Origin of the sequence: Streptomyces sp. NPDC048182, assembly GCF_043202555.1 — a bacterium.
Taxonomy (GTDB): Bacteria; Actinomycetota; Actinomycetes; order Streptomycetales; family Streptomycetaceae; genus Streptomyces.
The window spans coordinates 1-53,303 of sequence record NZ_JBIDAQ010000023.1 but is presented as its reverse complement, the minus strand read 5'-3'; the positions used below and the strand labels follow the sequence as shown (position 1 = coordinate 53,303).

The following is a 53,303-nucleotide window of genomic DNA, read 5'->3' as shown; positions in this document are numbered from 1 at the left end:
TACTGCAGGGGGGACCCTGTGGGAGAGTAGGACGCCGCCGAACAATCATTAGGGGAAGGCCCCGCACCGTTTATGGTGCGGGGCCTTTCTGCGTTGTACTACCGTTGCCGCATGGTTGACGAATATCAGGTCCGCTCCATACGCGCCGACGAATGGCCCGCCGTCAAGGAGCTGCGGCTGCTGGCGCTGCAGGACCCGGTCGCGCATCTGGCCTTCTTCGAGAGCTACGAGCAGGCCGTCACCCGGCCCGACTCCTTCTGGCGGGACCGGGCGGCCGGCGCTGCCGAGGGGGCCGAGGCGGCGCAGCAGATCGTCGCCGAGGGGCCCGGCGGGGAGTGGCTCGGGTCCATCACCGTGCTGGTGGAGGAGGCCGGAACGACGGACTGGGCGGGTCATCCCGTCGAGCGGCGCCAAGGGCACGTCGTCGGCGTGTACGTGCGGCCGGAGGGGCGGGGGAGCGGGCTGATCAAGGCGCTGCTCGACGCCGGGGTGACGTGGGCCTGGGGGAAGGGGCTGGCGCGGGTGCGGCTCTTCGTGCACGTCGACAACGGGCGGGCGCAGGGCGCGTATCGCAAGGCGGGGTTCGTGCCCAGTGGGCGGACCGTGCCGTTGGGGGACACCGGTGTGCCGGAGTTGGAGTTCGTGGTGGAGAGGGCCGGCTGACGTCAGACGGGGAGTTCGTCGTGCGGCCAGCGGGCGCGGCCCTGTTCGCGGGAGCGGAGCAGGGCGAGGGTCGGCAGGCCCCGGTCGGCGCCGGTGGCGAGCAGTTCGGGGAGCTGGGCGAGCGGGGCGACGGCGGCGACGTCGTCCAGGACCAGCGTGAGTGGTGGGTCGAGCCGACCGGAGGATGACCGTTCGGCCATGCGCCGGCCGTGCTCGACCACGTGTGAGACGAGCGCCGTCAGCAGCGGCATGGCGCCGGGGCTCGTCCGGGGATCCTCGATTGATTCACCCACCACGTAGAGGGTGCCCTGTTCGTCGACGAAGGAATCCAGGGCGAGCGCATCTGACCGGTTGTGGGTGCAGGACTCGCGGATGTTGACCATGGAGAGGACGGCCAGCGCGTGGGTCGTGAGCTGCTGGGCCATGTCGCGGCGGTCGGGGTGGGCGGTCAGGGCCGCCTCCAGTTCGCCGGCGGCGCCGGGCGCGGCCTTGGGGCTGGTGCGCAGGACGCGTACCGCGTCCTGGAGGCCGGCGCCCTGGGACCAGCGGTGGACGTGCCGGACGGTGCGGCCGTCGACGGCGGCGGCGTGCAGGTAGCTGCGCAGCAGGAGTTCGGCGGTGTCGGCGACGGCCTCGTCGAGGCGGGCCGTGGGTCGGACCGGCGTGAGCAGGGCGGCGGCGCGGGCGACGGCCGTCTGCTTGTCCTCGCAGCCCGCGGTGGGGGACCAGTGCAGGCGGGCCGGGGTGTCGCAGCGGTGCGCGGGGTCGTAGAGGTGGACGGGGCCCAGTTTGGCGCGGGCGTCCTTGGTGTCCAGCCAGAGGGCCGGGCTGGAGGTGACGACGAGGGCGGCGCCCTCGGCGTCGCGTACGGCGCGTACGGCGGCGGCGTGCCGGGTGTCGGGTGGGCCGTAGTGGACGGTGCCCAGCGGGGTGTCCAGGGGGCCCGTGACGGGGTCGGGGCGGGGCGGCGCGAAGGTGGCCGCCGGGACGTCCGAAGGAGCGACCGTCGCGGCGACCGGAGCGGGCTCGGGGGCTGGGCGCGGGGCCGGTACCTCCTCGCGTACCTCCGCAGGGGCCGGGGCGGGCTGCTCCATGGCCACCGCCGGCGGGGCCACCAGCACGTTCCGCTCCGCGCGTCGTCGCTGCCGTACCGCGCGCCAGCGGGCCACCGTGCCCGCGACGAACACCGCAAGGACGACCAGGACCATCAGCTGGCCGATGAACAGGCCCCAGAACAGGCCGTACCCGGAGAGGGCGTCCTCGGGGGCGTCCGGCCAGGCGCCGGGGAGGTCGTGGGGCTGGCCGGCGAGGTGGCGCATGGCCGGCGGGGTGCCGCCGAAGGGGACGCCGGCCGGCCAGGCGCCGTGCGCGAACAGGCCGGCCAGGCCGGTCGCGGTCCACACCAGCAGGGTCATGCCGAGCAGGAACGCGAGCAGGCCGATGAGCAGGCCGTCGGGGATGCCACCCTGATGCTCCCGACGCCGTTCGTCCATCACGCCACCGTCGATTCGGACGAGTCGCCCAGATGCTGCTCCACGAAGGCCGCCGCCCGTTCCTCCGCCTCCAGTTCGGCGGCGCGCAGCGCGTCGTCGGCGAAGTCGCTGGCGGACTCGGTCATCGCGCGGTCGGTGAAGACGAGGGGGCGTTCGGTCTCGGTGATGAGGTGCTTGACCACCTGGACGTTGCCGTTGACGTCCCACACCGCGATGCCCGGGGTGAGGGAGGGGATGATCTCCACGGCCCAGCGGGGCAGGCCGAGGACGCGGCCCGTGGCGCGGGCCTCGTCGGCCTTCTGGGCGTAGATGGTTCTGGTGGAGGCCATCTTGAGGATGGCCGCGGCCTCGCGGGCCGCCGCCCCGTCCACGACGTCGGATAGGTGGTGCACCACCGCCACGAAGGACAGGCCGAGCCGGCGGCCGAACTTCAGCAGCCGCTGGAACAGCTGGGCCACGAAGGGGCTGTTGATGATGTGCCAGGCCTCCTCGACCAGGAAGATGCGCTTCTTCCGGTCGGGGCGGATCCAGGTGTGTTCCAGCCACACGCCGACGATCGCCATCAGGATGGGCATGGCGATGGAGTTGCGGTCGATGTGGGACAGGTCGAAGACGATGAGCGGCGCGTCGAGGTCGATGCCGACGGTGGTCGGGCCGTCGAACATGCCGCGCAGGTCGCCGTCGACCAGCCGGTCCAGGACGAGGGCGACGTCCAGGCCCCAGGCGCGCACGTCGTCTATGTCGACGTTCATCGACTCCGCCGACTCCGGCTCGGGGTGGCGCAGTTGCTCCACGATGTCGGTGAGGACGGGCTGGCGCTCCAGGATGGTCTCGTTGACGTAGGCGTGCGCGACCTTCAGGGCGAAGCCGGAGCGCTCGTCGAGGCCGTGGCCCATGGCGACCTCGATGATGGTGCGCAGCAGCGCGAGCTGGCCGGTGGTGGTGATCGCCGGGTCCAGCGGGTTGAGGCGGATGCCGTGGTTCAGGGCGGCGGTCGGGTCGAGGCGGATGGGGGTTATGCCCAGCTCCTCGGCGATGAGGTTCCACTCGCCGACGCCGTCCTCGCCCTGGGCGTCCAGGACGACGACCTGGCGGTCGCGGAAGCGGAGCTGGCGCAGGACGTACGTCTTCTCCAGCGCCGACTTGCCGTTGCCGGACTCGCCGAGGACCAGCCAGTGGGGGGCCGGGAGCTGCTGGCCGTAGAGCTGGAAGGGGTCGTAGATGTAGCCCTTGCCGGAGTAGACCTCGCGGCCGATGATCACGCCGGAGTCGCCGAGGCCAGGGGCGGCGGTGGGCAGGTAGACGGCCTGGGCCTGGCCCGTGGAGGTGCGGACGGGGAGGCGGGTCGTCTCCACCTTCCCGAAGAGGAAGGACGTGAAGGCGTCGGTGAGGACGGTCATCGGGTCCCGCATCAGGCTCAGCCCCTACCTTCGGATGCCGGTGGCGAACGGAAGTGTGTTCACGAAGGCGCGGTGGTGCTCGCGGTCGCACCACTCCAGCTTCAGGTACGACTTTCCGGCCGAGGCCCTTATCGTCCGCTTGTCGCGGGCCAGCGCCTCCGGGGAGCGGGAGGAGACGGTGATGTAGCCGACCAGGTTGACGCCGGCGGCGCCGCTCGCGAGGTCCTCGCCGCGCTGGTCGAGGCGGGAGTGCGCGGCGATGTCGCGGGGGTCGACGGTGCGGTTCATCTTGGCGGCGCGGGAGGCGTCGGCGACGTCGTTGGTCTTCTCGGTGAGCATGCGCTCGATGGCGATCTCGGTGGGTTCGAGGTCCATGGTGACGGCGACCGTGCGGATGACGTCGGGGGTGTGGACGAGCAGCGGGGCGAGGAAGTTCACGCCGACCGGGGTCATCGGCCACTCCTTGACCCAGGCGGTGGCGTGGCACCAGGGGGCGCGGGTGGCGGACTCGCGGGTCTTGGCCTGGAGGTAGGTCGGCTCCATGGCGTCCAGCTCGGCCGGCCAGGCGTTGCGCCGGGTCATCGCCTGGATGTGGTCGATGGGGTGGTCCGGGTCGTACATGGAGTGGATGAGGGAGGCGAGCCGGCCCTGGCCGAGGGGCTGGCGGACCCGGATGTCGGCCTCCTGGAGGCGCGAGCAGATGTCGGTCAGCTCGCGGGCCATGACGACGGCGAGTCCGGCGTCGCGGTCCACCTTGCGACCGCCCTGGGGGCGGGCGGCGCGGGCCATGGTCTGGGCCTCGGCGGCGAGTTCGCGGTTGAAGTGCATGCAGGCGACGAGGTAGGCGCGGTGCTGCTCGCTGCTGGTGGACACCATGGACTGGAGCTGGTCGTACGAGTCCTGGAGCCAGGGGAGCGCCTTGACGTCGCCGCGCTGGGCGACGTCCTTGGCGTGCGCGTCGGGGTCGGCGGGCAGGGTGCGGGCGAGCATCTGGATGCGGGTGACGAAGCCGTCGCCGTTGGCCACGTGCTTGAGCAGGGTGCCGAAGCGGTCGACCAGGGCCTCCTGGTCCTCGGAGTCGCGCAGGCCGACGCCGGGGCCCTCGATCTCGATGGCGGCGGTGACGGTCTTGCGGTCGGCGTGCAGCAGGACGGCGATCTCGTCGGGGCCGAAGGGCGCGGCGAGCCAGGTGATGCGGCCGATGCCGGGCGGCGGGCCGACCTCGACCTCGCGGCCGTCGAGGCGGACGCCGGCCTCGGCGGCGGTGGAGCGGTAGGCGGTGCCGCGGCGCAGGGAGCGCTTGTAGCTGCGGTTGATCTCGAACCACTTGTAGAACGTGCGGTGCTTGTAGGGCACGTAGACCGCGGCGAGGGCGAGCAGGGGGAAGCCCATGAGCAGCACGATGCGCAGGGAGAGGACGGGGACGAGGAGTCCGCACATCATGCCGAGGAACGCGCCCACGATGATCAGGGCGATCTCGCCGGTCTCGCGGTTGCGTCCGACGATCGCGTTCGGCCGGGCGCGGCCGATGAGATACGTACGGCGGGGCGTGACCGGATGGGACAGGTGGGACTCGGTCGTCAACGCCCTTCACCTCCCGTGCTGTTGTTGCTGCTGTTGCGGGTGCGTCCGGCGTGCGGGCTGTTGATGGGGCTGCCGGAGCGGGGTGCGGGTGCGGCGGAGGGGACATTTCCGCCGCCGCCGCCGTTCGAGGCGCGCGTGCTGTGCGCGGCGACGCCGCCGGAGGCGGGGTTGGCGGGGCGGGCGCCGGAGCCTCCGGTGCTCTGGGCCGGCTGGCCGCTGCCGTTGTGGCGGGTGCTGTGGGTCTTGATGCCCTGGGCGACGAGGGTGGCGGGGCTGCTGATCGCGGCGGCGGCCTTGCTCTCGGCGCCCTGCATGATGCGGTTGTTGCGGCCGCCGGCGATGTCGTCGCCGAAGCCGGGGACGAAGCGGTAGATCATCGCGGAGGCGAAGATGGCGAGCAGGATGATCGCGAGGCCCGAGACGACGGCGGAGAAGGCGTCGGGGCCGTCGTCGGCGGAGAGGGCGCCGGCCAGGCCGAGGACGATGACGATGACCGGTTTGACCAGGATGACGGCGATCATGATGCCGGCCCAGCGGCGGACGTGGCCCCACAGGTTCTTGTCGACGAGCCCGGCGTAGACGACGGTGCCGAGGAGGGCGCCGACGTAGAGCAGGGCGGCTCTGATGACGAGTTCCAGCCAGAGGACGCCGGCGGCGAGGATGGACACCATGGAGACGACGACCAGCATGATCGGGCCGCCGCCGATGTCGTTGCCCTTGGTCAGGGCGCCGGAGAAGGTGCCGAAGAAGGTGTCCGTCTGGTCGCCGGTGGCCTTGGCGAGGACGTCGGTGACGCCGTCGGTGGCGGAGACGACGGTGTAGAGGATCAGGGGGGTGAAGGCGGAGGCGAGGACGGTGAGCCAGAGGAACCCGACGGCTTCGCCGACGGCGGTGGTGAAGGGGACGCCGCGGACGGCTCGCTTGGCGACGGCCAGGAGCCACAGGAGGAGGGTGAGGATGGTGGAGGCCGCGAAGACGACGGCGTACTGCTGGAGGAACCGGTGGTTCGTGTAGTCGACCTTGGCGGTGTCCTGCACGGCGTCGCTCAGCTTGCCGATGGTCCAGGCGGCGGCGTCGGCACAGCCCCTTGCGAGGGAGCCGAGCGGGTCGAGGGCGCTGGTGGGGTCGGAGGTGACACCGCCCTTGAGCCCTTCACGCGCGCCACTGGAGCCGTTGCGTTCGCAGTACTTCCTAGCGGGGCCTGCAATGAGGGAGCAGGGGTCGTCCTTGGTCGGCTTCGGGCTGGGAGCTGCGGCGGCACGTGTGGCCACCAGGACAGCAGCTGCTTGAAGGCCGGTCACCAAGCCGGTGAGCTTGAGCGCGCGGTGCTGGCTACCGGGCATACGTGAAGCCTCCGAACTCCTGGACCGCCTTGCCCATCTCGTCGGATCCCGACACGGGGCTGTCTCCCGGGACGGGAGTGGGGCCGGCCTTCTGACTGGTCTCTCGGACCTTCCAGCCCCCGCCGTTCCAGGCCAGGGTCATGGTGACGGTGAACCAACTGTTCGACACGGGGGTGGTCGACTTCTCGCCCGTGAGTCCGAACAAGCCGTTGCACCACACTTCGACGGTGGCGGCGGAGTCGGTGAAGGACGTGACCTTGGTGCCCGCCGGCAGCGTTCGGCTGACGAAGGTGACCCCTGCGGGAGCCGCACCCGACTCGGTCAGGCCGATCTTCTTGAGGAAGTCCACCGAGTAGTCGGCGTCGAATCCGGACTGCAGACGGTTGACCGCGCCGGAATCTGCGATGCCCTGCACCAGGTCGTCCCGCTTGCCCTTGTCGAACATCTCCGCCGAGCCCAGGGCCACCGCATAGTTCGCCGCCGCGCTCTGTGCCCCCTGGTCGTCGTGGGCGTAGCCGGAGGAGACCGGGCGGGTGCCTGTGGGGGATGTTGAGGTGGAGCTGGGCTTGTCGGCCGTGGTCGGTTTGGAGGGGGAGTCCTCGTCGTCGCCCCGGTTCGCGAAGGCGATCGCGGCGATGAGGAGGACGACGACGCCGACCACCGTGATGAGGCTGCGGGAGGAGGAGCGGGGGGGACGGCGGGGGTCGCCGGGGGGGTCGGGCAGGCGGGTCCGGGTTTCGCCGTAGCCGCCGGAGGTCTGGTCGTCTCCGAGACTCATGCCGCCAACGCCCCCTCGACGTCGTGCCTGTCGTGTGCGTACGACAGTAGTGGTGTGTGGTGACGGGACATCAGGGAGCGCAACCTCAGCAGGCTAGACGGCCATGCCGTACACGATGGTGAAGAGCGTGCCGAGCGAGCCGATGATGAACACGCCCGTCAGGCCCGCGATGATGAGGCCCTTGCCCTGCTCCGCGCTGAACGTGTCGCGCAGCGCGGTCGCGCCAATGCGCTGTTTGGCGGCGCCCCAGATGGCGATGCCGAGGCAGAGGAGGATGGCGACGGCCATCACCACCTCGATCATGACCTTGGCCTCGTTGCCCAGGCTGCCGAAGGGGCCCCAGTCCGGAGCGATCCCCCCGATGATGGTGTTGATGTCTCCCTCGTCGGCCGCAAAGAGCATGTAAGTCACCGCCCCTAGTGGGTAGTTCCGCGCCCCCTGCGGTGCGCAGAGGTCAGACCCCATTGTCGCCGACGACGGCGCTGTCGTATGTCGACTTGGCGCCATCGTGTGGGCGGGTTTCGTGCAAAGGGTCGTATGGTCACTCTGTGTATCACGTGAGGTTACGCCGGGCAATGAGGCGGACCGGAACCTGACGGGTTGTCGCGTCGTTGTGCCCTCTTGCGGTTACAGCGGCCGGGAGATGGGGGAAGGTGGAGCCGTGCGGAAGGTGTGGGTGGGCGGTGGCGTCGCGGTCGGGCTCGGCCTGAGCTTCGTCATGCTGCTCGTCGTGGGTGTGTACGTCGTCGCCGGGAACCTGACGAACGGGGTCGGCGGGGGCGTCAGGAAGCTGGCCAAGGGGGCGGTGCCGGCCGCGTACCAGCCGCTGGTGGCGCAGTGGGGGAACCTGTGCCCGGCCATCAACCCAGCGCTGCTGGCCGCGCAGTTGTACCAGGAGAGCGGCTGGAAGCCGGACGTGGTCAGCGGCGCCGACGCGCGTGGCATCGCGCAGTTCATCCCGGGCACCTGGGCGGCGCACGGCATCGACGGGGACGGCGACGGGGACCGGGACATCTGGGACCCGAAGGACGCGATCCCGTCGGCGGCGTCGTACGACTGCGAGCTGGCGAAGTACGTCAAGGACGTGCCCGGCGACACCACGAACAACATGCTGGCCGCCTACAACGCGGGGGCCTACCGGGTGATAAAGGCCGGCGGCGTGCCCGGGATCAGCGAGACGCAGAACTACGTCCGGATCATCCGTTCGCTGGAGGAGAGCTTCGCCGCGCCCGTCAGCCGGGTCGACCCCTCCGAGCAGGCGGCCGGGGCGATCGCGTACGCGCAGCAGAAGCTCGGGACGCCCTATCTGTGGGGCGGCAACGGGACGGCCGACCAGGGCGGGCGGTTCGACTGCTCGGGGCTGACCAAGGCCGCGTACGAGAGTGTGGGGGTGAAGCTGCCGCGGGTCGCCAACGACCAGTACAACGCGGGGGCGCACCCGGCGCGGGACGAGCTGCTCCCCGGGGACCTGGTGTTCTTCTCGGACAACCTGACCGACTCGCGGACCATCCGGCACGTGGGGATCTACGTCGGCGGCGGGTACATGATCGACGCGCCGCGCACCGGCGCCGTCATCCGGTTCGACCCGATCGACACCCCGGACTACTTCGGGGCGACCCGGGTCACCGCGGAGGGCGCGAAGGCGTTGCCCGCCGCTGTCTGAAACAGGCCGCTGAACCGAGCGTGAACCCCTGCCCTGAGCTGCGTGGACGCGTATCTCTTCGATAACGTCTGCGTGATCTTTCGGTGGAGCCTGGAACGGAACGGCGGGACTCGTGCGTTCCTGTTCAGGAGATAGGTGTGCGTACCACGCGCGCCGCGGAGATGACGAAGAAGGGGCCGCTGCGCCATGGCTGGACTCGCCGAATCCGGGTCGAACCCCGACGTCGAGCTGCTCTACGACATCAACGGCCTGGCCAAGGACGCTCCGCACTGGGTCGACCGGGTGATGGAGTTCACCGGCGAGTACGGGCTGCTGCTGGCGATCGTGCTGCTGGTCCTCGGGTGCTGGTGGTCCGTGCGGCGCCGGGGCGGCGAGGAGGCGGCCCCGACGGTCGCCGCGCTGCTGTGGGCGCCGCTGGCGGCCGGCGTCGCGGTGCTGGTGAACGTGCCGATCCGGGGGTTCGTCGAGCGGCCCAGACCCTTCAAGGACCACCAGGGCCTCGAGGTCCTCGTCTCCGGCAAGGACGACTTCTCCTTCGTCAGCGACCACGCCACCCTCGTCATGGCGCTGGCCGTCGCGCTGTTCGTGGCCAACCGGCGGTTCGGCGTCGCCGGGATCGTGCTGGCGCTGCTCGGCGGGTTCTGCCGGGTCTACATGGGCGTGCACTATCCGACGGACGTCGTCGGCGGCTTCGCGCTCGGCACGGCGGTCGCGCTGCTCCTTTCGCCGGTCGCCATGGCGCTGCTGACGCCGCTGGTCCGAGCCGTCGAGCGGTCGCCGCGGGCCGGGTGGCTGGTCAGCGCGCGCGGCCGGGCGGCGTACACCGGGCGGGACGCCCTGATCCCGGGGGCGCGTCAGGAGACCGCGGGGGCGGCGGAGGAGCGCGACCTCGCCGCCTGAGCCGCCATGAGCCCGGCCACGCCCGCCCCCCCTGAGCCCCGCTACAGGGACTGGGCGTAGGTGAAGACGCGGTCCGGGTCGTACTGGTGCTTCAGCTGGGCCAGGCGCGGGGCCGCGTCGCCGTAGTAGGCCGTGCGCCAGTCCGTCAGGTCCGGGTCGGCGTAGTTCTGGTAGGCGGCGCCGGAGGCGTGCGGGCGCATCGCGCGGTGCGCCGAGGAGAGCCAGGCGCGGGCGGCGGCGCCGTCGGTGCCGGGGCGCCAGGAGGCGAGGTACTGGGCGAGCATCCGCGAACGCCGGTGGGTGAAGGCGGTGGCGGTCGGCGCGACCCGGTTGACCGCGCCGCCCAGCGCGGTGAAGGCGATGCTGCCGGTGCCGCCCCGCAGCGGGCGCAGCTGGGCCAGCAGGGTGCGCAGGCCGGCCGCCGACAGGGAGCGGTCGAAGAAGTCCGAGCGGGCGGCGTACGTCTCCCGGCCGAGGGCGCCGTGCGGTGAACGGCCCGGGGTGGACCCCGGCAGATGGCAGCGGGCGTCCCCGCCGAAGGAGGCGCAGCCGGCGTACGCCTCCATGGACTGCTCGTAGCCGTTGCGGCGCAGCGAGACGTGGCTCGCGGAGGCGCCGGCGCGGCCGGCCAGGCGGTCGAGGGCGTTCTGCAGCTCGCCGTAGGTGCCGAGCGAGAAGGCGGCGACGGAGAGGCGGGGGGTGCCGCCGGGGTGGGTCTCCAGATGCAGGGAGGACCAGATCTCGTCGGGCTGGGCCGGGCCCCACTCCTGCCAGGCGCGCAGCACCGCGGCGGCCTTGGCCCACGGCCAGCTCAGGTAGGCGGTGACCGCCTGCGGGGCGGGGTGCGTCTTGAAGCGCAGCTCGGTGACGACGCCGAAGTTGCCGTTGCCCGCGCCGCGCAGCGCCCAGAACAGGTCCTTGTTCTCCCGGGCGTCGGCGGTCAGCTCCTTGCCGTCGGCCGTGACGAGGCGGGCGCGGGTGAGGCTGTCGCAGGTCAGTCCGTAGGCGCGGGAGACCACGCCGTGGCCGCCGCCGAGGGTGAGCCCGGAGATGCCGACGGTGGGGCAGGAGCCGGCCGGGACGGTGACGCCCTTGGCGGCCAGGGCCCGGTAGACGTCGATGAGTTTGGCGCCGGCGCCCACGACGGCCTCGCCGCCGCTCGCCCGGACGGTGTTCAGCCTGGAGACGTCGATGACCAGGCGGCCGTTGCCCGAGGACCAACCGCCGTAGGAGTGGCCGCCGTTGCGGATGGCGACCGGGACCTTGTGGGCGCGGGCGTAGGACAGGGCGGTGCGGATGTCGGCCGGGTGGGCGACGTAGGCGACGGCGGCCGGGGTGAGGGTGTCGAAGCGGGTGTTGTAGAGCTGGCGGGCCGTACCCCAGGTCGCGTCGCCGGGGCGGATCAGGGAGCCGTCCAGGGACTTCGCCAGCGCGCTCCAGGAGGCGGGGGCGGAGCCGGCGGTGGCGGTGAGGCGGGGGGTGGCCGGGGAAGTGCGGGCCGCCGTGGTGGCGTTGGGGGCGTTCGCGCCGGGGGCCGAGTCCGGCGCCGGGTCGGCGCCGCCGCCGGTACAGGCCGTCGCGGTCGCGGTGAGCACGGCCGCCGTGGTGCCGCCGAGGAACGTACGCCGGTCCATGTCGCCTCCGCCTCGCGTGGGTTCACGGGGACAGACGGGCCGGGCCGGTCAGGGGTTCCCGGGGTCAGCCGGACGTGTGGCCCGCCGCGTCCGTACGGGCCTGGCTCCTGGCCCTGCGGGCCGGGCCGCGCCAGCCGCAGGAGCAGCGGGCGAGGCAGAAGGGGCCCTGCTCGACCGTCGTGGTGTCGTGTACCGGGGCGTCGGGGGGAGCTTCACTGCCGTCCTGCTGCGCCACGCCTCCACGTTACCGGCCCCACCCGAGCGTCGTTCACCGGGCAGGCAGAGGAACCGTAGCGGGTGTGAGCGCTGGGGCAGGTGGCGATGGGCGGGCGGGCGAGGCGGCGGCCGGGGACCAGGACGGGCGGCGGGGTCGCCGTCGCCGGGACGGTGGTGTGCGTCTGCCTGGCGGGGAGCGGGTGCGCGGAGCAGGGGGCCGCCGCGCAGGGGGCGCCCGCCGGGGATCCGGTGGCGGTGCTGCGCGGGGCGGCCGGGCGGCTGGTGGGCGCCGGCAGCGCGCAGACCCGTACCGCGATGGAGATGGCCAGCGGCGGGACCCGGGTGACCGTCCGCGGCCAGGGCGTCTACGACTTCCGGGCGCGGCGCGGGCGGCTGAAGGTGCTGCTGCCGCAGGACCCGGCGGGCGCGAGCGAGCACCGGCCGATCACCGAACTCCTCGCGCCGGGCGCGCTGTTCATGAAGAACCGGGGCGCCGGGGTGCCCGACGACAAGTGGGTGCGGGTGGACACCGGCTCGCTGTCCGACGGAAACCTGGTCACCGGCGGCGCGACCGACCCGCTCGCCGCGGCCGAGGTGCTGCGCGGGACGCGTACGGCGACGTACGTGGGGCGGACCGAGGTGGCCGGCACCGCCGTCACGCACTACCGGGGCACCGCCGACCTGGCAGGCGCGGCGCGGGCGGCCACCGCCGCGGGCCGGCCGGCGCTGGCCGCGGCGGCCGAGGGGTTCGCCACCGCCGAGGTGCCCTTCGACGTCTATCTGGACGACGCGGGGCGGGTCCGCAAGCTGCGGCACCGGTTCAGCTTCGTCAACGGGCAGCGGGCGGGCACCGTGGCGGTGGCCTCGACGACGCTGCTGTACGACTTCGGCACGGCGGTGCGGGTGCGGCTCCCGGCCGGCGGCGACATCTACGAGGGCACGATCGCGGACGGCGCGGACGCGATGCCGGGTGGCGGTGGGGAGGGGGACAGCGGCGGTGGCGGTGGCGGTGAGGACTAGCCCGTCCGTGCCATGCGCGGTCGGTAGCCGCTCCCTACTCTAGGAAGTCGCATGGGGCGGAATCCGGCAGAGGAGAGGTGACGCGTGTGGCTCCGGTCGGCGGTGGGGCGGTCATGGACCACGTGGATCACGTGGCCCTCGCCGAGATCGAGCTGTGCGGGGAGCTGATCATCGCGGCCTCGGCCGCGCGGGGGCCGCTGAGCCTGGCGTGCATCGACGAGGTGCTGCGGGTGGGCGAGGAGCCGGCGCCCGGCGACGACCGCTAGCCCGGGCTCAGGTGCGCAGCAGGCGGGCGATGGCCTTCGTCGCCTCCTCCACCTTGGCGTCGATCTCGTCGCCGCCCTTGACCGCCGCGTCGGCCACGCAGTGCCGCAGGTGCTCCTCGAGGAGCTGGAGGGCGAAGGACTGCAGGGCCTTGGTGGAGGCGGAGACCTGCGTGAGTATGTCGATGCAGTAGACGTCCTCGTCGACCATCCGCTGCAGCCCCCGGATCTGCCCCTCGATGCGGCGCAGGCGCTTGAGGTGCTGGTCCTTCCGCTTGTGGTAGCCGTGCACGCCCTCCGTGTGATTGCTCACGGCCTCGGTGGTCGTCATGGCGTCGCCCTCCTGGTACTGGTAAGCCGGACATATACCCCTGGTAGGTATATGTTACTCAATCCTCCCGGGCCTGGGAGCCCCGGTACGGGCCCGCGTCGCCCCCCTGCTCAGTACTGTGCCCGATGGGCGACACTGGGGGACGGCCCGTTAGCCGTGGCCGGATGATGCGCCTAGCATCAGCCTGACCGAAACCGATGCATCCCGAGGACCCCACGTGCGCTTTCGTCTGACCCCCAGGGAGACGAGCTTCTACGACATGTTCGCCGCGTCCGCGGACAACATCGTCACGGGCTCCAAGCTCCTGATGGAACTGCTCGGGGCGGACGCATCCGCCCGGGCCGAGATCGCAGAGCGTATGCGGGCCGCCGAACACGCGGGTGACGACGCCACGCACGCGATCTTCCACCAGCTGAACTCCTCCTTCATCACGCCGTTCGACCGCGAGGACATCTACAACCTCGCCTCGTCGCTCGACGACATCATGGACTTCATGGAGGAGGCCGTCGACCTGGTGGTCCTCTACAACGTGGAGGAACTGCCCAAGGGCGTCGAGCAGCAGATCGAGGTGCTGGCCCGGGCCGCCGAGCTGACCGCCGAGGCGATGCCGAACCTGCGCACCATGGACAACCTCACCGAGTACTGGATCGAGGTCAACCGACTCGAGAACCAGGCCGACCAGATCCACCGCAAGCTGCTCGCCCACCTCTTCAACGGCAAGTACGAGGCCATCGAGGTGCTCAAGCTGAAGCAGATCGTGGACGTCCTCGAAGAGGCGGCGGACGCCTTCGAGCACGTGGCGAACACGGTGGAGACCATCGCGGTCAAGGAGTCCTGAGCTTCTCCATGGACACCTTCGCACTGATCCTGACCGTCGGGGTCGCGCTCTTCTTCACGTACACCAACGGTTTCCACGACTCGGCGAACGCGATCGCGACGTCCGTGTCGACGCGGGCGCTGACGCCTCGGGCGGCGCTCGCCATGGCGGCCGTGATGAACCTCGCCGGCGCGTTCCTCGGCTCCGGGGTCGCCAAGACCGTCAGCGAGGGGCTGATCGAGACGCCGCACGGCTCGCAGGGGATGGGAATCCTCTTCGCGGCGCTGCTCGGCGCGATCGTCTGGAACCTCGTCACCTGGTACTTCGGGCTGCCCTCGTCCTCCTCGCACGCGCTGTTCGGCGGCATGGTGGGGGCGGCGCTGGCCGGTGGCACGGAGGTGTACTGGGACGGGGTGCTCGACAAGATCGTCATCCCGATGTTCGTGTCGCCGGTGATCGGTCTGGTCGTGGGTTATCTGGTGATGACCGCGATCCTGTGGCTGTTCCGGCGGGCCAATCCGCACAAGGCGAAGCGCGGGTTCCGCATCGCGCAGACCGTCTCCGCGGCCGGGATGGCGCTGGGGCACGGCCTCCAGGACGCGCAGAAGACCATGGGCATCGTGGTGATGGCGCTGGTCATCGCGGATGTCGAGGACTACGGCGATCCGATCCCGGTCTGGGTGAAGATCGTCTGTGCCGTGATGCTGTCGCTGGGCACGTATGCCGGTGGGTGGCGGATCATGCGGACGCTGGGGCGGAAGATCATCGAGCTGGATCCGCCGCAGGGGTTCGCGGCGGAGACGACGGGGGCGTCGATCATGTTCGGGTCGGCGTTCGTGTTCCACGCGCCGATCTCCACCACGCATGTGATCACTTCGGCGATCATGGGTGTGGGGGCCACCAAGCGGGTCAACGCCGTGCGGTGGGGGGTCGCCAAGAACATCGTGCTGGGGTGGTTCATCACCATGCCGGCCGCGGCCGTGGTGGCCGCGTGCGCCTTCTGGATCATCGACCTGGTGGTGCTGTAGCCGCCCGCTCGGACGTGGAAAGGGCCCGCCCCCTGCGAGAGGGGGCGGGCCCTTTTGCCTCGCGATGGCACCGCCATGCAGCACCGCGAGGGGCCTGGTTTCTAGCCGAAGCGGCCGGAGATGTAGTCCTCCGTGGCCTGGACGGACGGGTTGGAGAAGATGCGCTCCGTGTCGTCCAGCTCGATGAGCTTGCCGGGCTTGCCGACCGCCGCGAGGTTGAAGAAGGCCGTGCGGTCCGAGACGCGCGCCGCCTGCTGCATGTTGTGCGTCACGATGACGATCGTGAACCGCTCCTTCAGCTCGCCGATCAGGTCCTCGATGGCGAGGGTGGAGATCGGGTCGAGGGCCGAGCAGGGCTCGTCCATCAGCAGCACGTTCGGCTCGACCGCGATGGCGCGGGCGATGCACAGGCGCTGCTGCTGGCCGCCGGAGAGGCCGGAGCCCGGCTTGTTCAGGCGGTCCTTGACCTCGTTCCAGAGGTTCGCGCCCTTCAGGGAGCGCTCCACGACGTCGTCCAGCTCGGACTTCTTGAACTTGCCGTTCAGCTTCAGGCCGGCCGCGACGTTGTCGTACACCGACATGGTCGGGAACGGGTTCGGGCGCTGGAAGACCATGCCGACCTCGCGGCGGACCGCGACCGGGTCGATGCCGCTGCCGTAGAGGTTCTCGTCGTCCAGCATCACCTTGCCGTCGACCCGGCCGCCGGGGGTGACCTCGTGCATGCGGTTCAGGGTGCGCAGGAAGGTGGACTTGCCGCAGCCGGAGGGGCCGATGAAGGCCGTCACGGAGCGGGGCTCGACCGTCATCGAGATGTCCTCGATGGCGAGGAAGGAGCCGTAGTAGGCGTTGAGGCCGCTGACATCTATGCGCTTGGCCATGTCACTCACTGCTTCTTTCGGGGTCCGGATCGCTGACTGCTACCGCTGGCCGCGTCAGCGACCGGCCTTGGGGGCCTTCCAGCGGGCGATGCCGCGGGCCACCAGGTTGAGGATCATGATGAAGGCGATGAGGGTGAGGGACGCCGCCCACGCCCGGTCGTACGCCGCGCCGGAGCCGACGCTGTTGGAGTACTGGAGGTAGATGTACATCGGCAGCGACGCCTGCGGGTCCTTGAAGGGGTCGGTGTTGATGAAGTTCGTGCCCCAGACCAGGAGCAGCACGGGCGCGGTCTCGCCGGTGATGCGGGCGACGGCCAGCATCACGCCGGTGGTGATGCCGCCGATGGAGGTCGGGACGACCACCTTCAGGATGGTGCGCCACTTCGGCACGCCGAGGGCGAGGGACGCCTCGCGCAGCTCGTTCGGGACGAGCTTGAGCATCTCCTCGGTGGAGCGCACGATCACCGGGATCATCAGGATGCACAGGGCGAGCGAGCCGGCGAAGCCGGAGTAGCCCATGTCCAGGATGACGATCCACAGGCTGAGGATGAACAGGCCGGCCACGATGGACGGCACGCCGGTCATCACGTCGACGAAGAAGGTGACCGCCTTGGCCAGCCGGCCCCGGCCGTACTCGACCAGGTAGACGGCGGTGAGCACGCCGATCGGTACGGCGATGACGGTGGCGATGCCGACCTGCTCCAGGGTGCCGAGCAGGGCGTGGTAGATGCCGCCGCCGGGCTCGGTGTCGGCGACGACGCCCATGGAGTGGGAGAGGAAGTAGCCGTCGAGGACCTTCACGCCCCGCTTGGCCGTCGTCCAGACCAGCGAGGCCAGCGGGATCAGGGCCAGCAGGAAGGCGACCCACACCATGCTGGTGGCGACGCGGTCCTTGGCCTGGCGCCTGCCCTCGACGCGGGCGGCGACGGCGTACGTCCCGGCGACGAAGAGCACCGCGGCGATCAGCGCCCACTGGATGCTGCTGCCGAGCCCGGCGGCGGCGCTGATGCCGAGGCCGAGGGCGACGGAGCCGGCGGCGACGGCCCAGGGGAACCACTTGGGCAGGGTCGCGCCGCGCAGCGAGCCGGCCGGGCGCCGGCCGGTGAGGGATGCGTGGCTCATGCGTTGGCCCCCGAGTACTCCTTGCGGCGGGCGATGATCGCGCGGGCCGCGCCGTTGACCAGCAGGGTGATGACGAAGAGCACCAGGCCGGAGGCGATCAGCGCGTCGCGTCCGGCGGGGCTGGCCTCGTTGAACTTGCTGGCGATGTTCTGGGCGAAGGTGCCGCCGCCCGGGTCGAGCAGGCTGGCGTTGATGTCGAAGGTCGGGGAGAGCACCATGGCCACGGCCATGGTCTCGCCGAGCGCGCGGCCGAGGCCGAGCATCGAGGCGGAGATGACGCCGGAGCGGCCGAAGGGCAGCACCGACATCCGGATGACCTCCCAGCGCGTGGCGCCGAGGGCCAGCGCGGCCTCCTCGTGCATGCGCGGGACCTGCCGGAACACCTCGCGGCTGACGTTGGTGATGATCGGCAGGATCATGATGGCCAGCAGGATGCCGACGGTGAGCAGCGAGCGCGGCTCGCCGCCGTTCCAGGCGAGGACGCCGGTCCAGCCGAGGTAGGCGTCCAGCCAGCCGTAGAGGCCGTGCAGGTGCGGCACCAGGACGAGGGCGCCCCACAGTCCGTAGACGATGGAGGGGACGGCGGCCAGCAGGTCCACCACGTACGCGATGGCGCCGCCGAGGCGGCGCGGGGCGTAGTGCGTGATGAACAGGGCGATGCCGACGGCGACCGGCACGGCGATCGCCATGGCGATCAGCGACGAGACGACGGTGCCGAAGGCGAGGACCGCGATGCCGAAGCGCGAGGGGATCGCGCTCGGGTTCCATTCGAAGCTGGTGAGGAAGTTGGCCTCGTCGTCGCCGATGGCTATCGCGGCGCGGTAGGCGAGGAAGCCGGCGATGGCGGCCATGATGACCAGCACGAGGATGCCGGAGCCGCGGGAGAGGCCGAGGAAGATCCGGTCGCCGGGGCGGGTGGCGCCGCGGGCGGCGCGCCTGGACTCGGCGTCGAGGGGCTGGAGGGCGGGCGGGTCGGTGTTCTGGTGGCGCTCAGTGGTGGTGTCCATCGGGGTTCTCCGGTCTGCGGAGTCCCGGTACGGGACTCCTGGCGGCGGTGCACCGGACGGTGCGGGCCGGCCCCCGGGAGCCTGGGGGCCGGCCCGCACGCTGGGGTCAGCTCAGGGTCGCGATGTTCTCGCGGACCTTGGTGATGATCTCCTGGGGGATCGGCGCGTAGCCGGCCTCCGTGAGCTGCTTCTGGCCGTCCTCCGAGGCGATGTAGCCGAGGAAGGACTTGGCGGCGGGCAGGGTGTCCGCCTTGTTGCCCTTGTCGCAGGCGATCTCGTACGTCACCAGGACGATCGGGTAGGCGTTCGCGGCGGTCGGGGTGTAGTTCAGCTTCAGCGCGAGGTCCTTGCCGGTGCCGACGACCTCGGCGGCGCCGATGGCCGCGGTGGCGTTCTCGACGCTGGCCTTGACCGGACCGCCGGCGGTCTTGACGTCGACCGTCTTGATGCCGTCCTTGGCGTAGGACAGCTCGAAGTACGAGATCGCGCCGCTGGTCTGCTTGACCTGCTGGGCCACGCCCGAGGACTGCGGGGCGGACTGGCCGCCCTTGGCCGCCCACGCCTTGGCCGGCTCGTACTTCCAGTCCGCCGGGGCGGCGGCCTTCAGGTACTTGGTGAAGTTGTCCGTGGTGCCGGACTCGTCCGAGCGGTGGAACGCCTGGATCTTGAGGTCCGGCAGCTTGGCGTCGGGGTTGAGCTTCTTGATCGCGTCGTCGTTCCAGTTGCTGATCTTGCTGTCGAAGATCTTGGCGAGCGTCGAGGCGTCCAGGACCAGCGTGTCGACGCCGGGGACGTTGAAGCCGACCGCGATCGGGCCGCCGACCATCGGCAGGTTGATGCCCTGGCCGCCGGAGCAGACCTTCTTGGACGCCTCGACCTCTTCGGGCTTCAGCGCGGAGTCCGAGCCGGCGAAGGCGGTCTGGCCCTGGTTGAAGGCCGTGATGCCGGCGCCGGAGCCGTCGGGGCGGTAGTTGATCTGCACGGACTTGCACGCCGCGGTGTACGACTTGACCCAGGCGTCGATCGCGTTCTTCTGCGCGGAGGAGCCGGAGGCCTGGAGCTGGCCCTTGGCGTCGTCGCACTTCACGTCGCCGGCGCCGGCGCCGCTGGTGGCCGAGCCGTTGCCGGCGTTGCTGGTGTCGCCGGTGTCGTCGGAGCCGCACGCCGTGAGGGCCAGGGCGCCGGAGACGGCGAGAGCACCGAGAGCGAGGGCTCGCCGGTTCATGCGCTGAAGCTTCACTTGAGGGAGTTCCTTCCAGGAGCCGCCGTCCTGAACCGGCGGCGTGCGAGGAGTTCTGGGGCGTGGAAGGCGTTGTCGTTCTGTCGGCCTTCCGTGCCGGGTAAGGCCGAAATTAGGCAGAACAGGTGAAGGCGTTGACGGACGTGCGTGAACGGGGGGTGAACCTGTGCCGTCGGTGCGGTGCGGGGTGCTGCGCGGCTATGCCAGGAAGGTGTCCAGCAGGGCTCGGTCCCTGGGCTGGGTCAGCTTCGCTCGGGCTGCCGCGGGGGTGAGCCAGAGGATGCGGTCCACCTCGTCGTTCGGGGTGAAGGCGCCCTCGGTGGGGGTGGCGGACCAGTAGCGGACCTGTTTGGGGCGGCCGTCCACCTCGTAGTGCGAAGAGGGGAGTTCCTCGAACGGGGTCGCCGTGTAGCCCGTTTCCTCGGCCACCTCTCGGAGGGCGGCCGTCAGGGCGGTCTCGCCCAGCTTCAGTTTGCCCTTGGGGTGGGACCAGTCGTCGTACTTGGGGCGGTGGACCAGGCAGATCTCGAGGCCGGCCGGGGTGCGGCGCCACAGGACACAGCCCGCTGCCTGGATGGTGGTCATCGGGTCCCGGGCCTCCTCGCGCGCCAGCTGTGCTGGAACGCGTACCTCGCCGCCTCCACCTCATGCCGCTGGTCCGCGTGGAGCACGCCCAGCGCGTACGCCGTCGCCGGGGCGATCCGCGGCGTACGGGCCGCCTGCGCAGCCGCCGCGGCGGCCTCGGCGGCGTCGCGGTGGCGGTCCAGGGCCTGCCCTGCGGGGTCGTGGTCCGGGGCGTCGGGGGTGGCGTCCTGGCCGGCCAGCGCCTCGCGCGCGTAGCGGTGCAGGCGCAGCAGGAGGCGGACCTGGTGCCAGGGGGCGTCCTGGGGGTGCGGCGCGGGGTCCGGGGCGAGGCCGTGGACCAGCGCCTGCGCGTTGTACGGGTGCCCCGCGGTGTGCAGCGGCAGCGCGGCGACCGCGTCGGCCAGGCGGGCCTCGGCGGCTGCCGCCAGGGGGCGCAGATCGGCGCCGGCCGCGCTGCCCGGGCACAGCGGGACCTCGCTGGCCAGCAGGGCGATCCGGTCGGTGACCGCGTGGAAGCGGCTGCTGCCGAGGGCCTGCAGGGCGGTGGAGTGGGCCCGGGTGCGGGCCAGGGTCAGCTGGCGGTCGAGGAGCGCGGCGGCCCGGGCCGCGCCGGGGACGACGGTCTGGGGGCCGGTGCCGGGGGCGCCCGACGTGCCGGACAGCCGGTGCAGGGCCTGGAGCAGGCGTTCCAGGCGGTCGGCGTAGGCGTGCTCCAGGGCGAGCATGCCGGAGAGCCAGGCCAGCTCCGGGCGGGTGCCCTCCGTCCACTCGGCGTCCAGGAGCGGCCGGAAGGTGTGCAGGGTGCCGCTCAGGCGGCGGGCGGCGCGGCGCAGCGGGCGGTGCGGGTCGGGGGCGGGCGCCGGTCCGGCCGGGTCGCCGGCGGTGCCGTCCTCGCGGTGGCGGCGCAGGGCGCGGAGGAACTCCGTGGCCTGCGCGCGCAGGTACGTCTCCAAGGTGTCCGCCGGCAGCGGGCCTGCGGCGGTGTCCGTCGTCGGGTCAAGGTGCTGCTGGGCCACGCCGGCGCCTCCGGGCGTCTATGAGCATCTCCTGGATGTTGCGCAAGGGCCTGCCCTCCGGGTCCGCCGCGTGCCGCGTCCACTCGCCGTCCGGGCCGAGGTGCCAGGAGGCGGTGGTGTCGGACATGCCGGTCTCCAGGAGCCGGTTCAGGGCCGCCCGGTGGGCCGGGTCGGTGACCCTGACCAGCGCTTCTATCCGGCGGTCGAGGTTGCGGTGCATCATGTCGGCGCTGCCCAGCCAGACCTCGGGCTCGCCGCCGTTGCCGAAGGCGAAGACGCGCGAGTGCTCCAGGAAGCGGCCGAGCACCGAGCGGACCCGGATGTTCTCCGACAGGCCGGTCACGCCCGGGCGCAGCGCGCAGATGCCGCGCACCCACACGTCGACCGGCACGCCGGCCTGGCCGGCGCGGTAGCAGGCGTCGATGACGGCCTCGTCGACCATCGAGTTGACCTTGATCCGGATGCCGGCCGGGCGGCCCGCGCGGTGGTGCTGGATCTCCTTGTGGATGCGGGAGACCAGGCCGTCGCGCAGCGACTTCGGGGCGACCAGCAGGCGGCGGTAGGTCTCGCGCCGCGAGTAGCCGGAGAGGCGGTTGAACAGGTCGGACAGGTCCGCGCCGACCTGCGGGTCCGCGGTGAGCAGGCCGAGGTCCTCGTAGAGGCGGGCGGTCTTCGGGTGGTAGTTGCCGGTCCCCACGTGGCTGTAGCGGCGCAGCGTGTCGCCCTCCTGGCGGACCACGAGCGACAGCTTGCAGTGCGTCTTCAGGCCGACCAGGCCGTAGACGACGTGGCAGCCGGCCTCCTCCAGCTTGCGCGCCCACTTGATGTTGGCGTGCTCGTCGAAGCGGGCCTTGATCTCGACCAGGACCAGCACCTGCTTGCCTGACTCGGCGGCGTCGATCAGGGCGTCCACTATCGGGGAGTCGCCCGAGGTGCGGTACAGCGTCTGCTTGATCGCCAGCACGTCCGGGTCGGCCGCGGCCTGCTCCAGGAACGCCTGCACGGAGGTGGAGAAGGAGTCGTACGGGTGGTGCAGGAGGACGTCCCGGTTGCGCAGCGCCGCGAAGACGTCCGGCGCCGACGCGGACTCGACCTCGGCCAGGTCGCGGTGGGTGCCGGCGACGAACTTCTTGTACTTCAGCTCCGGGCGGTCGAGCCCGTGGATGCGGAAGAGGCCGGTCAGGTCCAGGGGGCCGGGCAGGGGGTAGACCTCGGCCTCGCTGATCTTCAGCTCGCGGACCAGGAGGTCCAGGACCTCGCGGTCGATGGACTCCTCCACCTCCAGGCGCACCGGCGGCCCGAAGCGGCGCCGCATCAGCTCCTTCTCCAGGGCCTGGAGGAGGTTCTCCGTGTCGTCCTCCTCCACCTCCAGGTCCTCGTTGCGGGTGAGGCGGAAGGCGTGGTGCTCCAGGATCTCCATGCCCGGGAAAAGCTCTTCCAGGTGCGCGGCGATGACGTCCTCGATGGGGACGTAGCGGCCCGGCGCGGCCTCCAGGAAGCGGGTCAGCAGGGGCGGCACCTTCACGCGCGCGAAGTGGCGGTGGCCGGTGACGGGGTTGCGGACGACGACCGCGAGGTTCAGGGAGAGGCCCGAGATGTACGGGAAGGGGTGCGCGGGGTCGACGGCCAGGGGGGTGAGGACGGGGAAGATCTGGTGCCGGAAGAGGGTGAAGAGGCGGGCCTGCTCCTTCTCGGCCAGCTCGCTCCAGCGGACCAGGTGGATGCCCTCCTCGGCGAGGGCGGGGGCGACGTCCTCGTGGAAGCAGGCGGCGTGGCGGGCCATGAGCTCCCGCGAGCGGGCCCAGATCATCTCCAGCACCTCGCGGGGCTGGAGGCCGGACGCGGAGCGGGTGGCGACGCCGGTGGCGATGCGGCGCTTCAGTCCGGCGACGCGGACCATGAAGAACTCGTCCAGGTTGCTGGCGAAGATCGCGAGGAAGTTCGCGCGCTCCAGGAGGGGGGTGTCCGGGTCCTCGGCGAGTTCGAGCACGCGTTCGTTGAAGGCCAGCCAGCTGCGTTCGCGGTCCAGGAAGCGGCCCTGGGGGAGGGCCCCGGCGCCGCTGGCCCGCGCCTCGGACGCGGACTCCTCGGACTCCTCGTACGGGTCGAGGTCCGCGTCGATGTCGGGCTCCAGGTCGGAGACCGTGGCGGCCACGGTGGCGGGGCGGTGCGCGGCTATGGAGCCCACGGAGGGCTGCGCGGGCTGGATCTCGGCCTGGCTGTTCGGCTGCCTCATGGAGACATTCTTCCGCGCCATGCGCAGGACAGGCGCGTCGGAGGGCTCTGGCGCGGTCGGCTGCATTGGCCGAGCGTGGCAAGCTTCGCTGAATCGACGGTTACGAGGACATGACGTCTGGGCGTGCGCCTATGGGGGTGCCGGTGGATCGCCGTGCGCGGGTGCGGGTACGTCGTGGCTGGTCGCGCAGTTCCCCGCGCCCCTGGGTCGGCATAGCTGCGGGCAGTCGTGCCGCTGGGGCGGCACGGGTGGGCGCTGGGGGTCCCCCCTGCTCGAAGAGCTTGGGGGAGGCACCCCGCTGCGCCGGGCTGCGCCACGCCCCGCCCCGCACTGGACCGGCGCTCACGTCTCCGTGCGGTACATCAGGTCCACCTCGTGCGTGACGAACCCCATCCCCTCGTACACCGCCACCGCCGCCCCGTTGTCCGCGTCGACGTACAGCATCGCGGTCGGGAGGCCGAGCCCCGCCAGATACCGCAGCCCGATCCCGGTGAGCGCCTTCCCCAGCCCGCCCCCCTGCGCGTCGGGACGGATGCCCAGGACGTACACCTCGCCGAGCCCCTCCTCCGCGTGCACCTTCGTCCAGTGGAAGCCGATCAGCTCCCCGCCCCGCTCGGCGAGGAAGAAGCCGGACGCGTCGAACCACGGCTCGGCGACGCGGGCGTCGAGGTCGCCCCGCGACAGCGACCCCTGCTCGGGATGGTGCGCGAAGGCCGCCGCGTTGACGGCCAGCCACGCCTCCTCGTCCTGTCCGACCACGAAGGGGCGGACTGTCACGCCCGGCGGGAGGACGGGTTCGGGCAGCGACAGGTCGGACAGCGGCATCCGCAGCTGGCGCAGTTCGCGGAAGAGGGTCAGCCCGAGCACCTGCGCGAGATGCCGCGCGGCGGCGTGCCCCCCGTGCGCCCACAGCCGCAGCCGCTTGCCGGAGGCGGCGAGCAGCGCCGAGCCGAGCGCACGCCCGTGCCCCCGCCCCCGGTGGGAGGGGTGGACGACCAGCTCCGCGGCCGGCGGCTCCACCGGGTCGGTGTCCTCCAGCTGGGCGTAGCCGACGAGTTCGCCGGACGAGGTCAGCAGCAGGTGCGAGATGCCCTCCCGCGCCCCGCCCCTCAGGTGCAGCCTGCCCTGCTCGGAGACGGCCTGCTGCCCGTCCGCCCGGGCGGCCTCGGCGAGCAGGGCGAGCACGGCCTCGCTCTGCTCCGCGGTGAGTTCGGTGAGAGTGTCGATCGCGCTGGTCATGCCTAGGAGAGTAATGGGCGGGACCCCGCCGAGGTCGGCAAGCTAAACCAGGATGTAACCCGGAACCCCCTGTCGCGCTACGCGCGTTGACCCTAGGCTGCGCGCCGACGGGCCGAACCGACCTCCAGGGGAGCGCATGCCAGCCAGAGCACCGCACCGATCACGCCGTCCACTCGCCGCCGCCGCGGTGGTCGTCGCCACCGCAGGGGCGCTCGCCGCGGCGGCGCTGCCGGGCTCGGCGAGCGCGCACGAGCGCCACGGCGGGCACCACCATCCGCACGCCCCCAGCCGCTACCAGGACGTGCAGCTGCTGTCCTTCAACGACCTGCACGGCAACCTGGAGCCCCCGGCCGGCTCCTCGGGCCGCGTCACCGAGACGCAGCCGGACGGCACGACGAAGACCATCGACGCGGGCGGCGTCGAGTACCTCGCCACCCACCTGCGCCAGGCCCGCAAGGGCAACCCGTACTCCATCACCGCCGCCGGCGGCGACATGGTCGGCGCCTCGCCGCTGATCTCCGGGCTCTTCCACGACGAGCCGACCATCGAGGCGCTGAACAAGCTCGACCTGGACGTCACCTCGGTCGGCAACCACGAGTTCGACGAGGGCGCCACCGAGCTGGCCCGCCTCCAGAACGGCGGCTGCCACCCCACCGACGGCTGCTACACCGACAAGCGCTTCAAGGGCGCCGACTTCCCCTACCTGGCGGCCAACGTCCTCAAGGAGAAGACCGGCAAGCCGCTGCTCAAGCCGTACTGGGTGTGGAAGAAGAACGGCGTCAAGGTCGGCTTCATCGGCGTCACCCTGGAGGGCACCCCCGACATCGTCTCGGCGGAGGGCGTCAAGGGCCTGAAGTTCAAGGACGAGGTCGAGACGATCAACAAGTACGCCAAGGAGCTGCAGCACCAGGGCGTCAAGTCGATCGTCGCCCTCATCCACGAGGGCGGCTTCCCGGCCTCCGCCTCGTACAACTACGACTGCGACTCCCCGGGCGCCGGCGACGGCATCTCCGGCCCCATCGTCGACATCGCCAAGCACGTCTCGCCGTCCGTCGACGCGCTGGTGACCGGGCACACGCACAACGCCTACGTCTGCTCCATCGACGACCCGGCCGGCCACCCCCGCATGGTCACCTCCGCCGCGTCCTTCGGCCGCCTCTACACGGACACGACGCTGACGTACGACCGCAAGACGGGTGACATCGCCCGTACGTCGGTGAAGTCCGCCAACCGCGTCGTCACCCGCGACGTGCCGAAGGCGCCCGACATGACGCGGCTCATCACCAAGTGGAACGCCCTGGCCGCGCCCATCGGCGACAAGGCCATCGGCTACATCTCCGGCGACATCGGCAACACCGGCACCGAGTCACCCCTCGGCGACCTCATCGCCGACGCGCAGCTCGCCCACGGCAAGACCCTCGACCCCGGGACCGACCTCGCCCTGATGAACCCGGGCGGCATCCGGGCGCCGCTCACCTACGCCGCCAAGGCCGGTGAGGGGGACGGTGTGGTGACGTACGCCGAGGCGTTCACCGTCCAGCCCTTCGCCAACACCGTGAACCTCCAGGACTTCACCGGCGCGCAGCTCGTGCAGGCGCTCAAGGAGCAGGTGAGCGGCCCGAACGAGGCCGCGCCCAAGGTGCTCCAGGTCTCCGGCGGGCTCACCTACACCCTGGACCTGACCAAGAGCGGGGCCGACCGGGTGGTCGCCGCCTCGGTGAAGCTCGACGGGGCGCCCATCGACCCCGCCGCCACCTACCGCGTCGCCACCAACAGCTTCCTGGCCGGCGGCGGCGACGGCTTCACCACCCTCGGCCAGGGCACGAACGACCTGGTCGGCGACGACGACCTGGCCGCCCTCGAGCAGTACCTGACGGCCAACTCCTCGGCCGGCGACCCGATCGCGCCGCCCGCGGCCGACCGGATCACGGTTCTGAGGTAGGCGCCTCCGGCGGCGGTGTCGGTGCCCCCGGCAGCCGTACCGTCGCCACCGTTCCCCCGGCGTTGTCCGGCGCCGGGGAGAGGGTCACCTCGCCGCCCGCCTGGTGGATCGTGCGGGCCACGATGGAGAGGCCGAGGCCCGAGCCGGGGAGGGCGCGGGCGGTGGGGGAGCGCCAGAAGCGGTCGAAGACGTGGGGGAGTTCCTCGGCGGGGACGCCGGGGCCGTGGTCGCGGACGGTGAGGGTGCCGTCGGCCAGGCGGACGTCGATCGTGCCGCCGGGCGGGCTGAACTTCACCGCGTTGTCGAGGACGTTGACGATCGCGCGTTCCAGGGACGCCGGTTCCGCCCGTACGTACCAGGGGGTGACGGCGGCGGTGATGGTCAGGTCGGGGCCGCGCAGGCGGGCCCGGGACAGGGCCGCGTCGACCGCCTCGTGCCAGGGCAGGATGCGGGTGCGGCCGGTGTGGTGGCCGGTGTCGGGGCGGGAGAGTTCCTGGAGGTCGCCGATGAGGGTGGCCAGTTCCGTCATCTGGGCCTTCACCGAGGCCAGCAGGGCCTTGCGGTCCGCCTCCGGGATCGGGCGGCCCGTCTCCTCGCTGCGGGTCAGCAGCTCGATGTTGGTGCGCAGGGAGGTGAGGGGGGTGCGCAGTTCGTGGCCCGCGTCGGCGATGAGCTGCTGCTGGAGGTCGCGGGAGCCGGCCAGCGAGGCGGTCATGGAGTTGAAGGAGCGGGACAGCCGGGCGATCTCGTCGTCGCTCGCGTCCTCCACCGGGATGCGCACCGCCAGGTCCTCGGTGCGGGCGACGTGTTCCACGGCCTCGGTGAGGCGGTCCACGGGGCGCAGTCCGGTACGGGCCACCGCCAGGCCCGCGGCGCCCGCGCCCACCACCCCGATGCCCGACACCAGGAGCAGGATCAGCGCCAGGTCGTTCAGCGTGGCCTGGGTGCCCTTCAGGTCGACCGCCGAGACCAGGGCCGCGCTGGAGGGCTCGCCGGTGGCCGGGTTGGTCAGCGGGACCGGCCAGGTCAGCACCCGGACCTCGGTGCCGTCCCGCGCCGTGCCGGTGCGGTAGACGCCCTGGCCCGGCGTGCCCTGCTCGATGACCTTGCGGTCGGTGCCGGTGGCCTTGATCTCGCCCTTGGAGGTGGCGAACAGGCAGGTGGTGCCGTCCTCCGTGACGACCTGGGAGTACGTGGTCCGCGCGCCGGTGACGCCCTCGCGGGGCGTGCGGGTGCAGTGGGCCAGCGCCTCGTTGATCTGGCTGATCTGCCGCTGGTCGATGGGCAGCGTGGCCTTCCTGAGGTCGCTGTCCACCTGCTCGTACAGCCGGCCCCGCACGATGAACCAGCAGGTCACCGAGACCGCCGCCACCGCGAACGCCACGGCCGCCGCGACCAGCAGGGAGAGCCGGGCGCGGATGGGGAGGGTGCGCAGTCGGCGGCCGAGCCGGGTCACTCGGGGCCGCCCTGCCGCAGCACGTAGCCGACGCCCCGGACGGTGTGCACCAGGCGCGGTTCGCCGCCCGCCTCGGTCTTGCGGCGCAGGTACATCACGTACACGTCCAGGGAGTTGGACGACGGCTCGAAGTCGAAGCCCCAGACCGCCTTGAGGATCTGCTCCCGGGTGAGGACCTGGCGCGGGTGGGCCAGGAACATCTCCAGGAGGGTGAACTCGGTGCGGGTCAGCTCCACCGTCCGCCCGGCCCGGGTGACCTCCCGGGTCGCCAGGTCCATGGTCAGGTCGGCGAAGCCGAGCGTGTCGGAGTCCTCGGCGGTGGCGTCCACGGCCGCCGCGTAGGAGCTGCGGCGCAGCAGGGCCCGGATGCGGGCGAACAGCTCGTCCAGCTCGAAGGGCTTGACCAGGTAGTCGTCGGCGCCCGCGTCCAGGCCGGTGACCCGGTCGCCGACCGTGTCGCGGGCGGTGAGCATGAGGATCGGGGTCGTGTCGCCCGCCGCGCGGATGCGGCGGGCGGCGGTCAGGCCGTCCATGCGGGGCATCTGGACGTCCAGGACGACCAGGTCGGGGCGGTGCGCCGCCGCCTTCGCCAGGGCGTCCACGCCGTCCACGGCGACCTCGGTGGCGTAGCCCTCGAAGGCGAGGCTGCGCTGGAGCGCCTCGCGCACGGCCGGCTCGTCGTCGACGATCAGGATGCGCTGGGGGTCGCCTTCTGCGGGGCTCATGGCTGTCGGGGTTCCTCGGGGTAGGGGCGGGACGCGGGCGGGTGCCTTCAGCGTCCCACGGCGGCACGCGGGTCCGCGGCTCAGCCCGTCGAGCCCGCCCGCAGCGTCGCCAGGTCGGCCTTCAGGGTGTTCACCGGGATCGCGAAGCCGAGGCCCACGCTCCCCGCCGAGGAGGACTGGGACGAGGACGCGTCGGCCGAGGAGTACATCGCGGAGTTGATGCCGACGATGTTGCCGTTCATGTCGATCAGGGCGCCGCCGGAGTTGCCCGGGTTGAGGGAGGCGTCGGTCTGGATCGCCTTGTACGTCGTGGTGGACGACCCGGTGTCGCCGTTGAACTGCCGGCCGCCGAACTCGAACGGCCAGCCGCCGCCCTGGCCCCGCTGCTGTTGCTGCTGCCCCTCGTCCGTGGACACGGTGACGTCCCGGTCGAGCGCGGAGACGATGCCGCTGGTCACCGTGCCGGTCAGGCCCTCGGGGGAGCCGATCGCCACGACCTGGTCGCCGACCTGGACGCCCGCGGAGTCGCCGAGGGTCGCCGCCTTCAGGCCCGAGGCGCCGGACAGCTTGATCAGCGCCAGGTCCTTCTTGCTGTCGGTGCCGACGACCTCGGCGCGGTACCGCTTGCCGTCGCTGGTGGTCACCTTCACGGAGGAGGCGCCGGCGACCACGTGGTTGTTGGTGACGATCTCCCCGCCCGAGGTGATGATCACGCCGGCGCCGGTGGAGGAGCCGGCGTTCGACTCGGCGTTGACCTCCACGATGCTCGGGCTGACCGCCTTGGCCACGCCGGAGACCGTGCCCTTCTGGCTGGACGGCACCACCTGGGTGCTGGTCGCGCTGGAGGCGACCGTGTCGCTGCCGGTCAGCTCCTGGATGCCGTAGGCGGTGCCGCCGCCGACGGCCGCCGCGACGACGGCGACGGTGGCCAGCAGGGCGAGCGGGCGGCGGCGCCGGGGCCGGTGGTGCCCCCCGTCCGGCGAGACCGGGGGGACGGGCGGCTGGGCCGGCGGGGGCGGCCACTCCGGGTTCACCGGGTTCGCCGGGTTCGCGTGCGAGGACGCGTACGGGTCGTACGGGGCGTCGTACTCGTGGTGTTCGCCGCTGCGGCGGAGGCTCTCGGTCATGACACAGAGCCTTCCGCCGGTGCATGAGAGCTTCCTGAGTCCCGCCTGAGAAGCCCGGCAGAAGCTCGTATGCCCGATATAAAGGCGCCCCGCCGGAAGCCGGACGCATGGGTCACCGGGATCCTCAGCGGCTTCGGCCGATGTCCTGGAGGCCGACGACGCGCAGCAGTTCGAGCCGCTCGTACGTCGGGGTGCCGGGGCGCGCCGAGTGCACGACGAGCTGCTGGCTGTGGCCGTCGCTGAGCAGTACCTCGCAGTCGAGGTCGAGCGCGCCGACGACGGGGTGCAGGAAGCGCTTCGGCGACGGGCGGCGGACCATGACGTCGTGCTCGGCCCAGACCTCTGCGAACTCGGCGGATCCGCGGCGCAGCTCGGTCACGAGTGCGGCCGGGCCAGGTTCGTCGCCGCGGGCGGTCGTGACCGCGCGCAGGCTCGCGACGTGGGCGCGGGAGTGCTGCTCGTGGTTCTCCGGCGGGGCCAGGTCCCGTGCGCCCGGTGTCAGGAACCAGCGGCGGATGATGTTCGTCCCGGTGTGGTCTCCGGTCAGGGCCACCGACATCGCGTTCTGGGCGAGCATCTGCCCCCAGTCGCTCAGCACCGATGCCGGCAGGTCGTTCAGCCGGTCGAGGATCATGAGCAGTCCCGGCCGGACGTGGTCCGACGAGCCGCCGGACCGGGGTGGCTCGTCGCCGGCCAGGTGGAACAGGTGATCGCGCTCGGCGTCCGTGAGGCGCAGGGCGCGGGCCAGGGCGGTGAGGATCTGGCGCGACGGGTGGGAACCGCGCCGCTGCTCCAGTCGCGTGTAGTAGTCCGGGGACATCCCGGCGAGCTGCGCCACTTCCTCCCGGCGCAGGCCGGGGGTGCGACGCCGGGGGCCCGAGGCCAGGCCGACGTCGCCGGGGGCCAGGCGGGTACGGGCTCGGCGCAGGAAGTCGGCGAGTTCGGTGCGGTCCATGGTCCGAGGGTCTCTCGGACCCGGGGGCGTTGCCAGGGAGCGCCGGTCCCTGGATAACCGCGTCTCTGCCGCCGCTTCCGCCGCTCGCGCAGCCTGGGGGCATGGCTCACGACATGAGGAGGCAGCCATGCTGACATTGGTGACCGGGGCGACGGGCCAGGTCGGGCGGCGCTTCGTGCCGAACCTGCTGCAGAGCGCGGCGGCCGGCGACGAGGTGCGCGTGCTGGTGCGGGACCCGGCGCGCGGCGATCACTTCGCCGCACTGGGAGCGCAGGTCGTGGTCGGTGATCTGCGGGACGCGGAGGTGCTCGGCGGCGCGACGGCCGGTGTGGACGCCGTGGTGAACGTCGCGGCCGCGTTCCGCGGGGTGCCGGACGAGGAGGCGCGGGCGGTCAACCGGGACGCGGCCGTCGAGCTGGGCAAGGCCGCGGTGTCCGCCGGGGTGCGACGGTTCGTGCAGGTCAGCACCGGACTGGTGTACGGCGCCGGGCGGGGCAGGGCGCTGGTCGAGGGCGACGAGACAGTGCCGGGCACGCACCTGTGGGGCGCCTACCCCGAGTCGAAGTGGCAGGCGGAGCGCGCGCTGGGGGCGCTGGACGGGCTGCGGGACCTGCGTATCGGGCGGCTGCCCTTCGTGTACGGCGACGGAGACCCGCACCTGGTCGACGTCATGAAGTGGGCGCCGGCCTGGCCCGCCATGCAGCGCCTGCACATGGGCCATCACCTGGACGTGGCGCAGGGCCTGAAGCGGCTGCTGTACGCCGACGGCGCGCACGGCGTCTACAACATCGCCGACGAGGCCCCGGTCACCACCGTCGACCTCTTCGACGTCCAGGACCTGCCCGTACCGCGGGAGGTCTACGACAAGGAGGCACCGGACCCGTGGCACAGCGTGATGTCGACGGCGCGCATCCGTCGGGAACTGGGCTACCGCCCCCTGGTTCCGTCGGTGTGGACGGCGCGGGACGCGGGGTTGCTGTGATCGCCGGGCGGCACGGTGGAGACGGAACCTACCCGCAGCCGCAGGACCGCCGGACCACCAGCCGGGACGGGAACACCTTCAGCCGCTCCCGCCGCGAGCCCGCCACCCGCAGCCCGTCGTCCAGGACCAGGTCGACCGCGGCCTTGGACATCGCCGAGCGGTCGGAGGCGACGGTGGTCAGGCCCGGGTCGGCGAGGCCCGCCTCCTTGATGTCGTCGAAGCCGGCCACCGCCAGCTCGCCCGGCACGTCGATGCGCAGCTCGCGGGCGGCGCGCAGCACGCCGATGGCCTGGTCGTCGGTGGAGCAGAAGATGGCCGGCGGCCGGCGCGGCCCGGCCAGTAGCTCCAGGGCGACGTCGTAGGCCGCGTAGCGGTTGTACGGCGCCTCGAAGAGCCGGCCCTCGGTCGGCAGCCCGGCCTCCTTCATGGCGCGCTTCCAGCCCTCGACGTGGTCGGAGACCGGGTCGCCGACGGAGGGCGTCTCGGCGGTGCCGCCCATGCACGCCACGTACGGGTAGCCGTGCTCCAGGAGGTGGCGGACGGCGAGCTGGGCGCCGCCGAGGTCGTCCGTGACGACGGCGACGTCGTCGATGGCCTCGGGGCGCTCGTGCAGCAGCACCACCCGGGCGTCCCAGGCGTCGATCTCGGCCGCCGCCATGTCGTTCAGCGCGTGGCTGACCAGGATCAGGCCCGAGACCCGCATGCCGAGGAAGGCGCGCAGGTAGTGCACCTCGCGCTCGCCGACGTAGTCCGAGTTGCCGACCAGCACCATCTTGCCGCGCTCGGCGGCGGCCCACTCCACCGCGTGCGCCATCTCCGCGAAGAACGGCTGGCGGGCGTCCGGCACGATCAGACCTATGAGGTCCGTGCGCCGGGACGCCATCGCCTGCGCGACCCGGTCGGGCCGGTACCCCAGCTCCTTGATCGCGGCGAGGACGCGCTCGCGCGTGGCCGGGGCGACCGGCCGGGGTCCGTTGTTGATGACATAGCTGACGACGGCGGTGGACGTCCCCGCCAGCCGCGCCACATCATCCCTGGTTACCTTGGCCACGCGCGGAGTCTACGCGGATGGACCCGTATTCGGGCAGGTCCGTGTCACGCCCCGGACGAGGCCCGCGCCTGCTCCGGCTGGTCCACTTCGGCCCGGGCCTCGCGCTCGCCCTTCTCCGCCGGACGCTGCTCCGCCCGCTCCGGCTTCTCCGGCGTCACGAACCGGTACCCCACATTGCGCACGGTCCCGATCAGCGACTCGTGCTCGGGGCCGAGCTTGGCCCGCAGCCGCCGCACGTGCACGTCGACCGTGCGGGTGCCGCCGAAGTAGTCGTAGCCCCAGACCTCCTGGAGCAGCTGGGCGCGGGTGAAGACCCGGCCCGGGTGCTGCGCGAGGTACTTGAGCAGCTCGAACTCCTTGAAGGTCAGGTCCAGGACCCGGCCCTTGAGCTTGGCGGAGTAGGTCGCCTCGTCCACCGACAGGTCGCCGTTGCGGATCTCCATCGGGGAGTCGTCGGCGACGATCTGCCGGCGGCCCATGGCGAGGCGGAGCCGCGCCTCGACCTCGGCCGGCCCCGCGGTGTCGAGCAGGACGTCGTCGATGCCCCAGTCGGCGGTGACGGCGGCCAGGCCGCCCTCGGTGACGACGAGGACCAGCGGGCAGCTGAGCCCGGTGGAGCGCAGCAGCTGGCACAGGCTGCGGATCTGCGGCAGGTCGCGCCGCCCGTCGACGAGGATCACGTCGGCGCCCGGGGTGTCGACCAGGGCGGGGCCCTCCGCCGGGGCGACGCGGACGTTGTGCAGCAGCAGGCCGAGGGCGGGGAGCACCTCCGTCGACGGCTGGAGGGCGTTGGTCAGGAGCAGCAGAGAACTCATCGCGCCCCACCTGCCTGGGCCTGGATCGTCCTGCGGTCGTGCACGGTTCGCTCGCCCATAACGTCGGTTCCTCCTCGGTCCCTGCGAGGACGTTTGCGGCACTGCTTCGTACGCGTGGCCTCCCCCGCGCCCGCGGGGTCCGCCGCATGTCCGGGAGGTGAACGTGCGTGCACGCTCCTGGAAGCACGAAAGGACCCGGGGGCTACGTCGCCCGAGTCCTCTGCCGAGCAGAATAGCCGACATGGGCAACGGTCGGGCAGGTCATGCGTCACGTTCCATCGATCGTCCACAGGGTGAGACGCCGCGCCGGACACCCGCGCGGACCTTCCTGCGGACGCCGGACGGGGTGCGCGTCGACGCCGTATACGAGCCGGGCGCGGCCGGCCGGGACGCCGCTGACCTGGTCTTCGTCGTCGCCCACGGCTTCACGGGGGACGCGGACCGGCCGCACGTGCGGCGGATCGCCGCCGCGCTCGCGGAGTACGGCGCGGTGGTCACCTTCTCCTTCCGCGGCCACGGCGCGTCCGGCGGCCGGTCCACCGTCGGCGACCGCGAGGTGCTCGACCTGGCGGAGGCGGTGGCCTGGGCGCGGGGCTTCGGGCACGCGCGCGTGGTGACCGTCGGCTTCTCGATGGGCGGCTCGGTGGTGCTGCGGCACGCCGCGCTCGCGGAGGACCCTCCGGACGCCGTGGTGTCGGTCAGCGCCCCGGCCCGCTGGTACTACCGGGGGACGGCGCCGATGCGCCGGCTGCACTGGCTGGTGCTGCGCCGCACCGGCCGGGTGGTGGGCCGCTACGGGTTCCGGGTGCGCATCCACCACCGCGCCTGGGACCCGGTGCCGCTGTCCCCGACGGAGGCCGCGGCCCGGATCGCGCCCGTGCCGCTGCTCCTCGTGCACGGCGACCGGGACGGCTACTTCCCCCTCGACCACCCCCGGATGCTGGCCGAGGCCGCCGGTGAGCACGCGGAACTCTGGCTGGAGCCCGGCATGGGCCACGCCGAGAACGCCGCGACCGAGGACCTGCTGCGCCGCGTCGGCGACTGGGCGGCGGGCGCGGCCGGCGCGGCGGGCTAGCCTGTGGTGTTCGTACCAGCCGGATCGACGACGACGCGAGGCGACGAAGGATGGCAAGGGTCACGGTGCGCTACTGGGCCGCCGCGAAGGCCGCGGCCGGGGTGGCGGAGGAGCCGTACGAGGCGGCCACGCTGGCCGGCGCGCTCGACGCGGTGCGCGAGAAGCACCCCGGCGAACTGCGCCGGGTGCTGCTGCGCTGCTCGTACCTCGTCGACGGCGACCCCGTGGGCACCCGCCCGCATGAGACCGTACGGCTGGCCGAGGGCGGCACGGTCGAGGTGCTCCCGCCGTTCGCAGGAGGGTGAGCGATGAGCGACCAGCAGCCGTACCCGTACGGCCATGACCAGCGGCAGGCGTATCCCGACCCGGCCGCCGACCCGTACACGCAGCACTGGCAGGGCCAGACGTGGGAGACGTCGACCCAGCCGCCGGTGCCACCCGCGCAGCCCGCGGAGCCCGCCCCGGAGCAGACGGCGATCCTGACGCCGCAGGCGTACCGGCACCCGCCCGCGCAGCAGCAGCAGCCGCAGCCGCAGCCGCAGCCGCAGCCGTACGCCCAGCCGCAGCCCTACGCGGCCCAGCCGCACCCCCACCCGGCCCAGCCGCAGCCCCACCCGGCCCCGCCCGCCCCCGCACCCCCCGCCGACACCTCGGGCTACGGCCCCGCCACCCTCGCCGGCAACTCCCGCGTCACCGACGCGCAGCGCGCCCGCGCCGAGGGCCGGTCGCCGATCATCGACCCCGGCATGCAGCCGGCCCTGCTCACCGCGCTGCTCGGCCTGCTCCTGGCCGGCGCGGCGGCGGTCGGCACGTACGCCCTGCTCGTCCCGCTGGTCGCCCTCCAGGGCCTCACCGCGGCAGGCTGGTTCCGCCTGAACGGCATGTGGCCGGCCCGCCAGGGCATCGCCCTCGGCTTCCTCGGCGCACTGGCCGCGGACGCCGCGCTGCTGCTCTCCGACCGCTCCCCGGCGGCGATCCTCGGCACCCTCGGCGTGTGGGTGCTGCTCTCCCTCGTCCTGCACCTGCGCTCGCACGCCGAGCCGGACGAGCGGCTGTACGGCCTGACGGCGACCGTCGTCGCGGCGGCCCTGGCCGTCGTGGCGGGCGGCTATCTGGCCGCCGACATGGACGCGGTGACCGTCGGCGCCCTCGCCGTGGCGGTCGCCGCCGTGGCCCGGGCGCTGCCGCTGCCGACGCCGGCCGCGGTGGTCGTCGCGCTGCTCGCGGCGGCCGGCGCGGGCTTCGCCGCCGGCTCCGCGACCGACCTCGGCGGCAAGGGCGCGCTGCTCGGCGCCGGCGCGGCGGTGTGCGCGCTGATCGGCCACCGGGTGGCGGCCTACGACTACCCGTCCCGCTTCGTCCACTTCACGGCGGGCGTGGCCCTGCCGCTGGCGGCGTCCGCGCCGGCGGTGTACGCGCTGGGGCGCGCGCTGTCCTGAGCGTTCCCGCCTGTCACAGGTGCTCGACAGAATCCCGGCGGCCTCTCCCGCGCGCGTTACGCTCGCGAAGGACGGCCGCCGGTCGTCGTCCAGGCCGCCGTCCCCGACCGCTCAGGGTGGAGAAACCGCAGATGCGCGCAGTGCGAATACTGGTGGTCCTCGTCGTGATCCTCGGCGGTCTCTTCGTGCTCGCGGACCGCCTCGCGGTGAACTGGGCCGAGGACAAGGCGGCGGACCAGATCCGCACCACCGAGAACCTGCCGGGCACCCCCGACGTGTCCATCAACGGCTTCCCCTTCCTCACCCAGCTCGCCGGCGACGAGTTCCACGACGTCGAGGTCGGCATCGCGGACTACCCGGCCGACACCGGCGACGGCAAGAAGCTGAAGATCTCCGACCTGAAGGCCCACCTCAAGGGCGTCCGCTTCTCCGACGACTACTCCACCGCCACCGCGGACAGCGCCACCGGCACCGCGCTGATCACCTACGACGAGCTGCTGAAGGCCACCCGCTCCGAGCCCACCGAGGTCGGCCCGGGCATTAACGCCAAGGTCACCGGCCTCGGCGACGGCGGCGACGGCAAGATCAAGGTCACCCTGGACGTGACCGTGCTGGGCATCGACCTGCCCCAGCCCGTGCAGGTCCTCGGCTCGCTGAAGGTCAAGGACGACCATGTCGACGTCACCGCCGACGGGCTGCCGGACATCGCCGGGCGCGAGCTGGCGGAGCAGCGGCTGCGGGCCATCACCGACTTCGACCAGACGATCAAGGAGCTGCCCGGCGGGGTGAAGCTCGACACGGTCCGGGCGGCGAAGGACGGCGTGGCCGTCACGGTGAAGGGCACGGACGTGCGGCTGGAGCCGCAGGCGTAGCCCCGCCGCCCACCTCCCCCGTCCCGCATGGCGGACGGTCGCGTCTCACCATCCGACACGCCGGTGACACGCCCCGCCGTCCGTCCCTACGATCGAAACCATGAAGCGACAGGCGGATCTCACGAAGCGGCGGGCAGTGGACCTGTGCCGCGTTGCCGCCATGCTCTGTCGCGCCTTCTGAGCGGACGGCCCCGCCTCCGCATCCCCGGCCCCGCCCGTGCGGGGCACTCCGCGCGCCGCGCCGCCCCCTGGCCGCGTCCGGCCCGCACCCTCGCCTCACACGCACACCCCGCCGTACCTGCCCCGGAGGAGAAAGCATGAGCCGCAGCGACGTCCTGGTCGACGCCGACTGGCTTCAGGACCACCTGGACGACCCGAGCATCGCGGTCGTGGAGGTGGACGAGGACACCTCGGCCTACGACAAGAACCACATCAAGAACGCGATCCGCATCGACTGGACCCAGGACCTCCAGGACCCGGTGCGCCGCGACTTCATCGACCAGGAGGGCTTCGAGAAGCTCCTCTCCGCCAAGGGCATCGGCAACGACACCCAGGTGATCCTCTACGGCGGCAACAACAACTGGTTCGCGTCGTACGCCTACTGGTACTTCAAGCTCTACGGCCACGAGAACGTCAAGCTGCTCGACGGCGGTCGCAAGAAGTGGGAGCTGGACGCCCGCGAGCTGGTCGACGGCACCGAGGTCCCCGAGCGCGCCGCCACCCAGTACCAGGCCAAGCCGCAGAACAAGGCCATCCGCGCCTTCCGCGACGACGTGGTCTCCGCGATCGGCGCGCAGAACCTGGTCGACGTGCGCTCGCCCGACGAGTTCTCCGGCAAGCTGCTCGCCCCGGCCCACCTGCCGCAGGAGCAGTCGCAGCGCCCCGGCCACGTGCCCTCGGCCCGCAACATCCCGTGGTCGAAGAACGCCAACGACGACGGCACCTTCCGCTCCGACGAGGAGCTGAAGCAGCTCTACGCCGACGAGCAGGTCGACCTGGCCAAGGACACCATCGCGTACTGCCGCATCGGCGAGCGCTCCGCGCTGACCTGGTTCGTGCTGCACGAGCTGCTCGGCGTGGAGAACGTCAAGAACTACGACGGCTCCTGGACCGAGTACGGCTCCCTGGTCGGCGTGCCGATCGAGCTGGGCGCCAACAAGTAACCGGCCCCAGCCTCCTCCCGACCTCCCCCAACCCCTCAGGAGTACGAACATGTGCGGTGCGAAGGCCGGCGGCCCCGACGCCTCGACGATCAAGCCCGGTGAGACCACCATCCAGGGCCAGGTGACCCGCGGCGGCGAGCCGGTGACGGGCTACGTGCGGCTCCTGGACTCCACCGGCGAGTTCACGGCGGAGGTGCCGACCTCCGCGACGGGCCAGTTCCGGTTCTACGCGGCCGAGGGCACCTGGACCGTCCGCGCCCTGGTGCCGGGCGGCACGGCGGACCGCACGGTCGTCGCCCAGCAGGGCGGTCTCGCGGAGGTCGCCATCGCCGTCTGACGGCGGGCTTTTACGACGAGGGGGCCGCTCCCACCGGGTTGGACGCCTGGGGAGCGGCCCCTTCGGCGTGTCCGGCCTACGCTGGAGTCATGTACGCACGCCGGCGGCACGTCTACTTCGCGATGATGGCGGTCTGCATCGGCCTGTTCGTGCTGGCCTGGGGCGTCGTCCGGATCTGGTCGATCCCGGCGGCCGTCGCCATGTGCGTGGTCGCCATGGTCATCCCGCCGCTCGCCGCGATGGTGGCGAACCGGCGGGGCCCCGAGGACCGCTGGTGGGACGACCCGTCCGGGGACCCGAAGTCCGACGAGTGGTGGGACGAGCTGGACGGCAAGAAGAAGGGGCCGCGTCCCTGAGGTCCCTGAGGTCCCCCGCGTCTCAGTAGACGAGAGCCTGCGTCTCGTCCCCCATCGCCTCCTGCACGAAGACCTGCGCGCCGGCGATCCGCACGCCCTCGATGACGTCGTTCTCCGTGATGTCCCGGCGCACCGCGCACTGCGTGCACAGCGTGACGCGGCCACCGGCGAGGATCGACTCCAGCAGGTCCGGCAGCGGGGCCGCGTGCGGCAGCTCGAACTCCGCCGCGCGTCCCGGCACCGCGAACCACGCCGACTCGCCGGTCAGCCAGAGCGAGACGTCGACCCCGCTGGCCACGGCCACGGCGGCCACGGTGAACGCCTGCGAGCACCGCTCCGGGGCGTCCGTCCCCGCCGTCACCTTGATCACGAGCTTCTTCGCCATATGGGCAGCGTAGCCCGGCGGGGTGTCAGGGGTGCGGGCGGAGCAGGGCGACGGTGAGGGTGGTGAGCAGGGTGGCCACGCAGAGGACGGTGAGGACGCCGCTCACGGTGGCGCCGTCCGGGCGGCGGCGGCGCCGACGACGACGGGGGCTGGGCGGGTACGCCGGGTGGAACGGGGGCATCCCGAAGCCGGGGGAGAGGCGGGGGCGGTCGTCGTCGTGCGTCATCCGTCGTGCTCCTTCCGCTGGTGCTCGCGCATGAGGACGTTCGCGTCCGTCACGGCGCTGTGGTCGAACGAGGCCCGAGCGGCGACCCGGCGGTCGGCCAGCCAGAGGCAGGTCGGGCACCCCTCCACGGGCTCCGGCGGGCGGCTGACGTCGCCGGGACCGGGGGGCGTGGCGAGCGTGCGCTCGTTGGCGGCGCGGACGCTCGCGCTGAGCCGCTCCCGGTCGGTCGCCGGCCGCAGCGAGCCGGGCTCCGCCTCCCACTCCCGGCCGCCGCCGAGGGGGCGGAGCATGGCGCGGGCGCCGGCCTGGCCCCGGTACTCGCCGACGCGGTCGGTGGCGGGGTCGTAGAGGGCGGTGCCGGGGTCGTAGGTGGCCGGTTTCGGACTCATCGGGCCACTCCCTTTCGTCAACGTCTATACGGAATGCGACAGTTGCGCTACTTTGCGTAGCGGTGGGTATTACGAGCATGACCCAGATCGAGGGCCGCCAAGCGCGCAACGGCGGCTATGTCCTGCCGGAATCGGCAACCAACCACAACGTCCACACCCGGGAGGATGCGGTGCCTCAACGAAGGGCGATCACGGGTCGGAGCCAGGAGCCGAGGGCTCGGTTCGCGGAAGAGCTGCGGTTCCTGAGGCAGGAACGGGGCGTGTCCCTGCGGGCCTTGGCGGAGGCGTTGGGCTGGGACGCGTCCCAGCTGTCGAAGATGGAGAAGGGCCAGATGCTGGGCGGCCCGGAGATCGTGGAGGCGCTGGACCTGTACTACGGCACGGGCAGGCTGCTGCTCACGCTGTGGGAGCTGGCGGTGGCCGACCCGACGCAGTTCAAGGAGCGGTACCGGCGGTACATGGTGCTGGAGTCGGAGGCGGTGAGCATGTGGCAGTACTCACCGAGCATCGTGCCGGGCCTGCTTCAGACGCCGGAGTACGCCACGGAGTTGCTGAGTCAGGGCGGTTGGAGCGGGGCCGAGTTGGACAGGCAGGTGACGGCGCGAATGGGCCGCCGCGAGCCCCTGCTGGCCGAGGGCGGGCCGCACTTCCGCGCGCTCCTCTCCGAGGCGGTGTTGCTCAGCCCGCTGAGCAACCCCAGTGAGTGGCATGCGCAATTGGGCCATCTTCTCGCTATGGCGCAGCGTCCCAACGTCGTCGTCCAGGTCGTTCCGGGGGCGGCGGGGCTGCACGCGCTCACGAACACTCACACCATGTTCTTGCACGGCGCCGGTCGAATTGTCGCCTGGGTCGAGACGGGCTACTCGGGCGAGCTGGTCCAGGAAACTGCGGCGGTCGACCAGCTCCAGCTCCGATACGATCGGGTCCGTGATGTTGCCCTCTCTCCGGTCGCATCACGGGAGTTCATCGAACGGATGCTGGAGGAAGCGCCATGCGAGCCATCGACCTGAGCACTGTCACGTGGCGCAAGAGCAGCTACAGCAACCAGGACGGCGGCGAGTGTGTCGAGGTCTCCGACGATCTCCTCCGCGCCGCCGACTGGCACAAGAGCAGCTACAGCAACCAGGACGGCGGCAACTGCGTCGAGGTCGCCGCCAACACCCCCTCCCTCGTCCCCGTCCGCGACAGCAAGGACCCCGCTCGCGGCGCCCTCCTCTTCGGGGCGTCGGCGTGGGGGGCCTTCGTGGACGGCGTCCGGCGCTAGGCGACCATGGCCAGTACGTCGCGGACCAGCCGGCGCGCGTACTCCAGGTCCACCGGCAGCGCGAAGACGACGTGGTAGTACAGCGGCGCGACGACGTGATCGAGGATCTGCGAGGCCGTCGGCGTCGTCTCGCCCCGCTCGCGCGCGCGCCGCACCATCTCTGACGCCTGCCCGCGCCGCGTCTCCGTGACCGGGCAGTCCGCGACGGTCTCGGCGCGGGCCGCCACCATCGCGCGCAGGTACCGGACCCGCTCGGGGCGGGTGATGTCGCGGGCGATGACGGTCGCCCACTCCGTGAGGTCCTGCTCCAGCGACCCGGTGTCGGGTGCCGACTCCCCGTCCCGCGTCAGGGCAGCCGCCGCGACCTCCTCCAGGAGCGCGTTGACGCTGTCCCACCGCCGGTAGAGCGTCGTCGGGTTGACCCCGGCCCGCTCGGCGATGACGGGGAAGGTGATCTTTTCGGCACCCTCGCCCACCAGCTCGCCGACCGACGTGTAGATCGCGGCCAGGACCCGTCCGCTCCGCCCTCCGGGGCGACTGACAGCTGCATGAGAAGGCACACCACCACCCTACGCAAAGACCTTTGCTTTAACCAGGCGCCGTGCTCTACGGTGGTTAAAGCAAAGACCATTGCTTTATGCGGGAGGTCTCGTGCTCAACCGTCCAGTCTCCTTCTTCGTCGCCGGGGCGACGGGCGCCGCGACGCTCACGGCCGCCTCCGCGCCGTCACCGCTGTACCCGGTCTACCAGCACCTCTGGGGCTTCTCCGCGTTCACTCTGACGGTCGTCTTCGCCGTGTACGTCTTCGCGCTGCTGGCCGCCCTGCTGACCGTCGGCTCGCTCTCCGACCGGGTGGGCCGGCGGCCGGTCGCCTCCGGGGCGCTGGTGCTGCTCGCGCTGGGCATGCTGCTCTTCGCGATCGCCGGCGGCACCGGGGGCCTCATGGCGGCGCGCGTCGTGCAGGGCTTCGCCGTGGGCGCCGCCGCCGGCACGACCACCGCCATGATCATGGACTCGGCGCCGAACCCGCGGCGCGGATCGATCGTCAGCAGCGCGGTCCCGGCGCTGGGCATCGCGACAGGGGCGGTCCTGGCCGGCGCCCTGGTGGAGTTCGCGCCCCACCCCCGCCAACTGGTCTTCTGGATCCTGGCCGCCGCCTACCTGGCACTGGCGGCGCTGGTATGGCTGGTCCCGGAACCCGCCCGCCCCGGGTCGGCGACGACGCGAACGCCGCTCTGGCGGTCGCTGCTGCCGAGCGCCGGGCTCCCCCGGGCCACCCGCCCGGCCTTCTTCGCCCAGGTGCCGTCGATCGGCGCGACGTGGGCGCTCGGCGGCCTGTACCTGTCGCTCGGGTCGTCGATCCTCGGCACCGTCCTCGGTGTGCGCAGCCACTTCGCCGTGGGCGTCGTGCTCGGGGTGTTCTTCGCCGCGGGGACGGCGGGCACCGCCCTCTCGGCGGCGCTGCCGGCCCGGCTGCGCGAGTGGTTCGGCCACGGAGCCCTCGCCGCCGGCGTGCTGGTCACGATCGCGGCGCTGCTGACGAGCGCGGCGCCGCTCTACGTGGCCGGCTCGGTGGTCGCGGGACTCGGCTTCGGCGCGGCGTTCCGGTCCACCGTGAACGCGCTCGGCGAGGCCGCGCCGGCCGACCGGCGGGGGCAGGTGTACGCGACGATGTACATCGTCAGCTACCTCGCCTTCAGCGTGCCGGCGCTGGCGGCCGGGCTCGCCGTCGAACGGTTCGGGCTCAAGCCGACGGCCGTCGCCTACGGGGTGCTGGACGTCGCGCTGGTGCTGATCGCGACGGCCGCCGGGATCGTACGGGCGAACCGGGGAGCCGGCGGGCACGAGCGTCGGCCGGACGCGCCCTCGCCGGCGGCGCCGCTGACGTCGCACACCTTCAGCACGCCTCGGCAGACGACGCACTACCTCGAGTCCGGCCCGGCCGACGGACCACTCATGATCTTCCTGCACGGCTGGCCGGGCATAGGTCTCCTCTGGCGCGCCCAGATGGAGGCGTTCGCCGCCGACGGCTGGCACTGCGTCGCCCCCGACCTCCGCGGCTACGGCGGGTCCTCCGCCCCGGCGGCCAAGGACGCCTACACCGTCCGCGAAGTCGTCACCGACATGGCGGAACTCCACGACCACCTCGGCGGCGAGGCCGCGATCTGGGTCGGCCACGACTGGGGCAGCGTCGTGACCGGCGCGCTGGCCGCACACGAGCCCGCGCGCTGCCGCGGCGCCGTACTGACGTCGTGGGCGTACTTCCCCGACGGGAACAGCCTGGCCACCCTCGTACCGCTGGTCGACCGGACGCTCTACCCGGCCGACCGCTACCCGGACGGCCAATGGGACTACTACCGCTACTACACGACGCACTTCGAGGCGGCGGTCACCGACCTCGACGCGGACCGGGCGGCGACGCTGGCCTCGGTCTACCGGCCCGGCAGCCCCGCCGCGACCGGCGAGGTCTCGCCGACGGCGACGGTCACGCGCGACGGCGGCCGCTTCGGCGCCGCGCACCGCGCCGAGCCGACCCCGCCCGACCCGGCCCTGTGGCCGCCGGCCGACTTCGACGAACTGGTCCGGGCCTTCAAGGCGCACGGCTTCCGCGGCCCCTCCGCCTGGTACACGAACGACGCCGCCAACACCGCCTACGCCCGCACGGCCCCCGACGACGGCCGCCTGTCGCAGCCGGTCCTGTTCGTCAACGGTGACTGGGACGCGATCTGCACCATCACGAACAACCACCAGGGCGCCCCCATGCGCGCGTCCTGCCCCGACCTCACCATCACCCACCTCCCCGCCGGCCACTGGCTCCCCCTGGAACGCAAGCCGGAACACATCCAGACCATCCGCACCTGGCTCCGGAACAAGAACCTCGACGCGGCGGTGAGCAAGGGATCATCCGAGGTGAGGCCGTAGCGGCTGCCGAGGGCCTGTGCTTTCCAGCGCATACAGCTCGTGAAGGACGGTTCCGGCCCCCGTGTCCCGGTCGGCCGTGCCGACGCGGACGAACCCGGCGTTGACCAGGACGCGGCCGGAGGCGGGGTTGTCGGGGTGGTGCATGGCCTCCAGCCGGTTGAGGCCGGCCGTGGTGAAGGCGACGGTGACGGCTTGCCGGGTGGCGTGGGTTGCGTACCCGTTGGCCCAGCTGTCCTCCCGGAGGATGTAGCTGATGGTGCCCATGTTCGGGGTGCGTCGACGCAGGGAGATCAGTCCGATCAGATCGTTCCCGTGAAGGATGCCCCAGCTCCACTGAGCGCGCGGGGTCTCGGCGGCTCGGGCGAGGGACGCGCGGATCTTGTCGTGGGCCTGGTCGAGCGTGAGGGGCCTGCCGGTGGTGTACCGGAGGGAGGCCCCGCTGTAGACGCGGGTGAGGGCGGGGCGTCGTGACCGCGCCGGACGGCACCCGTACCCGGATCTACCTGCTCCAGTTCGGCACGGCCGCGCTCACCGACGCCCTGTTCGAGGAGTTCGCGGCGGCTGCGGCACCCACGCACGCCCTGGCCGGGGCCGAGCTGGAGGCGTTCGACGACGGCTTCCCCGTCCGGGCGCACGTCGACGACGTCGACGCGCTGCCGTACGAGGAGCCCGCCCCGTACGGCAAGGAGCAGAACCGGCACGCCTACCTCGGCGCCGGTGACGTCCTCGCCCTGGTCGCGCAGGACCGCGCGGGCGGCGCGCGGGACGTGCCCTTCCGGCAGACGGTCGTGCTGCAGAGCCAGCTGCTGCGCTGACCCGTCTGCGCCGACCCGTCCCCTGAGGAGGGCCGGGTCCCGGCCGCGTAAGCTGGGACCCGGCCCTGTCGTACGCCCACCCCTGCTCAAGGAGCACCTCCGTGGAGATCTTCTTCGAAATCCTGCTGGTCCTGGTCTGCGTCGGCGTGCTCGCCTTCGCCGGGCTGACCGTGAAGAAGCTGTTCCAGGGCCAGCGCTGACCCATACCTAGGAAGCTCCGCTCATGATCGAGATCCCGTCCGACCTCCACAAGGACCTCGTCCCGCTCGCCTTCCTGCTCGGCAACTGGGCCGGCGCGGGCGTGCACGACTTCCCCGGGGCCGAGAAGTGCAACTTCGGGCAGGAGGTCTCCTTCACCCACGACGGCCGCGACTTCCTGGAGTACCAGTCGCACACCTGGGTCCTCGACCAGGACGGCAACAAGGTGCGCCCCCTGGAGTCGGAGCACGGCTTCTGGCGCATCGACCCGCAGCGCAAGGTCGAGGTCACGATGGTCCGCGACGACGGCGTCATCGAGATCTGGTACGGCGAACTGGCCGACCAGAAGCCGCAGATCGACCTGGTCACCGACGCGGTGGCCCGCACGGCGGCCTCGCAGCCCTACACCGGCGGCAAGCGCCTGTACGGCTACGTGAAGAGCGACCTCATGTGGGTCGGCGAGAAGCAGACCCCCGAGGTCGAGCTGCGCCCCTACATGTCGGCCCACCTGAAGAAGGCCGTCACCCCGGAGGACGTCGAACGCTGGGCGAAGGCCCTCCCGGACGACATGCCGGACGACGGGATCGCGTTCTTCAAGTGAGCGGGTGCGTCTCGCCCGTGATGGCCAGGGCGAGGCGCCACATTCCGGTGGACGGGTTGGCTTCCGGGAGGTGTTCCGTGCCTTCCGGCGCCAGCACGCGGGCCCGCTCCACCGCCGCCTTCCACCGTTCCCCGCCGTAGTCCCTGGCGAAGTCGACGGACTTGTCGGCGGGTACGTCGACGTACTTGCCCAGAAGCCTCTTGAGCGCCTCGTAGTCGCGTACCCATCCGCGCTGGTCGGCATGGTGCAGCAGGAGCCACAGCTCGAAGCACGGATTCGAGACGGCGATCTCGACACGCCTCCGTCGGGCGAGACGGACGGCTTCGTCCAGGTCCGGGAATTCATCGACGTCGACCACGCACCACACCTGGTCGAACTCGTCCCCCGCTCCGCCCCAGCGGTCCGCCGCGTACTGCACTACTTGAAGTGGTGAGCCGGGCTTCCTGGTGACCTTGACCGACAGGTTGGGGCGCTTGAGATGGGCTTTGAAGTCCCTCAGGTACTCGTACTCCGTGGTCTCGGCGCCACACACCACCATGATCTGGTCCGCGCTGTCCCGCACGCCTGCCCGTCGGGTCAGATCAGTGTCGCGACGAGGCCGTTTCGGAGTCCGTCCCGGTTCGGGCCTGCCGCTGGGCTTCGGTGTCCTGGCCAGTGGCCCCCCCACCCCTTCGCAGCAGTGCCTCGGTGAAGCTCTCGTCGATGAACGGGACGCCACCGTAACTACCGCCCAGGTACCGGCGCTCCCGGTTCTCGTCCTTTCGCGGTTTGAAGTCGGCGAGTGAGTAGAGCGAGCTCTCCCCGAAGCTGTCCTTCTCCACGAACCAGACCTGGTCGCGTTTGAGGATGTCCTCGCCGTCGCGCCGTCCGAGCAGGCTTGGATCGTGGCTGGTGAACAGCAGCTGGGCGCCGTTCGGATTCGTCTCAGGCTGCTGGAAGAGGCCGATGAGCCGGGCGGTGAGTACCGAGTGCAGGCTGGCGTCGATCTCGTCCACCACGAAGGTGCCCCCCCGGCGCAACACGGAAAGGAAGCGCGGGGCCTGCTGAAGCAGGGCCTGCGTGCCGGCCGACTCGTCGTGCAGATCCAGTTGGACCATGCCGTTCCGCCCCCGGTGTCCGACCCAGGGCCTCAGCAGTTCGCGCGGCCCTTCGTCTTCCAGCTCCCGCAGCAGGCGGGAGGGGATCCGGCGGCTGCCGTACTGGCGGCGCAGGGTCTCCTCGTCCATCACGAGCCGTTCTGTACCGCACCCCTCGATACCCAGGTCGGCGGCGCGAAGCAGGAGCATGATCTCTGGATACCTGTCGGCGTCCTCCAGCGCGCGCATGGCCGACAGCGCGTAGGAGCGCGTGTCGTTGGCCCGGCGGAACTGGAGATGGTGTGCGAACCAGTCGTAGACGGGTCGGAAGTCCCGTTGACGGGAGCGGGCGGCCAGGGAGAGGAACAGAACGTTGGGCTCCGTGATGCTCTCCACCAGTTCCAGCTCACGGGTGTCCTGTGAGGCTCCGGGCTTGACACGGTCGTCACCGCGGGAGAAGAGCTGGCGCTTTTTGCCCATGGGGTAGCTGTCCAGCCACTCCTCCGTGACCCGGGTGTCGTCCACGGCGAATCCGTAGGTGTACCGCACACCGTCCAGCAGCAGATCGGCGATGTACCACGAGGGCTCGTCCCGCGCTGCGTCGTCCAGGAGGAAGGGGTGCCGACTGATGCCCCCGTCCGGTTCGGCGTCCCGATGGGAGGACACCACCATGTGGGCCATGTACTGCAAGGCGTCGAGCAGGTTCGTCTTGCCCGAGGCGTTGGCTCCGAAGATCCCCGCGACGGGAACTGCCGCCCAGTCGGTGCCGACCGGGCGGTCGTCTTCGTAGACCGGGTTCAGGTTGAGCTGTTGCTCCTCGCGGATGGAGCGGTGGTTCGACACGCGGAAGCTGAGCAGCACGGTCACACACCTCCAGCCCTGGAACTAGGTTCACACTATTACTTCTCCTTGCCAGTGAACAGCGCGAATGCCCAACAGGCAACGCCTGGGGAAGCCGCTGAGGCTCTTTCGTGTGGAAAACTCGCACAGACGGCGGCTCTACACTGGGCGTGTGGTGAGCACCGACTGGAAGAGCGATCTCAGACAGCGCGGCTACCGGCTGACCCCGCAGCGGCAGCTCGTGCTCGAAGCCGTCGACGCGCTGGAGCACGCGACGCCCGACGACATCCTCGGCGAGGTGCGCAAGACGGCGTCGGGGGTCAACATCTCCACCGTCTACCGGACGCTGGAGCTGCTCGAGGAGCTGGGGCTCGTCTCGCACGCCCACCTCGGGCACGGGGCGCCGACGTACCACCTGGCCGACCGGCACCATCATCTGCACCTGGTGTGCCGGGACTGCACCGAGGTGATCGAGGCCGACGTGTCGGTGGCCGCCGAGTTCACCGACAAGCTGCGCGAGCAGTTCGGCTTCGAGACCGACATGAAGCACTTCGCGATCTTCGGCCGGTGCCGGGACTGCACCCGGAAGGCCGGGGGCGCGGGGTCGTAGGCTGGGGGCCATGAAGAGCCCCCTGCTGTCCCTGCCCGGCGCCGTGCCCGCCGAGGGCGTGGACGAAGGCGTCGCCGCGCACTACGGCGACCTGTTCCGCGAGCAGCGCGCCCTCGCCGAGGGCGCCGGATTCGTGGACCTCTCGCACCGCGGCGTCGTCACCGTGACCGGCGAGGACCGCCTCGCCTGGCTGCACCTGCTGCTCACCCAGCACGTCAGCGAGCTGCCGGCCGGCCGCGCCACCGAGGCGCTGATCCTCTCCGCCAACGGGCACATCGAGCACGCCCTGTATCTGGTGGACGACGGGACGACGACGTGGGCGCACGTCGAGCCCGGCAGCCAGGAGGCGCTGCTCGCCTACCTGGAGTCGATGAAGTTCTTCTACCGGGTCGAGACCGCCGACCGGACCGCCGACACCGCCGTCGTGTACCTGCCGGCCGGCTCCATCGCCGAGGTCCCCGAGGGCGCGGTCGTCCGCGAGACGCCGTACGGCCGTGACGTCTTCCTCCCGCGCGACGAGCTGGAGCCCTTCGCCGCCGAGGCCGGGCCGCCCGCCGGGGTCCTCGCCCACGAGGCGCTGCGCGTCGAGCAGCACCGCCCGCGGCTCGGCTTCGAGACCGACCACCGCACCATCCCGCACGAGCTGGGCTGGATCGGCAGCGCGGTCCACCTCCAGAAGGGCTGCTACCGGGGCCAGGAGACCGTCGCCCGCGTCCAGAACCTCGGCAAGCCGCCGCGCCGCCTGGTCTTCCTGCACCTGGACGGCAGCGAGGTGCACCTGCCCGGGCCGGGGGCGGAAGTGCGGCTCGCGGACGACGGCCCCGACGGCCGCAAGATCGGCTTCGTCACGACGTCGGTACGCCACCACGAGCTGGGCCCGGTCGCCCTGGCGCTGGTGAAGCGGAACGTGCCGGTGGACGCGCGGCTGATGGCCGAGGCGACGGCCGCGGCGCAGGAGACCGTCGTAGAGCCCTAGAGCCCTAGATGTCCAGCAGCACCGTGAACGGGCCGTCGTTCGTCAACGACACCCGCATCTGGGCGCCGAAGCGGCCCGTCGCCACCGTCGCGCCCAGCGCGCGCAGGGCGGCGACCACCTCGTCCACCAGGGGCTCGGCCACGTCGCCGGGGGCCGCCGCGTTCCAGGTGGGGCGGCGGCCCTTGCGGGCGTCGCCGTAGAGGGTGAACTGGCTGATCACCAGGAGCGGGGCGCCGAGGTCGCTGCACGACTTCTCGTCCGCGAGGACGCGCAGCGACCAGAGCTTGCGGGCCAGCTGGGCCGCCTTCTCCTTGGTGTCCTCGTGCGTGACGCCGACCAGGACGCACAGGCCCTCGCCCTCGATCGCCCCCACCGTCTCGCCGTCCACGACGACGCTCGCGCCGTCCACCCGCTGTACCACTGCACGCATGCCGCCCATGATGTCAGGCGGCCGAGCGCTCCCCTGCGGGGCGGCGGCGCAGCGGGGCGTGCTGGAGCGCCGGCGGCTGGTAGGCCATGTCGAGCGCGCCGACGTCGGTGCCGGGCGGCACGATCGCGTCGATCTCGTCCATCACCTCGTCGCTCAGCACGGTCTCCGCGCCGGTCAGCAGGTCGTCCAGGTGGGCCATGGTGCGCGGGCCGAGGATCGCGGAGGTCACGCCCGGGTGGGCGATGGCGAAGGCCATGGCGAGGTGCGTCAGCGGCAGGCCCGCCTTCTCGGCGAGGGCCAGCAGGCGCTCCACCGCGTCCAGGCGCCGCTCGTCGCGCAGGTGCTGGAAGCCGAAGGCGGAGCGGTGGGTGTCGGCCGGCCGGTCTTTGCGGTAGCGACCGGTGAGCAGGCCGCCGGCCAGCGGGCTCCACACCAGGGTCCCGACGCCGTACCGCTCGCACACCGGCAGCACCTCGCGCTCGACGCCCCGGTTGAGGATCGAGTACGGCGGCTGCTCGGCGCGCGGGCGCAGGAGGCCGCGCCGCTCGGCCGTCCACTGGGCCTCGACCAGGTCGGAGGCGGGGAAGGTGGAGGTGCCGAAGGCCCGGATCTTGCCGGCGCGCACGAGGTCGGTCAGGGCGGAGAGGGTCTCCTCGACGTCGGTGTCCGGGTCGGGGCGGTGGACCTGGTAGAGGTCGACGTGGTCGGTGTCCAGGCGGCGCAGGGAGTCGTCGAGCGCGCGGGTGAGCCAGCGCCGCGAGTTGCCCCGCCGGTTCGGGTCGTCGCCCATCGGCAGGTGCGCCTTGGTGGCGAGGACGACGTCGTCGCGACGGCCCTTCAGCGCCTTGCCGACGATCTCCTCGGACTCACCGTGCGAGTAGGCGTCGGCGGTGTCCACGAAGTTGATCCCCGCGTCCAGCGCCTTGTGGATGATCCGGACCGACTCCTCGTGGTCCGGGTTGCCGACGGCGCCGAACATCATCGCGCCGAGGCAGTACGGGCTGACCTTGATGCCGGTGCCGCCGAGCGTGCGGTACTGCATGGGTGCCTCCATGGTGCTCGAACGTTATGCTCGTCGTACGAAGCGGAACAGTGTTCTGGTTCGTTGTCACCGACGATACGGAACATTGTTCCGGTTAGCAAGGAGGGGTGCCGTGAGCGAGGGCCCGACGGGCGTGCCGGCGCCCCCCAGGCGGGTGCGCGCCGACGCGCGGCGCAGCATCGACGCGCTGCTCACCGCCGCCGCCGAGGTCTTCGCGGAGTCCGGCGTGGACGCCCCCGTGCGGCAGATCACCGCCCGGGCGGGCGTCGGCGCCGGCACCCTCTACCGGCACTTCCCGCAGCGCTCCGACCTCATCGCCGCCGTCTTCCGGCACGAGGTCGACGCCTGCGCCGAGGCCGCCCCCGCGCTCGCGGAGCGGTACGAGCCGGCCGAGGCGCTGACCCGGTGGCTGGGGCGCTTCGCCGGGTTCGTCGCGACCAAGCGGGGCCTGAAGGCCGCCCTGCACTCCGGCGACTCGGCCTACGCGAGCCTGCCCGCGTACTTCACCGAGCACTTCGTGCCCGTCCTGACCGACCTGCTCGACGCCGCCGCCGCGACCGGGGCCGTGCGCGGCGACGTTCCTCCCTACGACCTGCTGCGGATGCTCGGCGACACCGTGTCGCCGGACGACCCCGATTACACGGAGCGGGTGATCGGACTGCTGGTGGACGGGCTGCGGTACGGCGCCGGCCGGCCGGGTGCCGATTAGTACGCCGATACTCCGTTACCGGCTATCCGGGGCCGATCGGGGGCACTTGGTCACATAGCGACCACGTGGAGTGGCACCATGCTCTCCACACGCCGGTCGAGGGGACGGTCGAGACAGATGAAGACACCGAGTACGGGGCAGCCCACCGGACCCGTCGCCGGTTCCGTCGCGGACGCGGCGCCGCGACCGCCCGTGCAGCGCACCGACAGCCCGGAGCTGCCGGACGGGCCGGGGCCCGACCTGGCCGCGCCCGGCCTGCCCGAGCTGCGCGCCCTGCGCCGGGACGCGCAGCGCGACGAGGCCGACCTGAGCTATCTGCGGCGGCTCCTCCAGGGGCGGATCGACATCCTGCGCGCCGAGCTGGCCCGGCGGGGGGCCACCGCCGGCCTCGAGGAGGCGTCGGTCGTGCGGCGGCTGCCGGAGATCCTCACCGACGCCCCCGCCCGGCACCGCTCCTCCGCCCGGCATGTGACGCTGGGCACGCCGCGGGGCGAGGAGTACCGGCGGCTGGCCGACGAGATGCTCGGCGAGGTCGAGCTGTCCGACCTGACCGCCCGCACCGACCTGGAGCTGACCACGGCCATGGGCCGCCTGGTCCGCTACGAGCAGCAGGTCTCCCGGCGCCGGCAGCGGTTGCAGCGCACGGCGGACGACTGCAGCGCGGAGATCGCGCGCCGGTACCGTGAAGGGGAAGCACAAGTCGACGACCTGCTCATGTGACCGAACATGTCCTGCCGGGCGGGCCGTCCCGTCCGGAAGGCCACCGCCGATGTCCGAGCCGATCCCCGACCCGACCCAGGGCGCGCCCACGTCCGCCATGGCGCCCGCCGCGCCGCCCGTACTCGCGGAGGTGGTGCGGTCCGGCTTCGTGGAGGGGCGGCACCGGGGCAGCCTGGTCGTCCTGGGCGCCGACGGGGCCGTGGAGCTGGCGCTCGGGGACGTCACGGCGCCGGTCTTCCCGCGCTCCAGCAACAAGCCGATGCAGGCGGCCGGGGTGCTGCGGGCCGGGCTCGACCTCGCCGGTGAGCGCCTCGCGCTGGCCGCCGCGAGCCATTCGGGCGAGCCGTTCCACCGGGACCTGGTCGGCAAGATGCTCGACGAGTACGGGCTGGACCCGGCGCTGCTGCAGTGCCCGCCCGACCTGCCGCTCGACCCGGTGGAGCGGGACAGCTACCTCGCGTCGGGTGCCGTGGCCGACCGGGTCACCATGAACTGCTCCGGCAAGCACACCGCCATGCTCGCGGTGTGCGCGCGGCGGGGGTGGCCGCTGGACAGCTACCTCGACCCGTCGCACCCGCTCCAGCGGCTGATCCACAAGGTGGTGGAGGAGGCCGCCGGTGAGCCCGTCGCGGCCGTGGGGACGGACGGGTGCGGGGCGCCGCTGCTGGCGATCAGCCTGGTGGGGCTCGCGCGCGCCTTCCGCTCCTTCGTCCTCGCCTCGCCGGGGACGGCGGAGCGGCGGGTGGCCGATGCGATGCGGGCGCATCCGGAGTACGTCGCCGGTACGCGGCGGGCCGACACGTGGCTGATGCGGGAGGTGCCGGGGGTGCTGTCCAAGATGGGCGCGGAGGCCGTGCAGGCGGTCGCCCTGCCGGACGGGCGTGCGCTCGCCTTCAAGGTCGACGACGGTGCGGGGCGGGCCCTCGGGCCGGTGCTGTCCCGCACGCTGGGCCTGCTGGGCGTGGACGCGGAGGTCGTCCGACGGATCGGCGAGGCCCCGCTGCAGGGCGGTGCGCGACAGGTGGGCGAGATCCGAGCGGCGTTCTGACCGTCGCCGTCCGCGGGTGCGTCGTGGCTGGTCGCGCCCGCGTGGCGGAGCCGCACATCGACACAGCCCCGCGCCCCTGGGCCGGCCCAGCTGCGGGCAGCCGCACCGCACCCGCCCACCCCGCCCGCGTAGCTGCGGGCATTCGTGCCGCACCCGCCCCCACCCTGCGTAGCTGCGGGCAGCCGCACCGCGCCCGCCCCCACCCTGCGTAGCTGCGGGCAGTCGTGCCGCGCCCGCCCACCCCTCCCGCGTAGCTGCGGGCAGTCGTGCCGCTGGGGCGGCACGGGTGGGCGCAGCGGCA

58 protein-coding genes and 1 pseudogene are annotated in these 53,303 nt (G+C 72.2%); 27 read left to right on the top strand and 32 right to left on the bottom strand.

The genetic code is table 11. The features are described 5' to 3' along the window. Positions 1-111: 111 nt before the first annotated feature. Positions 112-663: a GNAT family N-acetyltransferase gene (locus ACGFZL_RS30755; protein ID WP_393696672.1), complete on the top strand. Its 552-nt coding sequence runs from the start codon at positions 112-114 to the stop codon at positions 661-663. A gap of 2 nt (positions 664-665) precedes the next feature. Here ACGFZL_RS30755 and ACGFZL_RS30750 read toward each other — a convergent pair whose 3' ends face one another. The 6 genes from ACGFZL_RS30750 to ACGFZL_RS30725 all read right to left on the bottom strand — a co-directional run bounded on the left by ACGFZL_RS30750 (position 666) and on the right by ACGFZL_RS30725 (position 7,663). Then, positions 666-2,156, bottom strand: a complete 1,491-nt coding sequence (locus tag ACGFZL_RS30750) for a type VI secretion protein (protein WP_393696670.1) — start codon at positions 2,154-2,156, stop codon at positions 666-668. Beyond that, positions 2,156-3,568, bottom strand: a complete 1,413-nt coding sequence (locus ACGFZL_RS30745; RefSeq protein ID WP_393696668.1) for an ATP-binding protein — start codon at positions 3,566-3,568, stop codon at positions 2,156-2,158. The genes ACGFZL_RS30750 and ACGFZL_RS30745 overlap by 1 nt, the downstream gene beginning before the upstream one ends. A 12-nt stretch (positions 3,569-3,580) precedes the next feature. Next, positions 3,581-5,140 carry an SCO6880 family protein gene (locus tag ACGFZL_RS30740; protein WP_393696666.1) on the bottom strand — a complete coding sequence of 520 codons (1,560 nt, stop codon included), beginning with the start codon at positions 5,138-5,140 and terminating at the stop codon, positions 3,581-3,583. After that, complete coding sequence (locus ACGFZL_RS30735; protein ID WP_393696664.1) at positions 5,137-6,483, bottom strand: hypothetical protein; 1,347 nt, start codon at positions 6,481-6,483, stop codon at positions 5,137-5,139. The genes ACGFZL_RS30740 and ACGFZL_RS30735 overlap by 4 nt, the downstream gene beginning before the upstream one ends. After that, complete coding sequence (locus ACGFZL_RS30730) at positions 6,473-7,261, bottom strand: hypothetical protein (protein ID WP_393696662.1); 789 nt, start codon at positions 7,259-7,261, stop codon at positions 6,473-6,475. Before ACGFZL_RS30730 ends, ACGFZL_RS30735 begins: the two co-directional genes overlap by 11 nt. Before the next feature lie 93 nt (positions 7,262-7,354). After that, complete coding sequence (locus ACGFZL_RS30725) at positions 7,355-7,663, bottom strand: hypothetical protein (protein WP_019526682.1); 309 nt, start codon at positions 7,661-7,663, stop codon at positions 7,355-7,357. Between the two features lie 241 nt (positions 7,664-7,904). Between ACGFZL_RS30725 and ACGFZL_RS30720 the strand changes: the two genes are divergently transcribed. Continuing rightward, positions 7,905-8,924, top strand: coding sequence for a bifunctional lytic transglycosylase/C40 family peptidase (locus ACGFZL_RS30720; protein ID WP_355172644.1), 1,020 nt, complete (start codon positions 7,905-7,907; stop codon positions 8,922-8,924). A 186-nt stretch (positions 8,925-9,110) separates the two neighbouring features. Next, positions 9,111-9,824 (top strand): phosphatase PAP2 family protein, encoded by a 714-nt coding sequence (locus ACGFZL_RS30715; protein WP_393696660.1) that lies wholly within the window; start codon positions 9,111-9,113, stop codon positions 9,822-9,824. A gap of 41 nt (positions 9,825-9,865) precedes the next feature. Here ACGFZL_RS30715 and ACGFZL_RS30710 read toward each other — a convergent pair whose 3' ends face one another. Then, a complete protein-coding gene (locus ACGFZL_RS30710) occupies positions 9,866-11,458 on the bottom strand; it encodes an FAD-binding oxidoreductase (RefSeq protein WP_393696658.1) in 1,593 nt (530 codons plus the stop codon). Between the two features lie 64 nt (positions 11,459-11,522). After that, the gene (locus tag ACGFZL_RS30705; RefSeq protein ID WP_355172639.1) at positions 11,523-11,693 is read right to left on the bottom strand and encodes a hypothetical protein; all 171 of its coding nucleotides are present in this window, start codon (positions 11,691-11,693) and stop codon (positions 11,523-11,525) included. Between the two features lie 86 nt (positions 11,694-11,779). On the opposite strand from ACGFZL_RS30705, the gene ACGFZL_RS30700 reads away from it, so the two are divergent. Together ACGFZL_RS30700 and ACGFZL_RS30695 are read left to right on the top strand one after the other, a co-directional pair. After that, positions 11,780-12,694: a hypothetical protein gene (locus ACGFZL_RS30700; RefSeq protein ID WP_393696656.1), complete on the top strand. Its 915-nt coding sequence runs from the start codon at positions 11,780-11,782 to the stop codon at positions 12,692-12,694. Positions 12,695-12,771: 77 nt separating this feature from the next. Then, positions 12,772-12,960, top strand: coding sequence for a hypothetical protein (locus ACGFZL_RS30695; protein ID WP_355172635.1), 189 nt, complete (start codon positions 12,772-12,774; stop codon positions 12,958-12,960). A 7-nt stretch (positions 12,961-12,967) separates the two neighbouring features. Here the strand turns inward: ACGFZL_RS30695 and ACGFZL_RS30690 are convergent, their stop codons facing one another. Then, positions 12,968-13,288, bottom strand: a complete 321-nt coding sequence (locus tag ACGFZL_RS30690; protein WP_393696654.1) for a metal-sensitive transcriptional regulator — start codon at positions 13,286-13,288, stop codon at positions 12,968-12,970. A gap of 217 nt (positions 13,289-13,505) precedes the next feature. Here ACGFZL_RS30690 and ACGFZL_RS30685 point away from each other — a divergent pair, with 217 nt between their 5' ends. Further along, positions 13,506-14,126: a DUF47 domain-containing protein gene (locus ACGFZL_RS30685; RefSeq protein ID WP_003974832.1), complete on the top strand. Its 621-nt coding sequence runs from the start codon at positions 13,506-13,508 to the stop codon at positions 14,124-14,126. Positions 14,127-14,134: 8 nt separating this feature from the next. Next, positions 14,135-15,133 carry an inorganic phosphate transporter gene (locus ACGFZL_RS30680; RefSeq protein ID WP_355172631.1) on the top strand — a complete coding sequence of 333 codons (999 nt, stop codon included), beginning with the start codon at positions 14,135-14,137 and terminating at the stop codon, positions 15,131-15,133. Between the two features lie 101 nt (positions 15,134-15,234). Here the strand turns inward: ACGFZL_RS30680 and pstB are convergent, their stop codons facing one another. The 8 genes from pstB to mshD form a co-directional block, all read right to left on the bottom strand. Beyond that, positions 15,235-16,011: a phosphate ABC transporter ATP-binding protein PstB gene (gene pstB / locus ACGFZL_RS30675; protein ID WP_355172629.1), complete on the bottom strand. Its 777-nt coding sequence runs from the start codon at positions 16,009-16,011 to the stop codon at positions 15,235-15,237. 54 nt (positions 16,012-16,065) lie between these two features. Beyond that, positions 16,066-17,133, bottom strand: coding sequence for a phosphate ABC transporter permease PstA (gene pstA / locus ACGFZL_RS30670; RefSeq protein WP_393696651.1), 1,068 nt, complete (start codon positions 17,131-17,133; stop codon positions 16,066-16,068). Further along, the gene (pstC, locus tag ACGFZL_RS30665) at positions 17,130-18,140 is read right to left on the bottom strand and encodes a phosphate ABC transporter permease subunit PstC (RefSeq protein ID WP_393696649.1); all 1,011 of its coding nucleotides are present in this window, start codon (positions 18,138-18,140) and stop codon (positions 17,130-17,132) included. The genes pstA and pstC overlap by 4 nt, the downstream gene beginning before the upstream one ends. A gap of 106 nt (positions 18,141-18,246) precedes the next feature. Further along, entirely contained in the window at positions 18,247-19,380 is a 1,134-nt protein-coding gene (gene pstS, locus ACGFZL_RS30660) for a phosphate ABC transporter substrate-binding protein PstS (RefSeq protein WP_393696647.1), read from the bottom strand. Positions 19,381-19,578: 198 nt separating this feature from the next. Beyond that, complete coding sequence (locus ACGFZL_RS30655) at positions 19,579-19,965, bottom strand: NUDIX hydrolase (protein ID WP_393696645.1); 387 nt, start codon at positions 19,963-19,965, stop codon at positions 19,579-19,581. Then, the gene (locus tag ACGFZL_RS30650; RefSeq protein ID WP_393696643.1) at positions 19,962-20,981 is read right to left on the bottom strand and encodes a CHAD domain-containing protein; all 1,020 of its coding nucleotides are present in this window, start codon (positions 20,979-20,981) and stop codon (positions 19,962-19,964) included. Before ACGFZL_RS30650 ends, ACGFZL_RS30655 begins: the two co-directional genes overlap by 4 nt. Next, complete coding sequence (locus ACGFZL_RS30645; RefSeq protein WP_393696642.1) at positions 20,962-23,217, bottom strand: RNA degradosome polyphosphate kinase; 2,256 nt, start codon at positions 23,215-23,217, stop codon at positions 20,962-20,964. Before ACGFZL_RS30645 ends, ACGFZL_RS30650 begins: the two co-directional genes overlap by 20 nt. Before the next feature lie 342 nt (positions 23,218-23,559). Further along, positions 23,560-24,456, bottom strand: coding sequence for a mycothiol synthase (gene mshD / locus ACGFZL_RS30640; RefSeq protein WP_355172615.1), 897 nt, complete (start codon positions 24,454-24,456; stop codon positions 23,560-23,562). A 136-nt stretch (positions 24,457-24,592) separates the two neighbouring features. Between mshD and ACGFZL_RS30635 the strand changes: the two genes are divergently transcribed. Further along, positions 24,593-26,398, top strand: coding sequence for a bifunctional metallophosphatase/5'-nucleotidase (locus ACGFZL_RS30635; protein WP_393696640.1), 1,806 nt, complete (start codon positions 24,593-24,595; stop codon positions 26,396-26,398). Here ACGFZL_RS30635 and ACGFZL_RS30630 read toward each other — a convergent pair. From ACGFZL_RS30630 to ACGFZL_RS30615, 4 genes are all read right to left on the bottom strand, one after another. Beyond that, positions 26,382-27,854, bottom strand: coding sequence for an ATP-binding protein (locus tag ACGFZL_RS30630; RefSeq protein WP_393696638.1), 1,473 nt, complete (start codon positions 27,852-27,854; stop codon positions 26,382-26,384). The genes ACGFZL_RS30635 and ACGFZL_RS30630 overlap by 17 nt on opposite strands. Further along, positions 27,851-28,579 carry a response regulator transcription factor gene (locus ACGFZL_RS30625; RefSeq protein ID WP_355172609.1) on the bottom strand — a complete coding sequence of 243 codons (729 nt, stop codon included), beginning with the start codon at positions 28,577-28,579 and terminating at the stop codon, positions 27,851-27,853. The genes ACGFZL_RS30630 and ACGFZL_RS30625 overlap by 4 nt, the downstream gene beginning before the upstream one ends. 80 nt (positions 28,580-28,659) lie before the next feature. Continuing rightward, complete coding sequence (locus ACGFZL_RS30620; protein ID WP_393696636.1) at positions 28,660-29,706, bottom strand: S1C family serine protease; 1,047 nt, start codon at positions 29,704-29,706, stop codon at positions 28,660-28,662. A gap of 124 nt (positions 29,707-29,830) precedes the next feature. Beyond that, positions 29,831-30,661, bottom strand: coding sequence for a helix-turn-helix transcriptional regulator (locus ACGFZL_RS30615; protein ID WP_393696634.1), 831 nt, complete (start codon positions 30,659-30,661; stop codon positions 29,831-29,833). A gap of 127 nt (positions 30,662-30,788) precedes the next feature. Between ACGFZL_RS30615 and ACGFZL_RS30610 the strand changes: the two genes are divergently transcribed. Next, positions 30,789-31,643 carry an NAD-dependent epimerase/dehydratase family protein gene (locus ACGFZL_RS30610; protein WP_393696632.1) on the top strand — a complete coding sequence of 285 codons (855 nt, stop codon included), beginning with the start codon at positions 30,789-30,791 and terminating at the stop codon, positions 31,641-31,643. A 28-nt stretch (positions 31,644-31,671) separates the two neighbouring features. On the opposite strand, the gene ACGFZL_RS30605 is transcribed toward ACGFZL_RS30610, so the two are convergent. Together ACGFZL_RS30605 and ACGFZL_RS30600 are read right to left on the bottom strand one after the other, a co-directional pair. Then, entirely contained in the window at positions 31,672-32,694 is a 1,023-nt protein-coding gene (locus ACGFZL_RS30605; RefSeq protein WP_393696630.1) for a LacI family DNA-binding transcriptional regulator, read from the bottom strand. 44 nt (positions 32,695-32,738) lie between these two features. Continuing rightward, a complete protein-coding gene (locus tag ACGFZL_RS30600) occupies positions 32,739-33,509 on the bottom strand; it encodes a response regulator transcription factor (protein ID WP_355172599.1) in 771 nt (256 codons plus the stop codon). 241 nt (positions 33,510-33,750) lie between these two features. Between ACGFZL_RS30600 and ACGFZL_RS30595 the strand changes: the two genes are divergently transcribed. The 8 genes from ACGFZL_RS30595 (at position 33,751) to ACGFZL_RS30560 (ending at position 38,751) form a co-directional block, all read left to right on the top strand. Further along, positions 33,751-34,584, top strand: a complete 834-nt coding sequence (locus ACGFZL_RS30595; protein WP_393696628.1) for an alpha/beta hydrolase — start codon at positions 33,751-33,753, stop codon at positions 34,582-34,584. A gap of 50 nt (positions 34,585-34,634) precedes the next feature. Continuing rightward, positions 34,635-34,889 (top strand): MoaD/ThiS family protein, encoded by a 255-nt coding sequence (locus tag ACGFZL_RS30590; RefSeq protein ID WP_355172595.1) that lies wholly within the window; start codon positions 34,635-34,637, stop codon positions 34,887-34,889. A gap of 3 nt (positions 34,890-34,892) precedes the next feature. Beyond that, the gene (locus tag ACGFZL_RS30585; RefSeq protein ID WP_393696625.1) at positions 34,893-36,023 is read left to right on the top strand and encodes a hypothetical protein; all 1,131 of its coding nucleotides are present in this window, start codon (positions 34,893-34,895) and stop codon (positions 36,021-36,023) included. A gap of 131 nt (positions 36,024-36,154) precedes the next feature. Next, positions 36,155-36,895: a DUF2993 domain-containing protein gene (locus ACGFZL_RS30580; protein WP_393696623.1), complete on the top strand. Its 741-nt coding sequence runs from the start codon at positions 36,155-36,157 to the stop codon at positions 36,893-36,895. A 100-nt stretch (positions 36,896-36,995) separates the two neighbouring features. Next, a complete protein-coding gene (locus ACGFZL_RS30575) occupies positions 36,996-37,076 on the top strand; it encodes a putative leader peptide (RefSeq protein WP_355172694.1) in 81 nt (26 codons plus the stop codon). A 136-nt stretch (positions 37,077-37,212) separates the two neighbouring features. Further along, entirely contained in the window at positions 37,213-38,058 is an 846-nt protein-coding gene (locus tag ACGFZL_RS30570; RefSeq protein WP_393696621.1) for a sulfurtransferase, read from the top strand. A 49-nt stretch (positions 38,059-38,107) separates the two neighbouring features. Beyond that, the gene (locus ACGFZL_RS30565; protein WP_355172588.1) at positions 38,108-38,395 is read left to right on the top strand and encodes a DUF1416 domain-containing protein; all 288 of its coding nucleotides are present in this window, start codon (positions 38,108-38,110) and stop codon (positions 38,393-38,395) included. 89 nt (positions 38,396-38,484) lie between these two features. After that, the gene (locus tag ACGFZL_RS30560; protein WP_393696619.1) at positions 38,485-38,751 is read left to right on the top strand and encodes a DUF3099 domain-containing protein; all 267 of its coding nucleotides are present in this window, start codon (positions 38,485-38,487) and stop codon (positions 38,749-38,751) included. Positions 38,752-38,773: 22 nt separating this feature from the next. Here the strand turns inward: ACGFZL_RS30560 and ACGFZL_RS30555 are convergent, their stop codons facing one another. From ACGFZL_RS30555 to ACGFZL_RS30545, 3 genes are read right to left on the bottom strand one after another with little or no spacing between them, the layout of a single operon-like run. Beyond that, the gene (locus ACGFZL_RS30555; protein WP_355172584.1) at positions 38,774-39,136 is read right to left on the bottom strand and encodes a DsrE family protein; all 363 of its coding nucleotides are present in this window, start codon (positions 39,134-39,136) and stop codon (positions 38,774-38,776) included. A gap of 25 nt (positions 39,137-39,161) precedes the next feature. Beyond that, positions 39,162-39,362 (bottom strand): hypothetical protein, encoded by a 201-nt coding sequence (locus ACGFZL_RS30550; protein ID WP_393696616.1) that lies wholly within the window; start codon positions 39,360-39,362, stop codon positions 39,162-39,164. Continuing rightward, entirely contained in the window at positions 39,359-39,751 is a 393-nt protein-coding gene (locus ACGFZL_RS30545; RefSeq protein WP_393696614.1) for a hypothetical protein, read from the bottom strand. The genes ACGFZL_RS30550 and ACGFZL_RS30545 overlap by 4 nt, the downstream gene beginning before the upstream one ends. A gap of 170 nt (positions 39,752-39,921) precedes the next feature. Here ACGFZL_RS30545 and ACGFZL_RS30540 point away from each other — a divergent pair, with 170 nt between their 5' ends. Both ACGFZL_RS30540 and ACGFZL_RS30535 read left to right on the top strand, forming a co-directional pair. Continuing rightward, positions 39,922-40,761 (top strand): helix-turn-helix domain-containing protein, encoded by an 840-nt coding sequence (locus ACGFZL_RS30540; RefSeq protein ID WP_393696674.1) that lies wholly within the window; start codon positions 39,922-39,924, stop codon positions 40,759-40,761. Further along, on the top strand, positions 40,743-41,015 hold the full coding sequence (locus ACGFZL_RS30535) for a DUF397 domain-containing protein (RefSeq protein WP_393696612.1): 273 nt from the start codon (positions 40,743-40,745) through the stop codon (positions 41,013-41,015). The genes ACGFZL_RS30540 and ACGFZL_RS30535 overlap by 19 nt, the downstream gene beginning before the upstream one ends. Here the strand turns inward: ACGFZL_RS30535 and ACGFZL_RS30530 are convergent. Then, positions 41,012-41,575, bottom strand: coding sequence for a TetR-like C-terminal domain-containing protein (locus tag ACGFZL_RS30530; RefSeq protein ID WP_393696610.1), 564 nt, complete (start codon positions 41,573-41,575; stop codon positions 41,012-41,014). The genes ACGFZL_RS30535 and ACGFZL_RS30530 overlap by 4 nt on opposite strands. A 91-nt stretch (positions 41,576-41,666) precedes the next feature. Here ACGFZL_RS30530 and ACGFZL_RS30525 point away from each other — a divergent pair, with 91 nt between their 5' ends. Then, the gene (locus ACGFZL_RS30525) at positions 41,667-43,937 is read left to right on the top strand and encodes an MFS transporter (RefSeq protein WP_393696608.1); all 2,271 of its coding nucleotides are present in this window, start codon (positions 41,667-41,669) and stop codon (positions 43,935-43,937) included. On the opposite strand, the pseudogene ACGFZL_RS30520 reads toward ACGFZL_RS30525, so the two are convergent. Then, positions 43,917-44,387, bottom strand: a pseudogene (locus tag ACGFZL_RS30520) (GNAT family N-acetyltransferase; N-acetyltransferase); the annotation flags it as partial. The gene ACGFZL_RS30525 and the pseudogene ACGFZL_RS30520 sit on opposite strands and share 21 nt — an antisense overlap. Positions 44,388-44,404: 17 nt before the next feature. On the opposite strand from ACGFZL_RS30520, the gene ACGFZL_RS30515 reads away from it, so the two are divergent. After that, the gene (locus tag ACGFZL_RS30515; protein ID WP_393696606.1) at positions 44,405-44,752 is read left to right on the top strand and encodes a hypothetical protein; all 348 of its coding nucleotides are present in this window, start codon (positions 44,405-44,407) and stop codon (positions 44,750-44,752) included. A 223-nt stretch (positions 44,753-44,975) separates the two neighbouring features. Beyond that, on the top strand, positions 44,976-45,551 hold the full coding sequence (locus ACGFZL_RS30510) for an FABP family protein (RefSeq protein WP_355172570.1): 576 nt from the start codon (positions 44,976-44,978) through the stop codon (positions 45,549-45,551). On the opposite strand, the gene ACGFZL_RS30505 is transcribed toward ACGFZL_RS30510, so the two are convergent. Further along, positions 45,544-46,113: an RloB family protein gene (locus ACGFZL_RS30505; protein WP_393696604.1), complete on the bottom strand. Its 570-nt coding sequence runs from the start codon at positions 46,111-46,113 to the stop codon at positions 45,544-45,546. The two genes, ACGFZL_RS30510 and ACGFZL_RS30505, sit on opposite strands and share 8 nt — an antisense overlap. Positions 46,114-46,132: 19 nt before the next feature. Further along, positions 46,133-47,488 (bottom strand): ATP/GTP-binding protein, encoded by a 1,356-nt coding sequence (locus ACGFZL_RS30500; protein ID WP_393696602.1) that lies wholly within the window; start codon positions 47,486-47,488, stop codon positions 46,133-46,135. A gap of 151 nt (positions 47,489-47,639) precedes the next feature. Here ACGFZL_RS30500 and ACGFZL_RS30495 point away from each other — a divergent pair, with 151 nt between their 5' ends. Together ACGFZL_RS30495 and ACGFZL_RS30490 are read left to right on the top strand one after the other, a co-directional pair. After that, positions 47,640-48,077: a Fur family transcriptional regulator gene (locus tag ACGFZL_RS30495; RefSeq protein WP_393696600.1), complete on the top strand. Its 438-nt coding sequence runs from the start codon at positions 47,640-47,642 to the stop codon at positions 48,075-48,077. A 10-nt stretch (positions 48,078-48,087) separates the two neighbouring features. Further along, positions 48,088-49,053, top strand: a complete 966-nt coding sequence (locus ACGFZL_RS30490) for a YgfZ/GcvT domain-containing protein (protein WP_393696598.1) — start codon at positions 48,088-48,090, stop codon at positions 49,051-49,053. Between the two features lie 4 nt (positions 49,054-49,057). On the opposite strand, the gene dtd is transcribed toward ACGFZL_RS30490, so the two are convergent. Together dtd and ACGFZL_RS30480 are read right to left on the bottom strand one after the other, a co-directional pair. Continuing rightward, positions 49,058-49,483, bottom strand: a complete 426-nt coding sequence (gene dtd, locus ACGFZL_RS30485; protein ID WP_393696596.1) for a D-aminoacyl-tRNA deacylase — start codon at positions 49,481-49,483, stop codon at positions 49,058-49,060. Between the two features lie 13 nt (positions 49,484-49,496). After that, a complete protein-coding gene (locus ACGFZL_RS30480) occupies positions 49,497-50,525 on the bottom strand; it encodes an aldo/keto reductase (protein ID WP_393696594.1) in 1,029 nt (342 codons plus the stop codon). Positions 50,526-50,637: 112 nt separating this feature from the next. Between ACGFZL_RS30480 and ACGFZL_RS30475 the strand changes: the two genes are divergently transcribed. The 3 genes from ACGFZL_RS30475 to ACGFZL_RS30465 all read left to right on the top strand — a co-directional run bounded on the left by ACGFZL_RS30475 (position 50,638) and on the right by ACGFZL_RS30465 (position 53,002). Beyond that, positions 50,638-51,234, top strand: a complete 597-nt coding sequence (locus ACGFZL_RS30475) for a TetR/AcrR family transcriptional regulator (RefSeq protein WP_393696592.1) — start codon at positions 50,638-50,640, stop codon at positions 51,232-51,234. 117 nt (positions 51,235-51,351) lie between these two features. Then, positions 51,352-51,954, top strand: coding sequence for an aerial mycelium formation protein (locus tag ACGFZL_RS30470; RefSeq protein ID WP_355172553.1), 603 nt, complete (start codon positions 51,352-51,354; stop codon positions 51,952-51,954). 49 nt (positions 51,955-52,003) lie between these two features. Continuing rightward, positions 52,004-53,002 (top strand): asparaginase, encoded by a 999-nt coding sequence (locus tag ACGFZL_RS30465; protein ID WP_355172551.1) that lies wholly within the window; start codon positions 52,004-52,006, stop codon positions 53,000-53,002. Positions 53,003-53,303: the final 301 nt, after the last annotated feature.

What these genes read in the sequence shown, in the direction of transcription:
- ACGFZL_RS30690 (WP_393696654.1), bottom strand. Translation starts at nt 13,288, where the DNA reads ATGACGACCACCGAGGCCGTGAGCAATCACACGGAGGGCGTGCACGGC.
- pstC (WP_393696649.1), bottom strand. Translation starts at nt 18,140, where the DNA reads ATGGACACCACCACTGAGCGCCACCAGAACACCGACCCGCCCGCCCTC.
- ACGFZL_RS30720 (WP_355172644.1), top strand. Translation starts at nt 7,905, where the DNA reads ATGGGGGAAGGTGGAGCCGTGCGGAAGGTGTGGGTGGGCGGTGGCGTC.
- mshD (WP_355172615.1), bottom strand. Translation starts at nt 24,456, where the DNA reads ATGACCAGCGCGATCGACACTCTCACCGAACTCACCGCGGAGCAGAGC.
- ACGFZL_RS30490 (WP_393696598.1), top strand. Translation starts at nt 48,088, where the DNA reads ATGAAGAGCCCCCTGCTGTCCCTGCCCGGCGCCGTGCCCGCCGAGGGC.
- ACGFZL_RS30545 (WP_393696614.1), bottom strand. Translation starts at nt 39,751, where the DNA reads ATGAGTCCGAAACCGGCCACCTACGACCCCGGCACCGCCCTCTACGAC.
- ACGFZL_RS30750 (WP_393696670.1), bottom strand. Translation starts at nt 2,156, where the DNA reads ATGGACGAACGGCGTCGGGAGCATCAGGGTGGCATCCCCGACGGCCTG.
- ACGFZL_RS30610 (WP_393696632.1), top strand. Translation starts at nt 30,789, where the DNA reads ATGCTGACATTGGTGACCGGGGCGACGGGCCAGGTCGGGCGGCGCTTC.
- ACGFZL_RS30710 (WP_393696658.1), bottom strand. Translation starts at nt 11,458, where the DNA reads ATGGACCGGCGTACGTTCCTCGGCGGCACCACGGCGGCCGTGCTCACC.
- ACGFZL_RS30635 (WP_393696640.1), top strand. Translation starts at nt 24,593, where the DNA reads ATGCCAGCCAGAGCACCGCACCGATCACGCCGTCCACTCGCCGCCGCC.
- ACGFZL_RS30700 (WP_393696656.1), top strand. Translation starts at nt 11,780, where the DNA reads ATGGGCGGGCGGGCGAGGCGGCGGCCGGGGACCAGGACGGGCGGCGGG.
- ACGFZL_RS30585 (WP_393696625.1), top strand. Translation starts at nt 34,893, where the DNA reads ATGAGCGACCAGCAGCCGTACCCGTACGGCCATGACCAGCGGCAGGCG.
- ACGFZL_RS30590 (WP_355172595.1), top strand. Translation starts at nt 34,635, where the DNA reads ATGGCAAGGGTCACGGTGCGCTACTGGGCCGCCGCGAAGGCCGCGGCC.
- ACGFZL_RS30580 (WP_393696623.1), top strand. Translation starts at nt 36,155, where the DNA reads ATGCGCGCAGTGCGAATACTGGTGGTCCTCGTCGTGATCCTCGGCGGT.
- ACGFZL_RS30735 (WP_393696664.1), bottom strand. Translation starts at nt 6,483, where the DNA reads ATGCCCGGTAGCCAGCACCGCGCGCTCAAGCTCACCGGCTTGGTGACC.
- ACGFZL_RS30655 (WP_393696645.1), bottom strand. Translation starts at nt 19,965, where the DNA reads ATGACCACCATCCAGGCAGCGGGCTGTGTCCTGTGGCGCCGCACCCCG.
- dtd (WP_393696596.1), bottom strand. Translation starts at nt 49,483, where the DNA reads ATGCGTGCAGTGGTACAGCGGGTGGACGGCGCGAGCGTCGTCGTGGAC.
- ACGFZL_RS30595 (WP_393696628.1), top strand. Translation starts at nt 33,751, where the DNA reads ATGGGCAACGGTCGGGCAGGTCATGCGTCACGTTCCATCGATCGTCCA.
- ACGFZL_RS30470 (WP_355172553.1), top strand. Translation starts at nt 51,352, where the DNA reads ATGAAGACACCGAGTACGGGGCAGCCCACCGGACCCGTCGCCGGTTCC.
- ACGFZL_RS30565 (WP_355172588.1), top strand. Translation starts at nt 38,108, where the DNA reads ATGTGCGGTGCGAAGGCCGGCGGCCCCGACGCCTCGACGATCAAGCCC.
- ACGFZL_RS30570 (WP_393696621.1), top strand. Translation starts at nt 37,213, where the DNA reads ATGAGCCGCAGCGACGTCCTGGTCGACGCCGACTGGCTTCAGGACCAC.
- ACGFZL_RS30465 (WP_355172551.1), top strand. Translation starts at nt 52,004, where the DNA reads ATGTCCGAGCCGATCCCCGACCCGACCCAGGGCGCGCCCACGTCCGCC.
- pstA (WP_393696651.1), bottom strand. Translation starts at nt 17,133, where the DNA reads ATGAGCCACGCATCCCTCACCGGCCGGCGCCCGGCCGGCTCGCTGCGC.
- ACGFZL_RS30560 (WP_393696619.1), top strand. Translation starts at nt 38,485, where the DNA reads ATGTACGCACGCCGGCGGCACGTCTACTTCGCGATGATGGCGGTCTGC.
- ACGFZL_RS30615 (WP_393696634.1), bottom strand. Translation starts at nt 30,661, where the DNA reads ATGGACCGCACCGAACTCGCCGACTTCCTGCGCCGAGCCCGTACCCGC.
- ACGFZL_RS30715 (WP_393696660.1), top strand. Translation starts at nt 9,111, where the DNA reads ATGGCTGGACTCGCCGAATCCGGGTCGAACCCCGACGTCGAGCTGCTC.
- ACGFZL_RS30625 (WP_355172609.1), bottom strand. Translation starts at nt 28,579, where the DNA reads ATGAGCCCCGCAGAAGGCGACCCCCAGCGCATCCTGATCGTCGACGAC.
- ACGFZL_RS30730 (WP_393696662.1), bottom strand. Translation starts at nt 7,261, where the DNA reads ATGAGTCTCGGAGACGACCAGACCTCCGGCGGCTACGGCGAAACCCGG.
- ACGFZL_RS30535 (WP_393696612.1), top strand. Translation starts at nt 40,743, where the DNA reads ATGCGAGCCATCGACCTGAGCACTGTCACGTGGCGCAAGAGCAGCTAC.
- ACGFZL_RS30550 (WP_393696616.1), bottom strand. Translation starts at nt 39,362, where the DNA reads ATGACGCACGACGACGACCGCCCCCGCCTCTCCCCCGGCTTCGGGATG.
- ACGFZL_RS30480 (WP_393696594.1), bottom strand. Translation starts at nt 50,525, where the DNA reads ATGCAGTACCGCACGCTCGGCGGCACCGGCATCAAGGTCAGCCCGTAC.
- pstB (WP_355172629.1), bottom strand. Translation starts at nt 16,011, where the DNA reads ATGGCCAAGCGCATAGATGTCAGCGGCCTCAACGCCTACTACGGCTCC.
- ACGFZL_RS30555 (WP_355172584.1), bottom strand. Translation starts at nt 39,136, where the DNA reads ATGGCGAAGAAGCTCGTGATCAAGGTGACGGCGGGGACGGACGCCCCG.
- ACGFZL_RS30745 (WP_393696668.1), bottom strand. Translation starts at nt 3,568, where the DNA reads ATGCGGGACCCGATGACCGTCCTCACCGACGCCTTCACGTCCTTCCTC.
- ACGFZL_RS30755 (WP_393696672.1), top strand. Translation starts at nt 112, where the DNA reads ATGGTTGACGAATATCAGGTCCGCTCCATACGCGCCGACGAATGGCCC.
- ACGFZL_RS30620 (WP_393696636.1), bottom strand. Translation starts at nt 29,706, where the DNA reads ATGACCGAGAGCCTCCGCCGCAGCGGCGAACACCACGAGTACGACGCC.
- ACGFZL_RS30575 (WP_355172694.1), top strand. Translation starts at nt 36,996, where the DNA reads ATGAAGCGACAGGCGGATCTCACGAAGCGGCGGGCAGTGGACCTGTGC.
- ACGFZL_RS30645 (WP_393696642.1), bottom strand. Translation starts at nt 23,217, where the DNA reads ATGAGGCAGCCGAACAGCCAGGCCGAGATCCAGCCCGCGCAGCCCTCC.
- ACGFZL_RS30600 (WP_355172599.1), bottom strand. Translation starts at nt 33,509, where the DNA reads ATGAGTTCTCTGCTGCTCCTGACCAACGCCCTCCAGCCGTCGACGGAG.
- ACGFZL_RS30725 (WP_019526682.1), bottom strand. Translation starts at nt 7,663, where the DNA reads ATGCTCTTTGCGGCCGACGAGGGAGACATCAACACCATCATCGGGGGG.
- ACGFZL_RS30510 (WP_355172570.1), top strand. Translation starts at nt 44,976, where the DNA reads ATGATCGAGATCCCGTCCGACCTCCACAAGGACCTCGTCCCGCTCGCC.
- ACGFZL_RS30680 (WP_355172631.1), top strand. Translation starts at nt 14,135, where the DNA reads ATGGACACCTTCGCACTGATCCTGACCGTCGGGGTCGCGCTCTTCTTC.